The organism is Amycolatopsis roodepoortensis, assembly GCF_024628825.1.
Lineage (GTDB): Bacteria > Actinomycetota > Actinomycetes > Mycobacteriales > Pseudonocardiaceae > Amycolatopsis > Amycolatopsis roodepoortensis.
The window spans coordinates 8,421,125-8,475,916 of the sequence record NZ_CP102415.1 but is presented as its reverse complement, the minus strand read 5'-3'; the positions used below and the strand labels follow the sequence as shown (position 1 = coordinate 8,475,916).

57 protein-coding genes, 1 pseudogene and 2 riboswitches (2 of these 60 only partly in view) are annotated in these 54,792 nt (G+C 70.4%); of the genes and pseudogenes, 25 read left to right on the top strand and 33 right to left on the bottom strand.

The genetic code is table 11. The features are described 5' to 3' along the window. Nucleotides 1–101 (top strand): annotated as a pseudogene (locus NQK81_RS40795) (DUF3140 domain-containing protein); its annotated part reaches 25 nt to the left of the window's first position; the annotation flags it as partial. Between the two features lie 4 nt (nt 102–105). Here the strand turns inward: NQK81_RS40795 and NQK81_RS40790 are convergent. From NQK81_RS40790 to NQK81_RS40775, 4 genes are all read right to left on the bottom strand, one after another. Continuing rightward, entirely contained in the window at nt 106–525 is a 420-nt protein-coding gene (locus NQK81_RS40790; RefSeq protein ID WP_126734158.1) for a hypothetical protein, read from the bottom strand. 28 nt (nt 526–553) lie between these two features. Beyond that, nucleotides 554–982 (bottom strand): winged helix-turn-helix transcriptional regulator, encoded by a 429-nt coding sequence (locus NQK81_RS40785; protein WP_257485756.1) that lies wholly within the window; start codon nt 980–982, stop codon nt 554–556. A gap of 9 nt (nt 983–991) precedes the next feature. Next, nucleotides 992–1,885, bottom strand: coding sequence for an MBL fold metallo-hydrolase (locus NQK81_RS40780; protein WP_257485755.1), 894 nt, complete (start codon nt 1,883–1,885; stop codon nt 992–994). 90 nt (nt 1,886–1,975) lie between these two features. Then, nucleotides 1,976–2,836 carry a LysR family transcriptional regulator gene (locus tag NQK81_RS40775; protein WP_257485754.1) on the bottom strand — a complete coding sequence of 287 codons (861 nt, stop codon included), beginning with the start codon at nt 2,834–2,836 and terminating at the stop codon, nt 1,976–1,978. A gap of 82 nt (nt 2,837–2,918) precedes the next feature. Here NQK81_RS40775 and NQK81_RS40770 point away from each other — a divergent pair, with 82 nt between their 5' ends. Further along, the gene (locus tag NQK81_RS40770; protein WP_257485753.1) at nt 2,919–3,812 is read left to right on the top strand and encodes an MBL fold metallo-hydrolase; all 894 of its coding nucleotides are present in this window, start codon (nt 2,919–2,921) and stop codon (nt 3,810–3,812) included. A gap of 166 nt (nt 3,813–3,978) precedes the next feature. On the opposite strand, the gene NQK81_RS40765 is transcribed toward NQK81_RS40770, so the two are convergent. From NQK81_RS40765 to NQK81_RS40755, 3 genes are read right to left on the bottom strand one after another with little or no spacing between them, the layout of a single operon-like run. Beyond that, the gene (locus NQK81_RS40765) at nt 3,979–4,752 is read right to left on the bottom strand and encodes a hypothetical protein (RefSeq protein WP_126734162.1); all 774 of its coding nucleotides are present in this window, start codon (nt 4,750–4,752) and stop codon (nt 3,979–3,981) included. After that, the gene (locus tag NQK81_RS40760; RefSeq protein ID WP_257485752.1) at nt 4,739–6,274 is read right to left on the bottom strand and encodes a vWA domain-containing protein; all 1,536 of its coding nucleotides are present in this window, start codon (nt 6,272–6,274) and stop codon (nt 4,739–4,741) included. Before NQK81_RS40760 ends, NQK81_RS40765 begins: the two co-directional genes overlap by 14 nt. Beyond that, nucleotides 6,271–7,491, bottom strand: coding sequence for a hypothetical protein (locus NQK81_RS40755; protein WP_257485751.1), 1,221 nt, complete (start codon nt 7,489–7,491; stop codon nt 6,271–6,273). Before NQK81_RS40755 ends, NQK81_RS40760 begins: the two co-directional genes overlap by 4 nt. Before the next feature lie 172 nt (nt 7,492–7,663). Here NQK81_RS40755 and NQK81_RS40750 point away from each other — a divergent pair, with 172 nt between their 5' ends. Beyond that, the gene (locus NQK81_RS40750) at nt 7,664–9,319 is read left to right on the top strand and encodes a glutamate--tRNA ligase (RefSeq protein ID WP_257485750.1); all 1,656 of its coding nucleotides are present in this window, start codon (nt 7,664–7,666) and stop codon (nt 9,317–9,319) included. A 337-nt stretch (nt 9,320–9,656) separates the two neighbouring features. Here NQK81_RS40750 and NQK81_RS40745 read toward each other — a convergent pair whose 3' ends face one another. Continuing rightward, nucleotides 9,657–10,370: a hypothetical protein gene (locus tag NQK81_RS40745; protein WP_257485749.1), complete on the bottom strand. Its 714-nt coding sequence runs from the start codon at nt 10,368–10,370 to the stop codon at nt 9,657–9,659. Between the two features lie 15 nt (nt 10,371–10,385). Further along, complete coding sequence (locus tag NQK81_RS40740) at nt 10,386–11,219, bottom strand: hypothetical protein (RefSeq protein ID WP_257485748.1); 834 nt, start codon at nt 11,217–11,219, stop codon at nt 10,386–10,388. Between the two features lie 233 nt (nt 11,220–11,452). Between NQK81_RS40740 and NQK81_RS40735 the strand changes: the two genes are divergently transcribed. Beyond that, a complete protein-coding gene (locus NQK81_RS40735; RefSeq protein WP_257485747.1) occupies nt 11,453–11,677 on the top strand; it encodes a hypothetical protein in 225 nt (74 codons plus the stop codon). A 4-nt stretch (nt 11,678–11,681) separates the two neighbouring features. Here NQK81_RS40735 and NQK81_RS40730 read toward each other — a convergent pair whose 3' ends face one another. The 4 genes from NQK81_RS40730 to NQK81_RS40715 form a co-directional block, all read right to left on the bottom strand. After that, nucleotides 11,682–11,915 (bottom strand): hypothetical protein, encoded by a 234-nt coding sequence (locus NQK81_RS40730; RefSeq protein ID WP_257485746.1) that lies wholly within the window; start codon nt 11,913–11,915, stop codon nt 11,682–11,684. 132 nt (nt 11,916–12,047) lie between these two features. After that, nucleotides 12,048–12,344, bottom strand: coding sequence for a hypothetical protein (locus NQK81_RS40725; RefSeq protein ID WP_257485745.1), 297 nt, complete (start codon nt 12,342–12,344; stop codon nt 12,048–12,050). Between the two features lie 115 nt (nt 12,345–12,459). After that, nucleotides 12,460–13,038: a hypothetical protein gene (locus NQK81_RS40720; protein WP_257489942.1), complete on the bottom strand. Its 579-nt coding sequence runs from the start codon at nt 13,036–13,038 to the stop codon at nt 12,460–12,462. A 78-nt stretch (nt 13,039–13,116) separates the two neighbouring features. Beyond that, entirely contained in the window at nt 13,117–13,758 is a 642-nt protein-coding gene (locus NQK81_RS40715; protein ID WP_257485744.1) for a TetR/AcrR family transcriptional regulator, read from the bottom strand. Nucleotides 13,759–13,867: 109 nt separating this feature from the next. On the opposite strand from NQK81_RS40715, the gene NQK81_RS40710 reads away from it, so the two are divergent. Both NQK81_RS40710 and NQK81_RS40705 read left to right on the top strand, forming a co-directional pair. Next, a complete protein-coding gene (locus NQK81_RS40710; protein ID WP_257485743.1) occupies nt 13,868–14,446 on the top strand; it encodes an SRPBCC family protein in 579 nt (192 codons plus the stop codon). Nucleotides 14,447–14,472: 26 nt separating this feature from the next. Next, complete coding sequence (locus NQK81_RS40705; RefSeq protein WP_257485742.1) at nt 14,473–14,850, top strand: hypothetical protein; 378 nt, start codon at nt 14,473–14,475, stop codon at nt 14,848–14,850. Here the strand turns inward: NQK81_RS40705 and NQK81_RS40700 are convergent. The 6 genes from NQK81_RS40700 to NQK81_RS40675 are packed head-to-tail and all read right to left on the bottom strand — an operon-like array spanning nt 14,834 to nt 22,301. After that, nucleotides 14,834–15,661 carry an ECF transporter S component gene (locus NQK81_RS40700; protein ID WP_257485741.1) on the bottom strand — a complete coding sequence of 276 codons (828 nt, stop codon included), beginning with the start codon at nt 15,659–15,661 and terminating at the stop codon, nt 14,834–14,836. The genes NQK81_RS40705 and NQK81_RS40700 overlap by 17 nt on opposite strands. Continuing rightward, nucleotides 15,658–17,253: an ABC transporter ATP-binding protein gene (locus NQK81_RS40695; protein ID WP_257485740.1), complete on the bottom strand. Its 1,596-nt coding sequence runs from the start codon at nt 17,251–17,253 to the stop codon at nt 15,658–15,660. The genes NQK81_RS40700 and NQK81_RS40695 overlap by 4 nt, the downstream gene beginning before the upstream one ends. Next, the gene (locus NQK81_RS40690) at nt 17,250–18,362 is read right to left on the bottom strand and encodes an energy-coupling factor transporter transmembrane component T (RefSeq protein ID WP_257485739.1); all 1,113 of its coding nucleotides are present in this window, start codon (nt 18,360–18,362) and stop codon (nt 17,250–17,252) included. Before NQK81_RS40690 ends, NQK81_RS40695 begins: the two co-directional genes overlap by 4 nt. After that, entirely contained in the window at nt 18,362–19,282 is a 921-nt protein-coding gene (locus NQK81_RS40685) for a flagellar biosynthesis protein FlhF (RefSeq protein WP_257485738.1), read from the bottom strand. The genes NQK81_RS40690 and NQK81_RS40685 overlap by 1 nt, the downstream gene beginning before the upstream one ends. Beyond that, a complete protein-coding gene (locus NQK81_RS40680; protein WP_257485737.1) occupies nt 19,279–19,857 on the bottom strand; it encodes an SCO2322-related protein in 579 nt (192 codons plus the stop codon). The genes NQK81_RS40685 and NQK81_RS40680 overlap by 4 nt, the downstream gene beginning before the upstream one ends. Beyond that, nucleotides 19,854–22,301: a hypothetical protein gene (locus NQK81_RS40675; RefSeq protein WP_257485736.1), complete on the bottom strand. Its 2,448-nt coding sequence runs from the start codon at nt 22,299–22,301 to the stop codon at nt 19,854–19,856. Before NQK81_RS40675 ends, NQK81_RS40680 begins: the two co-directional genes overlap by 4 nt. Before the next feature lie 67 nt (nt 22,302–22,368). Then, a riboswitch (cobalamin riboswitch) is annotated at nt 22,369–22,483 on the bottom strand. A gap of 87 nt (nt 22,484–22,570) precedes the next feature. Beyond that, nucleotides 22,571–22,696: riboswitch (cobalamin riboswitch) on the top strand. A gap of 32 nt (nt 22,697–22,728) precedes the next feature. Here NQK81_RS40675 and NQK81_RS40670 point away from each other — a divergent pair. Beyond that, nucleotides 22,729–23,733, top strand: coding sequence for a prenyltransferase/squalene oxidase repeat-containing protein (locus tag NQK81_RS40670; RefSeq protein ID WP_257485735.1), 1,005 nt, complete (start codon nt 22,729–22,731; stop codon nt 23,731–23,733). 117 nt (nt 23,734–23,850) lie between these two features. On the opposite strand, the gene NQK81_RS40665 is transcribed toward NQK81_RS40670, so the two are convergent. Together NQK81_RS40665 and NQK81_RS40660 are read right to left on the bottom strand one after the other, a co-directional pair. Then, nucleotides 23,851–26,217 (bottom strand): helix-turn-helix transcriptional regulator, encoded by a 2,367-nt coding sequence (locus tag NQK81_RS40665; RefSeq protein ID WP_257485734.1) that lies wholly within the window; start codon nt 26,215–26,217, stop codon nt 23,851–23,853. A 48-nt stretch (nt 26,218–26,265) separates the two neighbouring features. Then, nucleotides 26,266–26,862 carry a QsdR family transcriptional regulator gene (locus NQK81_RS40660; RefSeq protein WP_257485733.1) on the bottom strand — a complete coding sequence of 199 codons (597 nt, stop codon included), beginning with the start codon at nt 26,860–26,862 and terminating at the stop codon, nt 26,266–26,268. A 140-nt stretch (nt 26,863–27,002) separates the two neighbouring features. On the opposite strand from NQK81_RS40660, the gene bdeA reads away from it, so the two are divergent. The 6 genes from bdeA to NQK81_RS40630 all read left to right on the top strand — a co-directional run bounded on the left by bdeA (nt 27,003) and on the right by NQK81_RS40630 (nt 32,680). Continuing rightward, nucleotides 27,003–27,863: a bis(hydroxyethyl) terephthalate hydrolase gene (gene bdeA / locus NQK81_RS40655; protein ID WP_257485732.1), complete on the top strand. Its 861-nt coding sequence runs from the start codon at nt 27,003–27,005 to the stop codon at nt 27,861–27,863. Nucleotides 27,864–27,922: 59 nt separating this feature from the next. After that, nucleotides 27,923–28,693 (top strand): ABC transporter ATP-binding protein, encoded by a 771-nt coding sequence (locus NQK81_RS40650; RefSeq protein WP_371878837.1) that lies wholly within the window; start codon nt 27,923–27,925, stop codon nt 28,691–28,693. Further along, nucleotides 28,680–29,384: an ABC transporter ATP-binding protein gene (locus NQK81_RS40645; RefSeq protein ID WP_257485731.1), complete on the top strand. Its 705-nt coding sequence runs from the start codon at nt 28,680–28,682 to the stop codon at nt 29,382–29,384. Before NQK81_RS40650 ends, NQK81_RS40645 begins: the two co-directional genes overlap by 14 nt. A gap of 110 nt (nt 29,385–29,494) precedes the next feature. Then, a complete protein-coding gene (locus NQK81_RS40640) occupies nt 29,495–30,373 on the top strand; it encodes a branched-chain amino acid ABC transporter permease (protein WP_257485730.1) in 879 nt (292 codons plus the stop codon). Between the two features lies 1 nt (nt 30,374). After that, nucleotides 30,375–31,376, top strand: a complete 1,002-nt coding sequence (locus tag NQK81_RS40635; protein ID WP_257485729.1) for a branched-chain amino acid ABC transporter permease — start codon at nt 30,375–30,377, stop codon at nt 31,374–31,376. Further along, a complete protein-coding gene (locus NQK81_RS40630; protein ID WP_257485728.1) occupies nt 31,373–32,680 on the top strand; it encodes an ABC transporter substrate-binding protein in 1,308 nt (435 codons plus the stop codon). Before NQK81_RS40635 ends, NQK81_RS40630 begins: the two co-directional genes overlap by 4 nt. 238 nt (nt 32,681–32,918) lie before the next feature. Here NQK81_RS40630 and fahA read toward each other — a convergent pair whose 3' ends face one another. The 3 genes from fahA to NQK81_RS40615 all read right to left on the bottom strand — a co-directional run bounded on the left by fahA (nt 32,919) and on the right by NQK81_RS40615 (nt 35,546). Then, nucleotides 32,919–34,094 carry a fumarylacetoacetase gene (gene fahA / locus NQK81_RS40625; protein ID WP_257485727.1) on the bottom strand — a complete coding sequence of 392 codons (1,176 nt, stop codon included), beginning with the start codon at nt 34,092–34,094 and terminating at the stop codon, nt 32,919–32,921. After that, nucleotides 34,091–34,933 (bottom strand): hypothetical protein, encoded by an 843-nt coding sequence (locus tag NQK81_RS40620; protein ID WP_257485726.1) that lies wholly within the window; start codon nt 34,931–34,933, stop codon nt 34,091–34,093. The genes fahA and NQK81_RS40620 overlap by 4 nt, the downstream gene beginning before the upstream one ends. A gap of 79 nt (nt 34,934–35,012) precedes the next feature. Next, nucleotides 35,013–35,546, bottom strand: a complete 534-nt coding sequence (locus tag NQK81_RS40615) for a MarR family winged helix-turn-helix transcriptional regulator (RefSeq protein ID WP_257485725.1) — start codon at nt 35,544–35,546, stop codon at nt 35,013–35,015. Between the two features lie 227 nt (nt 35,547–35,773). Between NQK81_RS40615 and NQK81_RS40610 the strand changes: the two genes are divergently transcribed. From NQK81_RS40610 to NQK81_RS40600, 3 genes are read left to right on the top strand one after another with little or no spacing between them, the layout of a single operon-like run. Continuing rightward, a complete protein-coding gene (locus NQK81_RS40610; protein ID WP_257485724.1) occupies nt 35,774–36,391 on the top strand; it encodes a DUF1989 domain-containing protein in 618 nt (205 codons plus the stop codon). Continuing rightward, nucleotides 36,388–37,500: an oxidoreductase gene (locus NQK81_RS40605; RefSeq protein WP_257485723.1), complete on the top strand. Its 1,113-nt coding sequence runs from the start codon at nt 36,388–36,390 to the stop codon at nt 37,498–37,500. The genes NQK81_RS40610 and NQK81_RS40605 overlap by 4 nt, the downstream gene beginning before the upstream one ends. After that, a complete protein-coding gene (locus tag NQK81_RS40600; protein ID WP_257485722.1) occupies nt 37,497–38,366 on the top strand; it encodes a polysaccharide deacetylase family protein in 870 nt (289 codons plus the stop codon). The genes NQK81_RS40605 and NQK81_RS40600 overlap by 4 nt, the downstream gene beginning before the upstream one ends. On the opposite strand, the gene NQK81_RS40595 is transcribed toward NQK81_RS40600, so the two are convergent. Further along, nucleotides 38,354–39,913 (bottom strand): helix-turn-helix domain-containing protein, encoded by a 1,560-nt coding sequence (locus tag NQK81_RS40595; RefSeq protein WP_257485721.1) that lies wholly within the window; start codon nt 39,911–39,913, stop codon nt 38,354–38,356. The genes NQK81_RS40600 and NQK81_RS40595 overlap by 13 nt on opposite strands. Before the next feature lie 118 nt (nt 39,914–40,031). Here NQK81_RS40595 and NQK81_RS40590 point away from each other — a divergent pair, with 118 nt between their 5' ends. From NQK81_RS40590 to NQK81_RS40580, 3 genes are read left to right on the top strand one after another with little or no spacing between them, the layout of a single operon-like run. Then, complete coding sequence (locus NQK81_RS40590) at nt 40,032–41,234, top strand: serine/threonine-protein kinase (RefSeq protein ID WP_257485720.1); 1,203 nt, start codon at nt 40,032–40,034, stop codon at nt 41,232–41,234. Nucleotides 41,235–41,290: 56 nt separating this feature from the next. Continuing rightward, nucleotides 41,291–41,917: a ClpP family protease gene (locus NQK81_RS40585; protein WP_126734193.1), complete on the top strand. Its 627-nt coding sequence runs from the start codon at nt 41,291–41,293 to the stop codon at nt 41,915–41,917. Further along, nucleotides 41,914–42,504, top strand: coding sequence for a ClpP family protease (locus tag NQK81_RS40580; protein ID WP_126734194.1), 591 nt, complete (start codon nt 41,914–41,916; stop codon nt 42,502–42,504). The genes NQK81_RS40585 and NQK81_RS40580 overlap by 4 nt, the downstream gene beginning before the upstream one ends. A 286-nt stretch (nt 42,505–42,790) precedes the next feature. On the opposite strand, the gene NQK81_RS40575 is transcribed toward NQK81_RS40580, so the two are convergent. Together NQK81_RS40575 and NQK81_RS40570 are read right to left on the bottom strand one after the other, a co-directional pair. Further along, nucleotides 42,791–43,123 (bottom strand): helix-turn-helix domain-containing protein, encoded by a 333-nt coding sequence (locus NQK81_RS40575; RefSeq protein WP_126734195.1) that lies wholly within the window; start codon nt 43,121–43,123, stop codon nt 42,791–42,793. Between the two features lie 45 nt (nt 43,124–43,168). Beyond that, nucleotides 43,169–44,113 carry a GlxA family transcriptional regulator gene (locus tag NQK81_RS40570; RefSeq protein ID WP_257485719.1) on the bottom strand — a complete coding sequence of 315 codons (945 nt, stop codon included), beginning with the start codon at nt 44,111–44,113 and terminating at the stop codon, nt 43,169–43,171. A gap of 71 nt (nt 44,114–44,184) precedes the next feature. On the opposite strand from NQK81_RS40570, the gene NQK81_RS40565 reads away from it, so the two are divergent. Beyond that, entirely contained in the window at nt 44,185–44,520 is a 336-nt protein-coding gene (locus NQK81_RS40565) for a cupin domain-containing protein (RefSeq protein WP_257485718.1), read from the top strand. Here NQK81_RS40565 and NQK81_RS40560 read toward each other — a convergent pair. The 4 genes from NQK81_RS40560 to NQK81_RS40545 all read right to left on the bottom strand — a co-directional run bounded on the left by NQK81_RS40560 (nt 44,505) and on the right by NQK81_RS40545 (nt 46,263). Further along, nucleotides 44,505–45,080, bottom strand: coding sequence for a dienelactone hydrolase family protein (locus tag NQK81_RS40560; protein WP_257485717.1), 576 nt, complete (start codon nt 45,078–45,080; stop codon nt 44,505–44,507). The two genes, NQK81_RS40565 and NQK81_RS40560, sit on opposite strands and share 16 nt — an antisense overlap. Next, the gene (locus tag NQK81_RS40555) at nt 45,077–45,736 is read right to left on the bottom strand and encodes a pentapeptide repeat-containing protein (protein WP_257485716.1); all 660 of its coding nucleotides are present in this window, start codon (nt 45,734–45,736) and stop codon (nt 45,077–45,079) included. Before NQK81_RS40555 ends, NQK81_RS40560 begins: the two co-directional genes overlap by 4 nt. A gap of 66 nt (nt 45,737–45,802) precedes the next feature. Then, complete coding sequence (locus NQK81_RS40550; RefSeq protein WP_126734200.1) at nt 45,803–45,979, bottom strand: CsbD family protein; 177 nt, start codon at nt 45,977–45,979, stop codon at nt 45,803–45,805. A gap of 77 nt (nt 45,980–46,056) precedes the next feature. Next, nucleotides 46,057–46,263 (bottom strand): hypothetical protein, encoded by a 207-nt coding sequence (locus NQK81_RS40545; protein ID WP_257485715.1) that lies wholly within the window; start codon nt 46,261–46,263, stop codon nt 46,057–46,059. Between the two features lie 129 nt (nt 46,264–46,392). Here NQK81_RS40545 and NQK81_RS40540 point away from each other — a divergent pair, with 129 nt between their 5' ends. From NQK81_RS40540 to NQK81_RS40530, 3 genes are all read left to right on the top strand, one after another. Beyond that, complete coding sequence (locus tag NQK81_RS40540; RefSeq protein WP_185927183.1) at nt 46,393–46,920, top strand: EF-hand domain-containing protein; 528 nt, start codon at nt 46,393–46,395, stop codon at nt 46,918–46,920. A gap of 78 nt (nt 46,921–46,998) precedes the next feature. Further along, nucleotides 46,999–49,515, top strand: coding sequence for an ATP-binding protein (locus NQK81_RS40535; protein WP_257485714.1), 2,517 nt, complete (start codon nt 46,999–47,001; stop codon nt 49,513–49,515). Next, nucleotides 49,512–50,096, top strand: a complete 585-nt coding sequence (locus tag NQK81_RS40530) for a helix-turn-helix transcriptional regulator (RefSeq protein ID WP_257485713.1) — start codon at nt 49,512–49,514, stop codon at nt 50,094–50,096. Before NQK81_RS40535 ends, NQK81_RS40530 begins: the two co-directional genes overlap by 4 nt. Nucleotides 50,097–50,148: 52 nt before the next feature. Here NQK81_RS40530 and NQK81_RS40525 read toward each other — a convergent pair whose 3' ends face one another. Both NQK81_RS40525 and NQK81_RS40520 read right to left on the bottom strand, forming a co-directional pair. Further along, nucleotides 50,149–50,784 (bottom strand): helix-turn-helix transcriptional regulator, encoded by a 636-nt coding sequence (locus tag NQK81_RS40525; protein WP_125682074.1) that lies wholly within the window; start codon nt 50,782–50,784, stop codon nt 50,149–50,151. An 82-nt stretch (nt 50,785–50,866) separates the two neighbouring features. Further along, the gene (locus tag NQK81_RS40520) at nt 50,867–51,118 is read right to left on the bottom strand and encodes a hypothetical protein (protein ID WP_126734204.1); all 252 of its coding nucleotides are present in this window, start codon (nt 51,116–51,118) and stop codon (nt 50,867–50,869) included. Nucleotides 51,119–51,394: 276 nt separating this feature from the next. On the opposite strand from NQK81_RS40520, the gene NQK81_RS40515 reads away from it, so the two are divergent. Together NQK81_RS40515 and NQK81_RS40510 are read left to right on the top strand one after the other, a co-directional pair. Further along, nucleotides 51,395–53,458 (top strand): ATP-binding protein, encoded by a 2,064-nt coding sequence (locus tag NQK81_RS40515; protein ID WP_257485712.1) that lies wholly within the window; start codon nt 51,395–51,397, stop codon nt 53,456–53,458. 60 nt (nt 53,459–53,518) lie between these two features. Further along, on the top strand, nt 53,519–54,792 hold the 5' portion of the coding sequence (locus NQK81_RS40510; RefSeq protein ID WP_257489940.1) for an ATP-binding protein. It continues 2,371 nt past the right edge of the window; the window shows 1,274 of its 3,645 coding nt (coding positions 1–1,274); it begins with the start codon at nt 53,519–53,521; its stop codon lies off the right edge, out of view.

Sequence of the window (54,792 nt, the reverse complement as noted above, 5' to 3'; positions counted from 1 at the left end):
TCGGCTACGTGCACCGGCACCTCGCGCAGCGCCCGTCCGGCGACATCGAGGACACGACCTGGCGGCACTCGCTGATGAGCTGGGGACACGACCCCTGCAAGCAGCTCAGCTACTCGACGGCCGCCCCATCTCGTGCCCGGGCCGCCCCTCGGTACGCCTGCTGCGCTTGATCCGCTCTTCGTGCAGGTGAAGGCGCCCTCCGGTGAGGTCTTCGGCGACGCCCCGCGTCATGTCGCGGTAGGCCGCGTAGTAGCCCTGGTCGTACTCCTCGATCACCTGGAAGGTCCACCGGTCCGGCAGCACGTTGAGCCCGATCAGCTCGGTCTCGATGCGCTCGGCCCAGTCCGCGTGGCCTGCCTTCCGGAGCCCTTCGACGGCCTCGCCGAGTGCGAAGTCGGCGGTTCCCGTGAGGTGGTGGAACGCATACAGGTGGCCGCGCGCCTGTTCGACCGTTTCGAGCGCGAAGACCAGCTTGCCGACCGCGTCGACGGTCGCCTCGTCAGGTTCTGGAGATGAGTCCGGCATGCCGGTGAATGCCCCGGAGCCGGTGTTTCTACACCCCGGCGTCGTACCGCGTCCTGGCGTCGTTGATCTCGTTGATATGGGATTCGGCCCAGTCCCGGATCACCGCCAGCGGCGCGGTGAGGGTGCCGCCGAGCGCGGTCAACGTGTACTCGACCTTCGGCGGCACCGTCGGATGCACCGTGCGCGTGACCAGACCGTCGCGTTCGAGGCCGCGCAGGGTCTGGGTGAGCATCTTCTCACTCACCCCGTCGATCGCGGTGCGCAGTTCGCTGTAGCGCTTGGTCCCCGTGGAGAGGCAGCCGACGATGAGCGCGGTCCATTTGTCCGCGATGCGGTCCAGGACCTGTCGCGAAGGGCAGGGCGCGCTGTACACGTCGGCCGGCCGCCCGTCCGGCAACCAGGCCAGCACCTGGCCTGGAGTGCCTGGACGGGGACGGCGGCGGGATGGCTCCGGCATGCCCCGACGTTATCCGGTGACCTGGCCGGCGGCCCAGATCCGGCGTGACTCGGGCGGCAGGACCCGGCCGAACACCTGCCCGGCGAAATGCCCGCCCGCGAGGATCGTCCGGTCGTCCTCGATCTCCTTCAGCAACTGCTCGCGGGTGGCGACGCCCTCCGCCGGATCGACGTCGAACGCGAACGTCCAGTGGCTTTCGGTGATCTGCACCTGGCAGTGCATGACGTCGCCGAGGACGACGACGCGGCGGGGGTCCTCCCCTGCCGGATCGGTGACCACGACGCTGCTGTGGCCGGGCGTGTGCCCCGGCGTGGCGAGTATCCGCACACCCGGCGCGACGCTGTCGCCGTCGGGGAAGAACCCGATCACGTCGGCCAGCGGCCGCTGGACGGCGAGCGGATCCGGACCGACCGGGTCGTTCGTGCCGGACCAGTGCGCCCATTCGCGCTCGCTGACGAGGTGCCGCGCCGACGGGAAGGTCAGCCCGGTCGCCGGCTCGGCCGTGCCGTCCGGGGTGGGCGCGACGTTCGTCGTCCAGCCGACGTGGTCGTGGTGCAGATGCGTGTAGATCACCGTGTCGACGTCTTCGGGTGTCACGCCCTCCGCGGCCAGTGCGTCGAGCAGGCCGCCGCCGTGGAACTCGGCGGCACCGGGCAAGGCGAAGTCGGCGGGGCCCAGCCCCAGGTCCACCAGGACGGCCCGGTCCCCGGTGCGGATCAGGAACGAGCCGATGCTGACCGGGAACCATCCGCGTTCGTCGAGGAACGCGTCGTGGGCCGCCCAACCGGACGGGACGCTCGATGGCAGGAAAACGGCGGGGTTGAGCCAGGCATGGCCGTCAGGCAGGTAGGTGACAGTGGTGCGGCCGACCCGGATCTGGGACCTGGCAGCGGGTCTTGACATGACGTGTTCTCCCTTGTGGACGGTGAGCGTTGCTGTGACTCACTTTCGGGGAGCCGCTCTCCAAAGGGAAGTACGCACTTGCAAGTGCGTTTAGCGATGGCTTTCGATGGCGATCCGCGCGAAGGAGCGGATCAGCGGGTTCTCCCGCGCGGTCACCCAGGCGACGACCAGCGGACTCGGTGGCATGTCGGCCAGCGGCACCCAGGTCAGCCCGTCGGGCAACGTGTGGCCGAGCGGCGCGATCCCGGCCGAGCCGTTCCAGAGGACGGCCTGAAGACATTCGCCGACCGTGCGCACCACCGGCCCGGCAGGACGCCCTCCGATGGGCGTCGCCCCGTTCCAGTACTCGCGCCACCGCGGATCCGTGCCCTCCGGCAGCTGGAACCAGGGTCGATCGGCGACGTCGGCCAGCCGGAGCGACGTACGACCGGCGAACGGATCACCGGTGCGCACCACCAGCCCGACCGGGTCGGTACGCAGGACACGGACGCTGAGGCCCGTCTCGTCGAACGGCGACCGGGTCAGCGCGACATCCACCAGCCCGGCGCGTAGCCCGGTGGTGGGATCGGTGAAATCCGTCTCGCGGAAGCGGATCGAGACCTCGGGATACCGTCGCCGGAACGCCGCGGCGAGCCGGGTGCCCGACTCCCCCGCACCGTCGGCCAGGGTGCCGACGGTGAGCGTCGCGGGCCCCGCCGCCTCCAGCACCCGGGCGCGGGCGCGATCGGCCTGGTCCAGCAGGGTGCGGGCCTCGGCGTACAGGGTGGTTCCGGCGGGGGTGGGCTCGACGCCGGCGGCCGAGCGGAGCAGCAGGACGACGCCGAGGTCGTTCTCCAGCTGACGGATGGCCCGGCTCAGCGGCGGCTGGGTCATGTGCAGCCGCACGGCGGCCCGGCCGAAGTGCCGCTCCTCGGCGACGGCCACGAAGTAACGCAGCAGACGAAGCTCCATCACCAGCGATGATACCCATCAGGTATCGGGCGGTGGAGATCGGACTTGGACGGTGCGCCGGGAGCGGCCCGAAGGTGGGGTCATGCCCTTCGAACCCCTCACCCACGAACCCGCCGTCGAACCCGGCCAGGCCCGGGAAATCGCCCGGGATCTCGTGGTGATCCCGAATCTCGGCGTCGACCTCGTCCCCAACATCGGGGTCATCGGCGGTTCCCACTCGGTGCTCGTCGTCGACACCGGCCTCGGTCCTCGCAACGCCGAGAGGGTGCTCGCCTTCGCGGCCGAGCACGCCCGTGGCCGCAGGCTGTACCTGACCACCACGCATTTCCACCCCGAGCACGCTTTCGGCGCACAGGTCTTCGCGGACGAGGCGACCTACCTCGTCAACAGCGCGCAGGCGGCGGACCTGGTCCACAAAGGACCGGGCTATCTGGAGATGTTCCGCGGCCTCGGCGCCCCGGTCGCGCGGGCGCTGGACGGCGTCACCCTGGCCACCCCCGACGTGGTCTACGACGACGCGTACGAACTCGACCTCGGCGGACGGGTGGTGCGCTTGGAGGCCACCGGACGCGCCCACAGCAAGGGCGACCAGGTGGTGACCGTGCCCGACGCGGGCGCGCTGTTCACCGGGGATCTGGTCGAGACCGGCCAGTTCGCGATCTTCCCATGGTTCCCGCCGCACGACACCGACGTCTCGGGATCGCGGTGGATCGAAGTGCTGGGACGGCTGGCCGCCGCCGCGCCGGACATCGTCGTCCCCGGCCACGGCGACGTCTCCGGACGCCGGATCCTGACCGACGTCCGCGAGTACCTCGAACTGCTGCGGGACGAAACCTGGTCACGGCGCGACTCGGCTCTTCCCGAAGAGACCATCGCGGCGGAGGTCGAAGCGCTGATGATCGACCGGCACCCCGAGTGGGAGGGCCGGGACTGGATCGCGAAAGGCGTCGGGTGTTTCTGCGCCGACGCCGGATGAATCCGACGTGGTTGCAGGTAGGTGGTTCGCTCGTGGCGCCGTCGGGGCTCGTCGCGAAAGCCACTTTCGGGACATCACACGTCTCGAAAGTGGCTTTCGCGACGCGCGTCCAGACCGGCGAGGCGGAAAGCCGACGTTGCGAACGTGGCTGTCGCCTGTTAACGGATCATTTGAAGATCGCGATGGGGTGAACGACGAGTTCACCGGTTTCGGGGTCCCAGTCCTCGACCTTGCCGAGACACCGCGCCCGGAACGCGCCGGAGGGCGCGGTGTCGCGCAGGTCGCTGGTCACGCAGGTGAAGCGGATCCGCCTGCTCCGCCCCGGATCGTCCGGATTCCCGTACGGCGCCACGAAAACCGTCTCGGTGTCGGTCTGGGAGCGTTTACGGAACAGGCCCTTCACCGAGACGAACGCCTCGACACCCCGCAGCCGGGTCTTGAGCTGCCGGGTGCTCTCGGGGCCGTCGGCCCAGCCGAGTTCCTTCACCAGCGCCCGGTTGTGGACCAGTTCCTGTTTCGCCAGGTCCACGTAGATGATGTCGTGGTGCTTCTCGAGCACCTTCGTCACGATGCCGATCACCGTGATCGGCTCGGCCTTGCGGATGTACCGCCGGAACTCCTCATCGGTGTCGGTGCGCTCGGTTTCCCCTTGCAGCGGGCCGAATCCGCCCGAGCCCCAGAACCGCCAGCCCCGGCTCTTCCGTTTCTCGACCTCCTGTTCCAGCGCCTCGTTGTAGCGATGCAACTGGTAGAGCCCCATCACGGATTTCGTGTGCAGGTAGAAGGCGATGCCCCGGATCATCCCCTGGTCCCCGTCGGATCGGGCGCGGCGCCAGTGCTTCACGAAGACGACGGCCGCGACGAGGAAGGCGGCCACGGTCAGCACCCAGACCACGAGCCACAGTCCCCAGACGTCCCACCACAGATTATCGGCAACCACGGATCTCCTTGAAGGCCTTGAGCAGGGATGTCGCGTTCGCGTCGACCATCCGGCCACCGGTGGCCACGGCCGCGCGTTCCAGTTCGGCGGGATCGGCCTCGCCGTACCGGATGGTGTACGTGCGCACGCCCGGATCCCTCGGCACGCGCAGGAATTCTTCGATGCCCGGCCCGGTGTTGTTCTCGCCGTCGGTCATCAGCACGATCGAGACGCTCCGGTCCGGCTCGGCGCGGCGATGGGCGCCGGCCTTCGCGTAGGCCTCGCCGAGCGCAGACCAGACCGCTGTGGCGCCGTCGAATTCGTCGGCGGCGATGAAGGCCCGTAGCGCGTCGAGATCCTGGGGCCCGCCGACGGCGAATTCCCTGTCCCCCAATACCTTTCCGCCGAAACGGAGGACGGTGAGCCGCTCGCCGCGGTAGAAGCGGTCGAAGCCGCCGTCCGGCCCACCGCTCAGCCCGGCGAAGGTCGCGCGGAGCGCCGCGATCCTCGGGCCCTTCATCGAACCGGAGAAGTCCAGCACGAAGATCACGCGTCCGGGAGCACGGCCGGCGGTGGCCGCGTAATCGTCGAGGAGCTTGTCCACGACCGCCTGTTCGTCGGGGAAGTACAGCGAGTTCCCGGTCGAGGCGGGCAGCCTCGGATCCAGCCCCACGTCTCCGGTGACCGGCCGCCGGAGGGTCTGTTCCATCAGTTTCTTCTGCGTCGCCGGGCTCCTGAGCCAGGAGACGAGCTTGTCGTACACCTCCCGTTTGGCCGGGTCGAGCAGCAGGACCGGATAGTCGGACTGGACGATGCCGTCGCGCGGGTACACCAGTTCCAGCGGTGTCTTGAGCCTGCCGCTCGCGTTGAGCGAGAGCAGCGTCGACTCGTACCCGATGATCGCGTCCACGTCCTGGCGCTCGGCGAACCGCTCGGCCACCGCGGCGGAGGTGTCCGCCGTGAGCGTGTGCCCGGTGCGGAAGCCCTGGAGCTTGTCGCATTCGACGTCCTGGAGACGCAGCGCGGCACCGGTGCCTGCGGCGGCCGTCGCCACCCCGACGAGCGAGGTGAGCCCGCTGGTCGACTTGGCCGGATCCGCCATCGCGAACCGGAAGCCGCCACCCGCCGCCGCGTCCGCCAGATCCGCCCACGAGAGCTTCCCGTCCGGTTTGCCGCGGCGCAGTTCCGCCGCCTTCGCCGGGGTGATCCCGACGATGACCGGCGACACCATGGTCTTGGTCGCGAGCGGCCGCTCCCCCTTGTCGCCCGATTGCCGGAGCTTGAGCTGGAAATACCGGTCGGTGGAAAGCCACGCGAGATCGTGTGTCGCTTTCCCCGGCGCGAGGGAAGCGCTCGCGTCGACCGTTCCCCGGAAATCCATTTCCAGTTCGATTCCCGTTTCCCCGCGGAGGTCGTCGAGAATCGGCCCGAGGTCGGCCAGTTCGGAACTGGCGAGCACGCGCAGTTTCACCTTCTCGCCGCCGCTCGTACAGGCGGCGACCACCAGGAGCAGGCAGCACAGGACCGCGAGCAGCCGCTTCACGGGCAGTCCCCGACCGTCTTGATCATCTCTTCCAGCACCAGGTTGTCCGGCAGCGGCGTGGTGCTGTCGTTGTCCGCGGTCTCCGGGGTCGGCAATCCCTGCGCGCGCAGGAAGTCGTACAGCCGCGCGCTCTTCGTGCTGCCCGCGGGGGTCGCGACGCCGAACCCGAGCTCCATCGCGCGGCGCTGCAGCTCGGGATCGAAGGTGATCAGCTCGCCCAGCCGCTCCGCTTCCGGCTTCAGGGCGAGGAACTGCGGTTTCGTCAGGATGTTGTCCTTCGGGTACAGCAGCACCCGGTCGTGGTCCGGCTGCCCGCTCTGCGCCTTGGCCCGCAGCTGCATGGCGAGGTACTGGTGCTCGTAGATGACGACGATCGGCTTGTCACCTTCGGCGACGTTCGCGTAGGACTCCGAAAGATCGGACGACGGGAAGCCCTGGGCCGCAACCAGGGGTTTGATCCGCTTGGCCAGCTCCTTCGCGTTCGTGAGGCTCGGCGGCCCGGCGGACTGAGGGTCGACGACCGGGACCTGACGGCCGTTCTCCAGGAACGCCAGCAAGATCAGGTACGTCGCGCCCGAATTCGAGTCGCAGATGTTCGACGTCTGCGCCAGCACCCGGTTGCCGTTGGCGGCGCCGTGGTCGCGGACGCCCAGCGAATCCCAGCTCTCCCCCCGCTTCATCACCTGGACGAACTTGTCGGTGTCCAGCGTGTAGTAGAGGTCCTGCCCCGGTGCTTTCGCCGCGATCCCTTTGGCCGCCAGCGTTTCCGCGTAACGGCGGTACGTGGCCAGTACGATCGGGCTGGTGAACGGCTGCCGCGCGGAGCCCGTCCACTCGTCGGCCCTCGACCGCCGGACGAGACCGGCGGCGGGTTCGCCCGAGAGGAACACGAAGTCGTACTGGCTGAGGTCGTGTGTGGCGATGTCCCGTGATCCAGTCCTGGTCACGTGGACCCGGATGTGGTGACGCATCAGGATTTCCTGGACCTTGGCGTCCTCGAAGAGATCCGATTTCGAGCCCATCTTGCCGCGCAGGACCAGCGTCTGCTGGAACGGCACCACGACGGTTCCGCTCACGAGCAGGACGATCAGGCCGCTGACGGCCAGCACCAGCGCGGGCCCGAAAGTGCGGAGAAAACGACGGCGCAGAAAGAACGCCGAAGGCTTTGGTCGGATGGTGAGCTGGGGTTCTTCACGAAGCGAGCTATCGGTGGTCACCGATTTCCTCCCCGAATGTCCGGCAAGGCCTATTTTACCGGGGGGCACCGACGAAAAAGCACGTCTCGATCCGGCTTCGGGACCCACCCTCACCAGGCCGGGAGGCCGGACGGTTAGGCTCTTCGGTGGCGAAAACCGCCATGCACCACGACGCCGGGAGATCTGAACCGCCATGCTGGACCGAGCAGTCATCGACGCCCTCTTCCCCGCCGACCTGCCCGAGCCCGAGCACTGGGAACAGCGTTACCCCGCCCGCGAGCTCCCCGAGGGCGCCCTGGTCACCCGCTTCGGCCCCTCGCCGACCGGGTTCGTCCACATCGGCGGCGTCTACGTCGCCACCATCGACCAGGACGTCGCCCGGCGCAGCGGCGGCCGCTACCTCGTCCGGGTCGAGGACACCGACCGGTCCCGCGAGGTCGAAGGCGCCATCGAGCAGTTCGAACGCGGTTTCGCCTACTTCGACCTCGCCGCCGACGAGGACATCCACCGCGGCGGCGACTACGGCCCGTACCAGCAGTCCGAGCGCGAGCAGATCTACCTGACCTACGTCCGTCATCTGCTCCGTAGCGGCCGCGCGTACCTCGACTTCGCCACCAAGGACGAACTGGCGGCGATCACCGCCCGGCAGCAGGCGACGAAGCTGCCGACCGGCTACTACGGCTCGTGGGCCATCTGGCGCGACGCAGACCCCGCCGACGTCCAGGCCAAGCTCGACGCCGGAGACCCGTACGTCGTGCGGTTCCGCGCGCCCGACGACACCGGCGCCCGCGCGCGGTTCACCGACGCCATCCGCGGCCCGCTGGAGGCCGAGGCCAACCGCAACGACGTCGTCATCCTCAAGAGCTCCGACCAGAGCCCCCGGCTGCCGACCTACCACTTCGCGCACGCCGTCGACGACCACCTCATGCGCGTCAACCTGGTCATCCGCGGCGACGAGTGGATCTCGTCGGTGCCGGTGCACCAGCAGCTGTTCGACGCGCTCGGCTTCGAGCCGATCACGTACGCGCACATCGCGCCGCTGATGAAGCAGGAGGGCGGCAGCAAGCGCAAGCTGTCGAAGCGCAAGGACCCGGAAGCCAGCGTCGACTTCTACATCGAGTCCGGCTACCCCACCAAGGCCGTCCTCTACTACCTGCGCGGCCTCGCCAACGGACGGCTCGCCGAGATGCCGCTCGACCAGGCGCTGGCCGAGCCGATCAAGCTCGAGGAATGCGGCGTCGCCGGCCCGCTGGTCGACCTGGTCAAACTCGACGACATCTCGGCCGACCACATCGCCACGCTGACCGGCGCCGAGATCCTCGAAGAGGTCCGGGGCTGGGCGGAGCGGTTCGACCCGGAGCTGCGGACCGTCCTCGACGCCGAGCCGGAGCTCGCGCTCCGCGCGCTCGCCGTCGAGCGCGACGGCGCCGAGAACCCGCGCAAGGACCTGAAGAAGTGGAGCGAGTTCCGCGCCGTCTACGGCTTCTTCTTCCCGCAGCTGCACGCCGCCGTGGCGAGCGCCGACGACGAGCGGATCGCCGCCCTCGGTGTCGACTCCGAGGTCGTCCGGGCCGTGGCGCGGGACTTCGTCGAGAACTACCAGCAGCTCGACGACGGCCAGGAATGGTTCCAGCAGATCCGCGAGGTCGCGGCGAAGCACGGCTTCGCGAAGAACGCCAAGGAGTTCAAGAAGAACCCGGAAGGCTTCCCTGGCTCCATTCGCGAGGCGTCGCAGATCATCCGGATCGCGATCACGGGCTCGACCCGGAGCCCCGACCTGCACGCGATCACCCAGGCGCTGGGGCGCGAGGAGACACTGGGCCGGTTCTCCGGCCTCGTCGCCGAGTGACCCGGCAGTTCTCGAGCCGAAGGTCGAACGTGGCGGGGTGTCCAGGGGCCGGGGCGCGCGGCGTCGTGAGGTCACGTGACCGGATGGACGACACGCGTGACTGGGCGGACGACACGCGTGATCCGGCGGACGACACGCGTGACTGGATGGACGACACGGCCGCGGCCGGGATTCCGCCACGAGTCGTCCGTACGATCACACGTGTCGTCCATCCAGTCACGCGAAACCTGGCTGGCCCTGACCCCTCAAGGCCACCCAGCGGCCGTGCCGCGAAAGCCACTTTCGGGACATCAGGCGTCGCGAAAGTGGCTTTCGCGACATGCTTCGGCCTGGCCGCTCACGAGGCGGGCAGGAACTGGTCGTAGAAGGCCGTCTTGACCGCGACGACCGCATCCTCGGTCTCCCGGAACCGCTCCCGCGCCTCGCTCGAGTCGATCAGCTGCACGAGCCGCAAGCCGAGCTGATCGGAATGGGTGAGCGAAAGCGGCGACGCGGCGGCGAGCGGGCGGGACTTCGCGTCGTGCACATGGTGCGGGTAATAGAAGACGGACTTGTCGCCGAGCACCGGGCCGATCCGGCGCCACAGTTCGCCGTACTCGACCGAGACCAGCACCTCGCCCCAGAAACGCAGGATGGTCAGCAGTTCGACGTCGGCGTACTTCGAGTCGCCTGCCGAGGCGATCAGCTCCATGGTGGTGTCGATGCAGGCCGTCGTGGCCAGTGACCTCCGTGACCGCACCAGCGCTTCCCGCGGGACGCCCAGCGCGAGGATGTCCGCCATCAGGTCCTCGCGGTGTGAAGGCGTGCTGCCGGGCGAAGTGTTGTCCGGGTACTCCTCGCGGATGATGACGCGGGCGATCCGTTTGGACTGCTCGTCGGTGAGCAGGTCGATCGCCAGGTCGTAGGCCATGGTGAAGGCCAGTGACAGGAACCGCCGCTGCAGCAGGACGGTCTGCAGGTCCTCCAGCGAGAGCTCGGTGACGCCGCGCAGCGCCGGATGCCGCCGGAACCGCTCGATCAAACCGTCTTCGTACTCGTCGAGTTCGCGCATCACTACACCTCTTGCTCAGAAACGGATCATGTCGATGCTTCGGTTCCAGTCGGCGAGGTCCACGTCGCGGCCGATGTCCCACAACATGTCGAGCTCGCGCTGGATCTGTTCGCCGAGCACGGTGTCGTGCGTGCCCTCGATCTCGAACTGCGGCGAGTCGATCGCCAGCTGGCCGTGCAGGAACATGCTGACCAGGTAGCGCCCGTCGGCCCGGTACACCGAGACCGAGGCCTGCGAGTTGAACACCCGCACCTTCAGGTTGGCCTGACGTTTCGCCAGCCGCCTGTGCAGGCGGGCGAGGGTCTCCAGACAGTCCACGATCCCCGTGCTCACGAAGGTCTTGCCCGCGCCGTCGCTCCGGTCCAACGCCGCTTCGCGCAGCCCCACCAGCATCGAGTTCGGGTGCAGCAGCATGATGCGCACCTGGGCGCGCCGGTCGACGATCGCGGCTTCCAGTTCCTTTTCCAGTCGTTGCAGGTTGGGGATCCAGGTGTTCAGGATCGTCACCTGTTTGGCCTTCGCGATATGCGCCGCGAACTCGTCGTCCGGAAAGCGTTTGTGCACTTCGACCACGCCGCCGTAGTGCGAACGGCGTTGGCTCGCGGCGATGGTGTCGATGTCGAGGCCGGCGAGCCGGGCGCGGATGTCTTCCAGTGCGCGCAACGGGGTCAGCTCGATGAGCAGCACCACGACCACTCCGCTGACCATGATCAGCGTCAGCGTGGAGATGCCCTTCGGCGCCACTTTGTCCAGCAGGCCGAGCTGTTCCGCGATCCCGACCGCGAAGCCGACCACCGCCAACCCGCCGAGACTGAGCAATTCGAGCCAGCGACGCATTCTGCGGAGCATTCACCCTCCGGGATCCGGTGACCTTGGCTCTTATGTTCCCACAATGAGAGAGACGCCTGTGATCGGGGTCACCACCTTTCGTGTGACGCCTTTTGCTCCGCGGAATTCACGCGAAGAATCGAATCCGGCGCGGGAATCCGCAGCACGAAGGGCGCACGTCACAGGGACGGCGTGAAACGCGCGGACACCGACAGACGACTTACCCGGTACGCAAGTAGGGAAAGTTGTGGTCGATGAGCGCTGATCGCGTTGTCCAGCTGCGCTGGGAACCTCGCCGCGTGGCCGAGGACGGCGGCGCGGCGTTGTCCTACCCCGGAATCTCCGTCGTCCGGACCAGCCACGGTGAAGTCGTCGACCGCGTTTGGGTGCCGGTCGGGGATGAACCGACCTTCGCCGACGACGAGGCCTTGATCGCCGCTCTGCGCGCCGCCTGGTGCTGGACGAGGTCTGCCGCTTGACTCGCTATTCGTCGCCGGCCCGGTATTTGCGCTGGTGCTCCTCGTCCTGCTCACGCGGCGACTTTTCCGTCCAGCGCCCGTGGACCAGGTCGTTCTCGGTGTAGTCGGCACGCCGCGAGGCCCAGCCCGGCAACATGAACTTGCGTGTCCCGCCCCGGCCCCGGTCGCGCAGGTCGGTGACGACGGCGACGCCGATCACCAGCACGAGAATTCCGAGGGCTATCCAGATTCCGACCATGGTCCGCTCCCCCGCAGATCAGTCAGTTTCGACCAGGGTAGCGGTGAACGACGGCCGGGCGGATCTCATTTTCACCGAACATGACGATGCCCGGTATCCGCGAGGTTCGCGGACACCGGGCACCGGGGGCGGTCAGCCCCGGGCGTTCGGGTCGATCACGTCGCCGGCCAGCCCGGTGGCGGCGTCGCCGAGGGCACCGGTGGAGTCGACGACGCCCTGACCGGCCGCGGTGGCCGAGTCGACGGCGTCCTGGCCCGCGGTGGTGGCGCTTTCGGCGAGCCCCTGGCCGGTCTCGGCCAGTCCGCCGGCGGACTGGGTGACCTGGTCGGCGGCGCCGGAAAGGTCGACGCCGGTCAGTTCGCTGACCTTGTCGCCCGCGCCGCCCAGCAACTCGGCGGCCTTTTCCTTCAGCGAGTCGAACAGGCTCATCTGGGGTACTCCTCAAAATCGGTCGTGCGCAGGCGGCTGAACGTTCACCGTACAGGACAAAACGGGCACGGTGCGCGACCATCACCGCTCCGGACAGGTGAATACCGAGGAGTGCTCAGAGACAGGGCGGCCGGTAGCGGTCGATCGAGAGGCCGCGGAAATCGAGCCGGTTCGGCGTTTTGCCGACGAAGACCAGGCCGCGAGCCTCGGTCAGCGCCGAGGCGAAGGAGTACCCGGGCGTCCCCAGCTCGGGTAGCGTCGTCCAGGCCTCCGCCTTGAAGCTGAAGAACTTCTTCACGAGCTTCCCGCCGGTCGACGGCACCTTCGTGAGCCACTTGTCGCCGCCGCTCCACTTCGAGGCCGGGCGCAGCTGGACGTAGAGGTCGTCGGTCGCGCTGTAGGTCATCCAGAAACCGGCGGATTTCGAAAGATCGGCCTGTGCTTCGAACCGATTCCCCAGCCAGACGACGACCACGTGCCATTCGGCGTTGAGGAAGTCCACCTTGGCCGCGTAACCCCCGCGTTCGCGGACGAGCAGGCTACCGGTCGGCGGCACCGTGGTGCCCTCTCCGGAGGCGAGCCACTGCTGCAACCGGTCGATCGACGGGGTGGCGCATTCACAGCCGTGCCGGCCGGACGCGTTCGCGACGGCACCGGGGCCGATCAGCGAGGCCAGGAACATCGACGCGATCACCGCGAGCGTACGACCGAAAGGAACCCTGGATCCTTTGCGCATCCCCGGAAGTTAGCACAGCGGGCGCCGATGCCCCGCTCAGCGGGAATAGTCCTTTGTGGACAGACTGGCGAGCTCGGCGGCGAACAGCACGGCGGGGTCGAACCCCATCCCGGCGAAATGCCCGGCCAGCTCCAGAGACAGGACGCCGTGGATCCGGGTCCAGAACGTCACGGCGCGACGGAGGATCGCGGAGGACACCGGCAGTCCGCCCGCCCATTCGCGATGCTCCCCGACGTGACCGTCGAACGCCGTCACCCGCCCGTCGCCGGGGGCGTCCGCGTGCCCCCTGAGCAGTGCGGCCATGATCCCGTTCGAGATCTCCGTGGTGTCACCGGGCGCGCGATAGCCGGGAATCGGCGTCCCGTAGACGAACAGGTATCGCTGCGGATCCGCCAGCGCCCAATCCCTGATCGCGTAGGCGACTTCGGCCACGCCGCCGGAACCGGCCGCCGCCCGGACGACGTCGGCGAGGCTTCGATAGGCGTCCCGGACGAGGTCCGTGATCAGGTCGTCGCGACTGGGAAAGTACCGGTACAGCGCGGGACCGCTCATGCCGACATGTTTGGCGATCGCGTTGAGGGACAGCGCGGAGACACCCGTCGTGCCCAGCTGCTCCCACGCGTACCGCTTGATCTCGGCGCGCACCTGGGCCCGGTACCGCTCACGCGACGTCCTCACGGCGACTCCCTCCAGGCTTCAGTTAGAAGTTATCACTTTTCCTATTGACACTCACGGTCGCATGGTTATAACTTCTAACTATCGCAATCAGCACTAACAAGGAGCTCGCATGACCCTCCGCCGCACCGCCGCCCTCGCGCTTCCCCTGGCCCTCGGCCTGCTCGGTGGCGCCGTGACACCCGCGCAGGCCGCCACCACTTCCCCCGCCCCGCTTTCGTGCCAGGGCAAGACCATCGACACGAAGGCCCCGATCCACTACCGGACCGAGACCTTGATCAACGCTCCCCTGAGCAAGATCTGGCGGCTTCAGACCGACGTCGAACGCTGGCCGTCCTGGCAGGAGCCGGTGCTGAGCAACGAACGCCTCGACCGGGGCCCGCTCCGCAAGAACTCGCGGTTCCGCTGGACCACGCCCGCGCCGCCGACGGCCACGACCCCCGTCCACCAGATCCAGCGCGGCGAATGCCTCCGCTGGAGCGGACCCGCGGTCGGCGAGGGCCTCAGCATCGACAACGGCGTCCACGTCTGGACCTTCACCGAGGTCAAGGGCGGCGTGCTCGTCCGCACCGAGGAGAACTGGGCGGGCGCCCAGGTGGAGGCCGACGTGCCCACCGCGACCAAATTCCTCGGCTGGGGCCTCGAAGCCTGGCTGAAGGATCTCAAGACCACCGCCGAATCCCACTGCTGACCGCATTCCGAACCCCGGAGGAACCGATGTCCACCCCGACGCTCGACCGCGAAACCACCGTCCGCCGCTTCCCGCGTTCCGTCCTCGTCTCGGCCTGGGCCGTGCCGGTCATGATCATCGGCCAGTTCGCGATGCTCGCCGTCGTCCCGGTCGCCCTGGTCCTGATCGGCACCCTGCGCGACGCCCGGTTCAAGGCGCTCCGCTGGGGCGCGATCGCCCTCACCGCGGCCTACGCCACCCCACTGGCACTGTGGGCCATCGGCCCAGAACGCGCACAGAGCCTGTCCAAGGACATGCATCCCGTCTTCGCCGCGATCATCATCGCCGTGGGAGTGACGTTCGCCGTGGCCTGCCACGTCGTGCCCCGGCAGTCCCGCATTCAGAGGACTAATCGCGGGCACTGAAGGAAGGGAGCACGCCGAAGGAAGCCTTCCGCGAAGCCCGGCGTAACGTCGCGAGCACGGCGGGCCCCAGCGCCAGGATCGCCACCGTGTTCGTGATCGCGCGGCCCGTGTCCCAGCCCGCCGTCGAGGTCAGCACGGTGAACACGGCGAACCGGTGCAGGTTCTCCAGCAGCGGGGCGCCGGGCACGTAGGAGATGTGCCCGTCGTGGTACGGCACTTCGGCGTCGGTGATGAACGGCCAGAACCACAGGTTCATCAGTAATCCGAAGACGTACGCGACGAGGATCCCGTACCCCACCAGCATCGCGATCTCGGCTTTGCCGGTGACCCGGCGCGGCAGCAGTCCGGCGCCCATCCCGATCCACGCCGAGCACATCATCTGGAACGGCAGCCACGGTCCCACTCCGGCGGTCAGCAGCGCCGAAGCGAACATCGACGTGCAGCCGAGCACGAAACCGAAGCCGGGGCCGAACACCCGGCCTGCCAGCACCAGCAGGAAGAACACGGTCTCGATCCCCGCGGTCCCCGCGCCGAGCGGCCGCAGGGCGGCGTTCACCGCGGAAAGCACGCCGAGCATCGCGAGGGCCTTGGAGTCCATGCCCCCTTCGGACATCTCGGCCAGCACGATGACGATCAGGATCGGCAGGATCCCGATGAACACGAACGGCGCGTCCTGGCCGTGCTGCATCGACTGCGGCTCGACGCGGACCAGCAGCGGCCAGACGAACATCATCAGCCCCGCGAGCGACGCGAGGCCGAGCACGGTCGCCGAACGGGGGCCGAGCCGGACCGCCGGGGCCGTCGTGGTCACGGGACCTCCAGCGGGAGCGCCGATCGGACCTCTTCGACGGTCAGCCAAGGCTCGCCGAGGATCTTAGCGACCTGGGTGGCGAACGCCGGGGAACCGCCGAGCACCTCACCGGTCGGGCCGTCGGAGACGACCTCCCCCTCCGCCATCACGATCACCCGGTGCGCGATCGTCGCGACGAACTCGACGTCGTGGGTGGCCACGACGATCGCCTTGCCCTCGGCCGTCAGCGAAGCGATCATCCGCGCCAGCGCCGCCTTCGCGGTGTAGGCGAGGCCGCGCGTCGGTTCGTCCAGGAGCATGATCCGCGGGGCGGCCGACAGCTGCACGGCGAGCACCAGCGCGAGACGCTGTCCCTCGGACAGGTCACGCGGATGCGACGCGGGATCGATCCCCGGAGCGAGCCGGTCGAGCAGGTCCCGGCAATGCCCCGGCTCCGCACCGGATTCCGCGTCGGCGGCTTCGCATTCGGCGGCGACGGTCTGGAGGTACAGCAGGTCGCTCGCGGTCTGCGGCACCATGCCGACGAGCGCCCTCGCCGCGGCGCTGCTCAGCGTCTTCGGGTCCTTGCCATCGACGGTGACCTTGCCGCCCTGCCGGGGCCCGGAGCCCTGCACCGCCCACAGCAGCGACGACTTGCCGGAGCCGTTACGCCCCATCATCGCCAGTACCTCGCCGGCTCGCAGGGACAGATCGACCTCCCGCACGGCGACCTTCGGCCCGTACCGCACGACCACCCCGGTCGCGGCAAGCAGCTCTTCGCCGACGGTGACGCTTCGCGCGGCGGGCGTCCCGAGGGTCAGCGACGAAGCGCGCCGCCGGGCGTCACGCACCGACATCGGCAGCGGATCCCAGCCCGCCAACCGTCCCAAGTGGACGATCGGGGGTGCGATGGGCATGTCCTTCAACACTTCCGGCGGTGTCCCATCGATCACTCCGCCGGTGCCGGGGACGTGGATCATCCGGTCCGCGAACGGGATCACGCGTTCCATCCGGTGCTCGGCCATCAGCACCGTCGTGCCGAGGTCCTCCACCAGCCTGGCCAGCGTCGCGAGCACCTCCTCGGCCGCGGTCGGGTCCAGCGCCGACGTCGGTTCGTCCAGCACCAGCACCTTGGGGTGGGTGGTCAGCACCGAACCGATCGCCACCCGCTGCTGCTGCCCGCCGGACAGCGTCCGCAGCGCGCGCCTGCGCAGCTCCGCGATGCCGAGGAGGTCGAGGGTCTCCTCCACCCGGCGCCGCATCACCTGCGGGCCGAGGCCGAGCTGCTCCATGCCGTACGCGAGCTCGTCCTCGACCGTGTCGGTGACGAAACCCGCGAGCGGGTCCTGCCCGACGACGCCGACCAGATGCGCGAATTCGCGCGGCGGCCGGGACCGCGTCGTCACGCCGTCGACGGACACCGTGCCCTCGAGGTGTCCGCCGGTGAAATGCGGGACGAGACCGTTGATCGTGCCGAGCAGCGTCGACTTGCCCGCGCCCGTCCGGCCCGCGAACAGCACGAGTTCGCCTTCACCGATGGACAGCGTCACGTCGGACAGCACCGGTTCGGTGCGGCCGTGGTAGGTGAAGGAAACGTGGTCGAGTTCGATCATGCGCGGACTTCTTCTTCTAGTGCGGCGTAAGGAGGTTCGGGGGCCGGGGTCAGGAACGCGGGCAGCACGCCCACCAGTACCCCGAACAACGGCGCCCACGACAGCGACGGCCAGGACAGGTCGATCAGGGAGGGGTTCATGTTCATCGGGTTCACGCTGGAGGTCACGAACAGGGTCACCGCGACCCCGATCCCGCTGACGGCGACGACGATTTCCGGCAGGTGCCAGCGATCGGGCCGGTACCGCGTGCGCCGGACCCGTTTGCCCGCCGACCGGAAGCCGGCCAGCCCGATCACGACTCCCGCCGAAAGCACAGGCGCGGCGAGGTAGCGGGGCGTCGAACCGTCCAAAGTGGCGTAAACGCCGACGCAGACACCGAGCAGGCCGACGATCATCAGCGTTCCCGTGATCAGTCTGGTCCGCGCCTCGGCCGGCCCCGCCCGGCCGTAGCCGCGCGAGTCCATCGACGCGGCCAGCTGCAACGATCGCGAAAGCGCGTCCTCCAGTACCGGGATGAGGACGGTGTGCAGGGCCTTCATCTTCTTCTTCCCCGAACCGCCGCGCAGTTTGCGGGCCCGCCGGACCCGCAGCACGCTTTCGGCCAGCTGCGGGAACACCGACAGCGCGACGATCACCGCCGTGCCCACCTCGTACAACGCCGGCGGCATCGCCTTGAGCAGCCGTTTCGGGTTCGCGAGCGCGTTGGCCGCGCCGAGGCAGATCACCATCGCCGCCAGCCGCATCCCGTCGTAAAGCCCGCCCAGCAACGATTCCGCGGACACGTCGCCGAAGAGCCGGATCCCCGCCGCCCATTCCGGCAGCGGGATCTCGGGCAGCCGCAGGATGATCGTGGATCCTTCGGCACCGCCGAACACGATGCGGAAGAACACCCGGATCGCGACGATGAACGCGCCGAGGTACAGGTAGAGCCGGAACGCCAGCGCCCACGGCGCCTCACCGCGCCGGGCCACGACGACGTACCCCGCGACCGCCACGATGGTCAGCAGCAGCCACGGGTTCGTCGTGCGGGTCGCGGCGACGGCGAGCCCCAGCGCCCACACCCACCACGCGGCCGGATGCAGGTCGCGCGGCAGGAAGTAGGACGTCATCAGGCTCCTTGCGCGCGTTTGCGTCTGCGCGCCATCAGGAATCCCGCCAGGCACAACGCCAGTACCGCGGCGCCCGCCGCCCACGGCGCCCAGTCGCTGGCCCCGGACTCGCGCTCGATCGCCGCGTTGACGTCCTCGGCGTGCTCACCGCCGGTGAACGCGACGTTCCACGACGGGTCCGGTGCCTTCGGCCGCGCCGAGGCGCTCGGACGCGGTTTGGGCGGCGGCAGCGCGCCGGAATCCGTACCCGCGGCGGGGGCTTCTCCCGCGCTCGGTTCCGCACCGGCCGTTTGCCGCGGATCGTCCCCCGGCTGCGGTCGCTGCTGCCGCTCGCCGGGATCGCCGGTGGCGGGCTTGGCCTCTTCGCGCGGCACGCAAGGCCGGCCCTCGGTACCGGGCCGCACGGCGGAGACCCGCGGGACGGGGTTGCTCTTGGCGGTGGCGTTCAAGGAGAACGACCAGCCCTCGAAGCCGCCGGGGGTGAAGTCGCGGTTCTTGAGCCCCCACTGGCTGTAGTCCCACGCGCAGTTGTTCGAGGCGTGCCAGTAGGACCAGTAGGCCTGCGCGGGAGGCGTGTCGACACACGGCTCCCGGTACTCCCCGCGGCCGCTGACCGGGATGTTCTCGTCCGCGGACGGACGGTTCTCGATCCGGCAGACGAACGACTCGCCCCAGCGCTGCACCCCGGCGATCTGGAAACCGGCGCCCTTGAGCGCATCCAGCCCGGTGCCGCGGGTGGTCTGGGGATTGCAGCGGACGATGGCCGTGCCGCCGAGTTGCTGGAAGTCCACCACCACGGTGACCCCGGTGTCGTCCTTGCAGAACCCTGGGTACCCCTTGCCCTGGTCGACGGCGTGCGCGGACGGTGCCGTGGCGGCGATCAGGAAGACCGCCGCCACCACGGGAAGGACCTTCCTCACGGGATGGCCGGGTTCCTCGGCGTGACACCGGGCGGCGGGTTGGTCGTCGCCGACTTGTTCAGCGAGAACGACCAGCCCTCGAAACCGCCGGGGGTCACGGTGCGGTTGAGGGCGCCCGTGGTGCTGTAGGTCCAGGTCGTGCCGGAGCCGTCGGCGTGCCAGTAACCCCAGTACGCGCCGGGGGAAGGCGTGGTGACGCAGGCTTCCTTGTAGTTCGGGTTGGACGACAGCGGGATGGTCTCCGTAGCGGCCGGGCGGCCTTCCAGGCGGCAGACGAAAGCGAGGCCCCAGCGGGCGGTGCCGGCGACCGCGATCCCCGCGTCCTGCAACGCCTTGATACCCGTGCGGGTGGTGCCCGGCGCGGCGTTGGGCGAGCAGCGGGTGATCGTCGGCGCGGCGGCCCCGCCGTTGCCGTCCAGCTCCTGGAAGTCGACCACGACGGTGACGCCGGTGAGCGCGTCGGGGCCGGTGCAGATCCCGTTGTAGCCCTTGGTGGTGTCGACCGCGTTCGCGGGTGCGGCGGAAAGCCCGATCAGTCCGATGAGGACGGACGTGACGGCGAGCAGTCTCTTCATGGTGTTGCCCCCTTTTTCTTGGTGAAACGGCGAAGTACGAAAACCAGGGCGAGCACGGTGAGCAGCAGCAGGACGGCCAGTCCGGCGAGCCCCCAGATCAGCCATGACGGCGGGGAGCCGGACTGCTCCGCGGCCAGTACCGGTGCGGCGGACGGATTCGCCTCGGTCAGCGGCAGCCGGATCGCGGGCGAGAGCGGCGACTCGGCCGCGGTCAGCCAAGAGCGGCCCGCGACTCCTTGCGCGGCGGCCAGACTGGTCGGGAAGTCGGTCTCCCCGGCGGATCCCTTGGCCAAACCGCCGTCGGCTCGGACCAGCTTGCCCAGTGACCGCGCCGTTCCGCTCACGTCGAGGCCGGCGGCCTGCCGCGCGGCGGCGACGGCGGAGCTCAACGCGACGTCCGGTTCTCCGCCCTCTCCGGTGACGACGCCCTCGCCGGTCGGCCGGACGCCGAGCGCGCCCACCGCGGAGACGAACGCCGACACACGCCGCTCGGTCCAGCCGTCCGGGCGCCGGGACGGGGGCGCGGTGTCGGTGTGCGGGCGCGCGGCCAGCGCGGTGACCGCGGCTGCGGTCGCGGCGAGGTCGCCGGAGCCGCATTCCACGGTGTCGAGATGCTTCGGGAAGGTTCCGTCGGCGCACTGACGCGAAAGGAGCAGTTCGACCGCGGGCCCGGGATCGGCGGCGGTGGCGAGCACCGCCCAAGCATGCCGCTCGACGGTCTCGTCGGCATCGGCGAACGATCCGGTGTCGGTGAACTCACCGTCGGTGCCTCGCAGCTTCACCAGATCGGCGCGCAGTGGCCCGGCGGCATCCGACTTCGCGAACTCGGCGACGAGCACGAGTTTCGCGAGCGGTTCGGCATAGGACGCCTCGCCTTGCTCATACGGCGCGCCGTGGGCATAGGCCTGGACGGCTTCCGGCTTCAGCAGGAATTGCGACGCGCGGGCGACCGCGTCCGGCTGCTGGTCCAGCGCTCGCAGGGCCAGCACCACGTCGGCGGTGGCGTCGTAGTCGACGTAGGTCTTGCCGTCCTCGGCCACCTCCACGTGGTCACCGCCGGAGAGCCGGTTCGCCAGGTAGGCGCCGAGGCGGGCGGCCGGTGTCGCGGTGTCCGGGATGGCGATCGCCGCCGGTGGCTGGACGACGGTGGACGCTTTGGGCGTGCCCGCCTTCCTGGGTTTGGGCGGCGGCGTCACCGCGGTCGTGATGGTGGTCGTCGTGGGAGCAGGGGCGACGTTGGCCGGCGGCCGGACGTCACCCTTCGCGAGCGCGTAGAAGCCGACCTGCGCCAACCCGAGCGAAGCCTGGGCACCCGCACGGATCCAGGTGTCGAGCCCGCTGATCCCCGACGTGCGCGCGGACTCGTAGTCGGCGGGGTTGTAGGCGATCGCGCCGAGCTCGCCCGCGAGCTTGGTACCGGAGTCGGCGGCGGCGTTCGCCTGCGCGGATTTGAGGTACCGCACGCCCTTGTCCACCGCCGCGTCCGCGCCGCCGGCGTCGGCGAGCGCCTGGACGATCAGGCCGGTGCTGTTGGTGTTCGGTGCTTCGGTGCTGACGCCACCACCCCAGCCGCCACCGGCGGTCTGGTTCGCCTTGAGCCACGAGACGGTCTTGGCGATCGGCGCGTCGAGCCCGGTCGCGCCCGCCTTCCGTGCGGCCAGCAGCGCCGAGAGCCCGAGACCGGTGGCGTCGCCGTCCGACGGCGAAAGGTCGAGCGGTTTCCCCTCGTCGCAGGTCGAGATCTTGCGGCCGTCCGGCGTGACGTGGTCACCGGTCTCGTTCGTCGGGATGTCCTTGAAGAAGAGGCGGAAGTAGCCCTCGGAACACTGCTGGGTCAGCAGCTTGTCGATGGCGAGCCGTTCACTCTCCCCCGCCGCGGCTAGCCCGATGACGCCGAGCGCCTGGCCGAACGTGTTCGCGTCGTTGTTCACCGGGCCGGTGTGCTCCGGATCCTTGGAGTAGTCGCTGATCCGGCCCTTGTCGGGGCCCTTGCGCATGATCGCGGCATGGGTCTCGGCGACCAGGTCGTATCCGTCGACGTTTCGCGGGTCCCGGCCGGAAACCTGCGCGGCGACCAGCATCTTGGCCAGCGAGCCGCCGACGACGACCTTGTCGTACCCGCCCCCGGGAATCAGCCCGTCCCAGGTGAAGTAGTCGGTGGCGTGGCCTTCTTCGTCGAGGAACCTCATGATCGGCTCGGCCTTCGTGCCGTCGCCCGAGGCGTACATCGCGAAAAGGACGTCGAGCATCACGCCGTGGTCCGGCAGTGTGCCGCCGCTGGGATTCTCGAGCGTGCCGTCCGGCTTCAGCTTCGTCGCGAGCCAGCGGGAATTCGCCTTCGCGGCGCCGAGGTCGTTCGCGGCGGCGGCCGTCCCGGTGAGCAGTGCGGCGACCACGCCGACGCTGACGGCGAACGCCATCGCGGCCAGGTACCCGCGGCGCATGGCTCCTCCTTGCGGCGTGACGGAGGACGGCGCGGGACGCCGCGGTCACCCCTGTTTATCGCGACAGTGGTTCGTTCATCCGCCCGTTCGGTATCCCGGCTCGCCCTGGTGAAGGGCCTACGGTTGCGCGACAGCGCCGGATTTCGACCGGCTTCCCCGTCACGGGCGGCGGTGTTCTGTTGTCGAGCGAGGCGAGGTTAACACTCGATCACCTCCGGCAGGCACCGCTGACCAGGTCGGTCATCAGGATCACACCGGTCCTTCGCGCACGGCGGTACTCTTCGGTTCGTCCGATTCAGCGCGGTCGTGGGGGAAGTCCGGTGAGAGTCCGGCGCTGTCCCGCAACGGTGTGCCTCCAGGCGAGCCCGGTCACCCACGTCGCGCGGTGTCACCGACTCCTGTCGTGGAAATGCGGGAAAGGGTTCTCATGAGACGTTTGGTTTTCGCTGTCGTGCTGCTGTGCGGCATCGGGCTGGTCGCCGCTCCGGCGGCGGCCGCGGCCACCCACAACAAGGCGGACGCCGCCGCGGGCTGGCTCGCGAGGCAGATGACCGACGGGGAACGGTTCGAAGCCGACTTCGGCGGCCAGAAGTTCCCCGACCAGGGTTTGACGATCGACGCGATCTTCGCGTTCGCCGCCGCCGGGGTGTCGGACACGAACGCGGGCAAGGCGATCGCGTGGCTGGCGAAACCGGAGATCACCACGGCCTATGTCGGCGGTGGCACGGAGGCGTACGCGGGCGCGCACGCCAAGCTGCTGCTCGCCGCGCAGGTCCGCGGCAAGGACCCGGCGTCGTTCGGCGGTGTCGATCTGAAGGCGGGCCTGCTCTCGCTGCTCACGCCGTCCGGCCGGTTCTCCGACCGGTCCGAATACGGCGACTACTCCAACGCTCTTTCGCAGTCGCTCGCCCTGCTGGCGCTGGACCGCACCGGCGAGGCGCCGGCGCGGGCCGTGGCGTTCCTCGCGGGCAGCCAGTGCCCGGACGGCGGTTTCCCGCTGAACTTCGGCGAAGCGACGTGCGTGAGCGACGTCGACGCGACCGCGACGGTCGTCCAGGCCCTGCGCGCCACCGGTGACGCGGTGAACGCCGGAGAGGGCACCTCCTGGCTGGTCACCAAGCAGCACCCGAACGGCGGCTTCGGTTTCGGCACCGACGCGCCGAACGCCAACAGCACCGGCCTCGCCGCGCAGGCGCTGGCCGGGCACCGCCCCGCCGCCGCGATCAAGGCGCGGGAATTCCTGCGGTCGCTGCAGACCGGCTGCGCCGGCGCCGAGGCGGACCGCGGCGCGATCGCCTACGACGCCACGGGCCTGAATCCGTCGACCGCCCCGCGCGCGACCGCGCAGGCGATCCTCGGCCTGGCCAGGGTTCCGCTGAGCGACCTGCACGGCGGCGGATGTCCGCAGGCCCCGGTCCTGGCCTGCCCGTAACTCGCGTGATCAGAGACGTGACTCGCGTGTTTGGAGGCGTAACTCACGAGTCACGCCGCTGATCACGCGAGTTACGGCTCCAATCACGCGAGTTACGCCTTCGATCACGCGAGTTCGTCATTCGCCGGCGGCGACGCGGCGCGCGAGCTCCACCCGGGACCGCACTCCCAGCGCCGTGAAGATGTTCCGCAGGTGGTGATCCACCGTGCGATGGCTGATCACCAGCCGCCGCGCGATCTCCTTGTTCGTCTCCCCCGCCGCCACCAGCCGGGTGATGGCGTCCTGCTGCGGGGTGAGCCCGGCGAGCGACCGGTGCTGGGTGTCGACGGTCTCGCCGGTCGCCCGCAGCCCGGCCCGCGCCCGTTCGGCGAACCGGGTGGCGCCGACGTTTTCGAAGCCCCGTAAGGCATCGCGGAACTGGTCGCGGGCGTCGCGGGTCCGGCGATGCCGTCGCAGCAGGGTGGCGTACGCGAACCGGGTCCTGGCGAGTTCCATCGCGCCGCCCGCCCGCCGGTGCGCCTCGATGGCCCGTACGAAACGCCGTTCCGCGGTCTCCGGATCCGGCGCGGTCAGCGCGTGACAGCGGTGGCTCAGCGCGAGCCAGCAGGGTTCCGCGCCCGCGAGGGTCCAGCGGTCGAACACCTCCAGCGCGGCCAGCGCGCGTTCGGATCGCCCGGAACAGACGGCCGCTTCGACGAGTTGCGGGGTGGCCAGCACCCGGATCACCGGCTGGTCGCCGGAGACACCCGAAGCGAGATCTTCGAGCCTGCTCAACGCGTCGTCGGGCCGGTCCTCGGCGAGGTCCAGACAGGCGTTCGCCCACGCGGCGACCGCGGCGGGCCTGCCGAGACCGCGTTCGGCGATCCCCTCGGCCGCCTCGTCCAGCTCCGGTACACGGTCACCGAGCAGGGCGGCGGCCAGGCCCAGCAGCGTCAGATGCTCCATCCGCAGGTTGTGCGGTGCGTGCAGCCCGTCGCGGGACGCCGCCCGCGCACAGGGGATTCGGTCGAGCGCGATCGCCGAGAGCGACAGGTAGATCAGCGCCCACGGCAGTTCCGCGTGCCGTTTGCCGAGCCGCGCGCGGCTCACGGCCGCGGCCGCGTATTCGTGCGCCCGTTCGGCATGCCCGCGGGCGAACGCCGCTTCGGCCGCCCAGACGGCCCCGGCGACGTCCGAACCGGCCATCCCCTTGGCGACGGCGTCGGTCAACGGAGCGACGGCGTCCTCGTGGCGGCCGGCGTAAACCGAGGTGAGACCGTGGAAATGGGCGGACGCCAGCTCGTCGCCCGCCGGGACCGTCCGGGCGAGGGCCCGGTAGCCGCTCAGGTCACCACCGAGCCTGCGCGCCTCACCCGCCAGCAGGAGCGCGCCCGCCGGATCGGGCAGCAGTTCCGCCGCCGCGCCCAGTTCGTGGGTGGCGACGGCGGGATCGCCGTCGCGCAGCTCGATCTCCCCGTGCAGCAACGCCACCGCGCCCGGTTCCGTGTCGACCCTGGACAGCAGCAGGCGCGCCCAACCCGGTCTGCCCGCCTGCCAGGCCGCGTCCGCCGCCGCCAGGAGCCTGGTCGCCCGCGTCGCCGGATCGGCGGTCAGGGCGGCGGCGCGTTCGAGCTGCCGGGCCGCGGCCGCGTGATCCACCGCCGGTGCCGCGGCGAGCGCGTCCGCGAGCGGCTCGGACGGCGTGGCCGTCGCCATCGCGCGATGCCAGAGCGCGTCGGGCCCCTCCTCGGCGAAGGCCAGCCGCGCGTGCGCCGCCCTGCGGTCGGCCGGGGACGCCGCCGCGTACCAGGTCGCCTTCCTCGCGGAGAAGTCCATGCAGGTGGCGAGAAAACGGAGGCGTTCGTCGAGCCGCATCGCTTCGAGCTCGGCCGCGTAACGAGGCAGCCGCTCCCTCAGGATCGGCGAGACCGGCTCCCGCCCGGCCGCCTGAGCGGGTGTCAGCGAAGCCGCCAGCGCGACCAGGTCGGCCGGGTTCCCGTCTCCCAGCTCGACCAGCTGCGGGCGCACCCCGGCGGGCACGCCGCGGTCACGCAGCACCTGATCGGCGGCGGAATCGGTCAGCGGCGGCAGCTCGACGGAGTCGAACTCGTCGGATCCCGACCGCGAGGCGAGCACCATCCCGACCGGCGCGCCCGCCAATCGCCTGGCGGCGAAACCCAGCGCCGCCAAGGATTCCGGATCGACCCAGTGCGCGTCGTCGACCCAGCAGATCGTCGGCGCCGAAACCGCGCCGAGGCGGTCCCGCGCCTCCGCGCCGCCGGAGACCGGCGCGCCGAACATCCGCTGCAGGGCTCCGTAGGGCAGCTCGCGTTCCGCGCGCAGGCCCCGTACACCGACGAGCCGGACGCCGAGGGTGGCGCGCAACGCGGTGAGCAGGGCCGACTTACCGAGCCCTTCCGCGCCGCGGACCAGCACGGCGCGTCCGGTGGCCGACCGCAGCCCGCCGAAGAGGTCGTCCCTCCCCCGCAGCGGGTACACAGGCATCGGCGCCTCCTCGAGATCCCTCTCGATGAAACACCAGGCGTAAGTGTTTCACAAGGTCTTGCTCGGTACCCGTCCTTCCACGAGCGCGCCGAGCAGCGTCGACGCCGCTTCGAGATCGGGGGTCCGGGAGGCGAGGACGTCCGAGTACAGGAACGCCTCCCCCAGCCGCACGATGGCGTAACAGAGGCTGTCCAGGCTGACCGCGGGCACGAAACCGCCGTCCTCGACGTCGCGGCGAAGCAGCTCGACGTGTGCCGCGATCACCCTCGGCTGGACGCGTCCGTCCGGGTCGGTCAGCAGCCGGATCGCCAGCACCGGCTCGTCGTCGAGGAAGCGCCGGAACCCGGCGCTCGCCGCCAGCACGGACCGGTACTCGCGCATGATCGACAGACAGCGCAGTTCACCGGCCGCGTTGCGCACCACGTCGCCCTCATCGCGCTCCCAGGTGCGCGCGGCGGCCGTCAGGGTGCGCTCGGACAGGTAGTAGAGGGCATCACCGAGCAGGTCTTCCCGGTTGCCGACGCGGCGGAACAGGGTGCTGCGCGAGATGCCCAGTTCCTGGGCGAAGGCGGAGGTGTCGACGCGGACGCCGCGATCGATCCACCGCGCCGCGGTGCGGACTATGTCCTCGGCTGAGGGGTTCACGATCGCCGATCGTACGGGCGGCCGGGCCGTCCGGAACGCTCGCGGAGCAAGACTGGCGATTTCACCGATGCAGCCCTGTCCCGCCCTTTGCCACAGTCCATCACCACGGACCGTGTTCAACGGCGAACGGAGACGGCACCATGCGCAGTACGACTCGGATCCTTTGTGGACTGGCCACCGTCGCGGCACTCACTGTCGCCCCCACGGCGGCCTACGCCGCCGAGAACCCCTACGAACGAGGCCCCGACCCGACGGAAAGCAGCATCGAAGCCTCCCGCGGCTCGTTCGCGGTATCCCAGACCTCGGTGTCGAGCCTGGCCGTCACCGGCTTCGGCGGCGGAACCATCTACTACCCCACCAGCACCGCGCAGGGCACGTTCGGCGCGGTCGCCATCTCGCCCGGATTCACCGCGACCCAGTCGAGCATCGCGTGGATGGGCCCTCGGCTGGCCTCGCAGGGCTTCGTGGTGTTCACGATCGACACCAACACGATCTACGACCAGCCCGACAGCCGCGGTGACCAGTTGCTGGCCGCGCTCGACTACCTGACCCAGCGCAGCACCGTCCGCTCCCGCGTCGACACCACCCGGCTCGCGGTGGCCGGCCACTCGATGGGCGGCGGCGGTTCGCTCGAGGCCGCACAGGACCGGCCGTCGCTGCAGGCCGCGGTGCCGCTCGCGGCGTGGAACACGCAGAAGTCGTGGTCCTCGCTGCGGGTGCCGACGTTCGTCATCGGCGGCGAGTCCGACACGGTCGCGCCGGTGGCGTCGCACTCGATCCCGTTCTACACCAGCATTCCCGCCTCGTCGGAGAAGGCGTACATGGAGCTGGACAACGCCAGCCACTTCTTCCCGAACACCGCGAACACAACCATGGCCAAGTACACGATCTCGTGGCTGAAGCGGTTCGTGGACAACGACACCCGCTACGAGCAGTTCCTCTGCCCCGCCCCGGACGACCGCACGATCAGCGACTACCGGGACACATGTCCGCACGCCTGAGTGTCCTCGGTCCCGGCGCGCCCGCGCCGGGACCTCCTCTCTCCGTTGGGAGTTCTTGCGTGACCCTGTCGACCTTCGAGATGTCCGGCGTGTCGGCGACCTTCGGTGGTCTCGTCGCCTTGTCGGACGTCTCCCTGACCGTCGCGCCGGGCCGGGTGCTCGGGGTGATCGGCCCGAACGGGGCGGGCAAGACCACGCTCTTCAACGTCGCGTGCGGTTTCGTCCGCCCGGACACCGGCACCCTGACCTGGCGCGGAACGGAACTGCGACGGCTGCGGCCGCATCAGCTCGCCGGCCTCGGGATCGCCCGCAGCCTGCAGGAACTCGGCCTGTTCGACCGGATGACCGTGCTGGACAACGTCCTCGCGGGGGCGGGCAGGCACGCGAAGTCCGGCTTCTGGTCGTCGTTGCTGGGCATGACGAAGGACGAGAAGGCGCTGGCCGAGCGAGCGATGGCTCAGCTGGAGGCGTTCGACATCGCCGACGTCGCCCATCGGTATCCCGCGAGCCTTCCGTATCCGGTGCGGAAGCGGGTCGCGCTGGCGCGGGCGCTGGTGAGCGAACCCGACCTGCTGCTACTCGACGAGCCGGCGGGCGGCCTGTCGTCGGCCGAGATCGACGAGGTCGGCACGCTGGTCCGCGGCCTGACCGAACGCATGTCGGTGATGCTCGTCGAGCACCATATGGATCTGGTGATGGGCGTCTGCGACGAGATCGTGGTGCTGGACTTCGGCAGGGTCATCGCCCGCGGCACCCCGGACGAGATCCGCGCGGATCCGGCGGTCCAGGCGGCCTACCTCGGCGAGGAGGTGGCCGGTGCTGACCGTTGAGAACCTCTCGGCGAGCTACGGCCCGGTGCGCGCGCTGGACTCGGTGAGCCTTTCGGCCGCGGAGGGTGAGATCACCGCGGTGCTCGGCGCGAACGGCGCGGGCAAGACCACCTTGCTGCGCACCATTTCCGGTCTCGTGCCACCGGCGGGCGGCGGAATCTCGCTCGCGGGCCGGGACCTCCGCCGAGTGTCCACAGAGGACCTTCCCGCGCTCGGCCTCGCGCACGTCCCCGAAGGCCGCGGCGTGCTGGCCGAACTGACCGTCGAGGAGAACCTGCGGCTCGGCGCGCTCGGGGCGCGCGGCCGCGCGACGGCGGCCGATCTCCGCCGGATCTACGACCTCTTCCCGGCGCTGGCCGACCGCAAGAACGGTCTCGCGCACGTCCTTTCCGGCGGGGAACGGCAGATGCTGGTCATCGGCCGCGCGCTGCTCTCCCGGCCGAAGGTGCTGCTACTGGACGAACCGTCCTTGGGCCTCGCGCCCCGGATCGTGGCGCGGATCTTCGGCCTGCTGCGCGGTCTCGTGCACGACGAGGGGCTGGCCGTCGTGCTGGTCGAGCAGAACGCGCGCAGCGCGCTGTCGATCGCCGATAACGGGGTCGTGCTCAACCTCGGGCAGGTCGTCGTCCGGCGGGACGCGGCGGCGCTCGTCGCGGACGACGCCCTCCGGCACGCCTACCTCGGATTCTGAAAGGGAGGCTCGGTGGACCACACGACCATGTCGCGAAAGTGGCTTTCGCGACACCCCGACGGCTCGCCGGTCACCGGTTCGGCGCCTCACCCCTGGAGAAAGGGAGCCCTGTGCAGCAACTGCTGACCACCGCGCTCACCGGCCTGACGCTGGGCGTGGTCTACGCCGCGTTCGCGCTGGCGCTCGTGCTCATCTGGCGGGCGACGCGGATCGTGAACTTCGCGCAGGCGCCGATGGCGATGATCACCACCTACGTCGCGCTGGTCCTCATCGACGCGGGCTGGTCGTACTGGGCCGGTTTCGCCGTGGCACTGCTTTCGGGCCTGGTGCTCGGCGCGCTGGTGGAACGGTTCGTGATCCGGTTCGTCTCCGGGAAACCCGAGATCAACGCCGTCATCCTCACCCTCGGGCTGTTCATCGTGCTGCACGCGCTGGCGGCGCTGGTGTTCGGCTCGCGGTACCGGTCGTTCCCGGCGCCGTTCGGGCTCACCGGTTTCCGGGTCGGTGACACGACGATCGCGCTGACCGGGTTCGGCGTGTTCACCATCGCCGCGGTCGGGGTGGTGCTGATCGGGCTCGTGCTGTTGTTCCGCGGTACCGATCTGGGCCTGCGGATGCGGGCCGCCGCCTTCGACCGGGAGGTGGCGCGCCTGCTCGGCGTGCGGGTCGGGCGGATGCTCACGCTCGGCTGGGCGCTGGCCGCGCTCGCCGGTTCGCTGTCCGGGCTGCTGATCGCCGGCGGCGGTCTCGTCCATCCGTCCTATATGGACGGTGTGGTGGTGTACGGTTTCGTCGCCGCGGTGCTCGGCGGGCTGGACAGCCCGGTCGGCGCGGTCGTCGGCGGCGTCGTCCTCGGCCTGTCGCTGAGCCTGGTGAGCGGCTACATCGGCTCCGAACTCGTTCCGCTCGCCGCGCTGGCGCTGCTCATGGTGGTGCTGCTCCTGAAGCCCGGCGGCCTGTTCGCGAGCGTCCGAGAGCGGAAGGTCTGACATGCCACGCCGCACTCTCCTGATCGCGCTCGCCGCGCTGGTCGTCGTCGTGCTGGTCTTGGAGACCTCCGGGCCGTTCCTGACCTCGCAGCTCACCACGATGGCGTACTTCGCGATCGCGGCCGCGGGCCTGACCGTCCTGACCGGGCTCAACGGGCAGCTCTCGCTCGGGCACGGCGCCCTGATGGCCGTCGGCGCGTACTCGACGGCGCTCCTGCTGAAGTCGGAATTCCTTCCGCTGCCGCTGATCCTGGCGCTGGCGATGGTGATCACCCTGGCCGTCGGGGCCCTCGTCGGCGTCGCCGCGGCCAGGCTGCACGGGCCGTATCTCGCCGGGGCGACGCTCGCGCTCGCCGTCGCCGTTCCCGGGATCCCGTTGTTCTTCGGTGAAGTGCTCGGCGGCGAGCAGGGCTTACCCGTGCGGATGCCGGAAATCCCCGCCTGGCTGGCGGACGCCGCGTACTTCGTCACGGGGCAGGAACTCACGTCGATCCGTTACCTCGCTTACCTTTCGTGGCTCGCGGTGATCATCGTGTTCGTCCTGCTGGCGAACCTCTCCCGCGGCCGCGTCGGACGTGATTGGCGGGCGGTGCGCGACGAGGACGTGGCCGCCGAACTGGCCGGGATCGACCTCGGCCGCACGCGGGTGCGGGCGTTCGTCGTCAGTTCGGGATGCGCGGGGCTGGCCGGAGCGCTGATGGCGTTGTCGGCGCGGCTGGCGGCGCCGAGCGGATTCGCGCTGACGTTGTCGCTGCTGCTGGTGTCCGCGGTGGTGCTCGGCGGGCTCGGGAGCCTGACCGGAGCGCTCGCGGGGGCCGCGCTGCTGACCTTCCTGCCGCCGCTGGTGACCGGCGCGGGAACGGATCTCGGCCTGTCCGACGTGCAGGCCGCGCATCTGGCGCCGTTGATCTACGGACTGGTCACCGTCCTGATCGTGCTGCTCGCACCCGCCGGCCTCGCCGGTGGGCTGCGGAAACTCATCCACCGGAGGAGAACTTCATGAAACGCTGGACCAAGGCCGTGGCCGTCTTCCTTGCCGTCACGGTCACCGCCGCCTGCGGCGCGGGCGGCAGACCCGAGGGCGAGCAGAAGGGTTCGACGGTCGGGGTCACCGACACGACCATCAAGATCGGGGCGCATTTCCCGCTGACCGGCGTCGCCGCGCCCGGCTACAGCGAGATCCCGAGCGGTCATCAGGCCTACTACGACTACGTGAACGCGAACGGCGGCGTCAACGGCCGCAAGATCGAGTTCGTGGTGAAGGACGACGGCTACAACCCGACCACCACGAGCGCGGTCACCGACGAACTGGTGCTCAAGGAGGAGATCTTCGCGATGGTCGGCGGCCTCGGCACGCCGACGCACAGCGCCGTGGTCGATTTCCTGAACAACTCCAAGGTGCCGGACCTGTTCGTGTCGTCGGGTTCGCTGCGCTGGGGCGACGATCCGAAGAAGGCGCCGTTCACCTTCGGCTGGCAGCCGGACTACGAGATCGAAGGCAAGATCATCGGCGACTGGGTGCGGCAGAACCTGCCGAACGCCAAGGTCGGCCTGTTCCTCCAGGACGACGACTTCGGCCGCGACGGCGAGAAGGGCGCCCGGCGTTATCTCGGCCAGCAGATCGTGGAGGTCGCGAAGTACTCGCCCGGCAACACCGACATCGCGCCGCAGATCGCGAAACTCAAGGCCGCGGGCGTGGATCTGGTGCTGGGCTTCACCGTTCCGTCGTACACCGCGCTTTCCCAGCTGGCGTCGCTGAAGATCGGCTTCAAGCCGAAGTGGTTCTACAGCAACGTCGGCTCCGATCCCGCGCTCGTCGGTTCACTGCTCGCGCGGTTCTCCGAAGGCAAGGTCACCAACGGCGCGTCGCTCATCGACGACGTGGTCACCACCGAGTACCTGCCCGGTGTCGACGCGCCGGACAACGCCTGGACGAAGCTGTGGCAGAACGTCTGGAAGGCCCACGGCAAGGGCGGCGACCTGACGAACTACCGCATTTACGGGATGGCGCAGGCGTACACGTTCGTCCAGGCGTTGCAGGCGGCCGGCAAGGATCTGACGCGTGAGCGTCTCGTCGAGGTGATCCAGCAGTCCGGGAAGACGTTCCAGGGACCGGGTCTGGCGCCGTTCCGGTACACCGCCGACAGCCACCTGGGCATCTCCGGCATGTCGGTCGTCGAGCTCAAGGGCGGCGTCGGCAAGGATCTGACGCCGGTCCTGGTGTCCGACCTCGGCGACGCGCCCATCAAGGCGGACGACTCCGCCGCGAACGACGCGCCGCCGCCCAACGGGATTCCGGGTAACTGAGTGCCGGCGGTGCTCACCGGCCCGTGAAGGCCCCCTTCCCTACCCTCAGAGTAGTGAAGAGGCCCTTCACCACCCCGCCGACGTGATCCCTGGTGGCAGAGAGGCAGCTTTGACGCCAGGCCTCCGGTCACGGGCCATCGGCAACCGGCCACCTGTCGCGAAAGCCACTTTCGGGACATCAGACGTCCCGAAAGTGGCTTTCGCGACACACCACACCGGTCACAGCCGCCGCATCGGCTCAGTTCGGCGGCAGGACGCGCCCGCGCACCTCGCCGAACCCGATCCGCGAGCCGTTCGCGCCGGGCGCGGTCCCGGTGATCACGACCTCGTCGCCGTCCAGCAGGAAGGTGCGCTCCTCCCCCTTGACCGTGAGCGGTTCCTTGCCGCCCCAGGACAATTCGAGGAACGCGCCGCGCTGGTTCTTCTCCGGTCCGGAGATCGTGCCGGAGCCGTACAGGTCGCCCGTGCGCGAGGAAGCGCCGTTGACCGTCAGGTGCGCGAGCATCTGAGCGGGCGACCAGTACATCTCGCGGAACGGCGGGCGGCTGACCTCCTCGCCGTTCCATTCGATGACGAGGTCGATGTCGAGGCCCCACGGCTCGCTCTCCCGCAGGTACGGCAGCGGCTCCGGATCCGTCTGGCCGGGCAGCGGGATCCGCGCGGCCTCCAGCGCCAGGATCGGCACCACCCAAGGGGAGATCGACGTCGCGAAGCTCTTGCCGAGGTGCGGGCCCAGCGGGACGTATTCCCAGGCCTGGATGTCGCGGGCGGACCAGTCGTTGAGCAGGACCGCGCCGAAAACGTGGCGGGGGAAGGAATCCGGAGTGATCGGGGTGTTCAGCGGGGTGCCGGTGCCGACGACGAAGCCCATCTCGGCCTCGATGTCCAGCCGCGTGCTCGGCCCGAACACCGGCGCCGCTTCGGCCGGGGCCTTGCGCTGGCCGCTCGGGCGCACGATGTCCGTACCGGAGACCAGGACAGTGCCGGACCGGCCGTGGTAGCCGACCGGGAGATGTTTCCAGTTGGGCAGCAACGGTTCCGCGTCGGGCCGGAAGAGCCTGCCGACGTTCGAGGCGTGGTGCTCGGAGGCGTAGAAGTCGACGTAGTCCGCGACCTCGATCGGCAGGTGGAGGGTCACCCGTTCGATCGCGTGGACCGCGCCGTCGGGGAGCTCGCCGGAGACCAGGCCGCGGATCCGCTCCCGGACCTCCACCCAGCGGTCGTATCCCTGCGCCATGAACGGGTTCAGCGCCGGCGCGGCGAACACGTCGTCGCCGAGCGCCACGGCCAGGTCGAGAACGGAGTCGCCGACGCGCACGCCGACGCGCGGGGAATCGCCGTCGACGGAGAACACGCCGTACGGCAGGTTGTCGATCCCGAACAGCGAGCCTGCGGGGATGTCGATCGTGGTCATGCCTCTCCTCGGGGCGCGTCGAGCAGGCCGAGTCCGGCCAGTTCGGTCAGGGGGTCGGTGATGCTGCAGGTGCCGAACGACGTGAAGGCCGCGCGGAGGGCGGCGACGCGATCCGCGTCCAGCTCCCGGAGCCGCCCGGCGACGACGGCGCCGTCTCGTTCGGCGAGAACGGCTTCGGCGTGGCCATCGGTGAGGACGGCGTCGGTCGCGAGCATCAGGTTGAGGAAGCCGTGCTGTTCGAAGCCGGTCTCCGGATCGGTGTTGCGGAGGGCGTGGTGCAGCCCGGCGGTGGCCTTGAACGGAACACCCGCCCCGACTGCTGCTCGGACAGAGGCGGCGAGCTCCGCTTCGCCGGGGTACAGCTCGGCTCGGACGCCACCGGTACGGAATTTCGCGTGGTGACCCGTGCCGGAAAGGGCGGTCAGCAGCGGGACACGGCGCTCGTCGCGCGGGATCTCGACGAAGACCGGCGCGGTGGCCCGGGAAATCCCGGCGAGCACCTCGTCCGGGCCCATCCCCTCGGGGACGGCGATCTCGAGCGCGTCGAGTTTCACCGGGAGCTTCTCCACGGCGCCGAGCACCCCGTCGAGCTGCTCGGGCCCGCCGGGGAGGGTCACCGAGACCGGCAGCGGGGTCGACCGGTCGCCGAGCACTTCGGCGAGGTCGCCGAGCGCGGTGGCGGCGATGACGAGCGGGCCGACGAGGCCGGCGTACCAGGCATCGAGGTGCTCGTCGTGTGCCGCGACGGCGTCCGGCAGCGGGGCCAGCCCCGGCGGGAACACCGCGGCGTCGTCGCACAGCCCGGCGAAGAGCGCGGGAATCCGTCCGCCGTCCACCATGGTCTCCTCCTCGCCGATTTAGTTCACGCTTTTACTATCCCTGGGCAGGGTAGTCCGGTCGTCCGCGCGACGGGAAGGCCTACTTACGGCTCCGGGTGCCGAACTCGGCGCGGCTCGTGATCAGCTTGCCCAGCAGCATCACCAGGATGCGCTGTTCGGTCTCGGTCAGCGCGTTCGTCCAGCCGAATTCGCGCTCGTTGTGCTCACGGAAGACCGAGACCATCTCCTCGTGCCCCGCCTCGGTCAGCGACAGCCGCACCGAACGGCCGTCGCGCTCGTCCGGGACCCGGTGGAGCATCCCCTCCGCGACCAGCGTCTTGACCAGATTCGACACCGCCGCCCGGCTCATCCCGGTCAGCCGGGCGGCGCTCGTCGGTTCGAGCGGCCCGGCGAGCCAGACCACGAACAGCAGCCGGAACGCCGACCACGACCGGCCGCGCGGCCGGTGCACCGCGGCTTCGAGGTCGTAGGTCACCAGGTCGGAGGCGCGATTGAGGGTCAGCAGCACCTCGGTCGCCAGCTGGTGCCGGAAGCCGTACTCGTGCGCGAGCCGCCGGTTCGCCAGTGCCACGAACGACCAGAAATCGAGCCCGGCCGCGTCCACGTCCTCCATCGGCGAACCCTAACCCGGCTCCGCGAAAATGGTCAAAGTCGAAACTATCTCACCGCGTAACTCGCGTGATTGGAGCCGTAACACGATGTAGCGGCTCCAATCACGCGAGTTACGCCTTCAAGCACGCGAGTTACGCCTTGCTCGCCTGGAGGTTTCTCTACCAAGCACTCTGGATAGTGGAGATTTCTCCATGGCGAGGCGCCCGCCCACCCCTGTTTGCTGGAGCCATGAGCAGAACGGAAGTGCCACCGGGGACCGCCAGGGCCGTCCGCGTGGCCGCAGGGGATCTGGTGCGGGTCATCGACGTCGACGGCGGCCAGGTCGGCGACGTGTTCGCCTTCCGCGACGGCGGCGGGACCGAACTGACCGAGCACCACAGCGCGGCGCACACCCGCGCCGGTGTCGACAGGCTGTTCCCCGCGGTCGGCGAATCGTTCCTGACCGACCTGCGCCGCCCGATCCTGACGCTGATCGAAGACACCTCACCCGGCGAGCACGACATGCTCGTCCCGGCGTGCGACCCGGCCCGCTACGCCGCGCTGGGCGCTCCGGGCCACCGGTCCTGCGCCGCGAACCTGCGTGAGGCGCTGACGAACGAAGGCCTCGGCTTCACGGGCCCGACGCCGCAGCCGATCAACGTCTTCATGCGCGTCCCGGTCGGCGGGGACGGGCGCCTGAACTGGCTGACCGCGAACTCACGGCCCGGCGACGCGGTGACCCTGCGCGCCGAGCTGGACTGCGTCGTCGTGGTCTCCGCCTGCCCGCAGGATCTTGTCCGGATCAGCGACGCCGGACTCTCCCCGCTCGCCATCGAAACCGTCCACAATGGAGGAAACCGGTCATGACGACCACCATCGAACACCCCGCGCTGGCCCCCACCACGCTCGGCGGTCTCGCGCTGCGCAACCGCTACGCCGTCGCCCCCATGTCCCGCGTCTCGGCAAGTCCCGACGGCACCCCGACCGGCGAGATGGCCGACTACTACGCCGAATTCGCCCGCGGCGGCTTCGGGCTGGTGTTCAGCGAAGGCACCTATCCCGACAGCGCGGCCAGCCAGGGCTACCTCAACCAGCCGGGCCTCGCGCGGGACGAACACGTCGCGGGCTGGCGCGTGGTCACCGCCGGTGTGCGCGCGGCGGGCGGCCGGATGATCGCGCAGCTCATGCACGCCGGGGCGATCGCGCAGGGCCACCCGAACACCGTCGCTCCTTCGGCCGTCCAGCCGCGCGGGGAGATGATGCGCGCGTACGGCGGTTCCGGGCCGTGGCCGGTGCCGCGCGAGCTGACCACAGCCGAGATCGACGACGTCGTCGAAGGCTTCGCGGCAGCGGCCGCGCGTGCCCGTCAGGCCGGGTTCGACGGCGTCGAGGTTCACGCGGCGAACGGATACCTCCTCGACCAGTTCCTCACCGACTACACCAACCACCGCACGGACTCCTACGGCGGACCGGTCGCGAACCGGATCCGGCTGACCGCCCGCGTCGTGACCGCCGTCGCCGAGGCCGTGCCCGAGCTGGTGACCGGCGTGCGGCTGTCGCAGACGAAGGTCAACGACTTCACCTACCGCTGGCCCGGCGGCCGCGACGACGCCGAGGTGATCTTCGCCGCGGTCGCCGAAGCGGGCGCGCAGTACCTCCACATCGCCAGCGAGGGCCGGAACTGGCTCGAAACGGCGAAGCTGGCCGACGGCGGCACCATCACCGCGCTCGCCCGGCAGGTCACCGGGCTGCCGGTGATCGCCAACGGCGGGATGCACGACCTCGCCCAGGCGCACGAGGTGCTCACCGGCGGGCACGCGGACCTGCTCTCGCTCGGGCACGGCGCGCTGGCCAACCCCGATCTGCCCGCCCGTGTCGCGGCGGCGCGGCCACTGGCCGAGTTCGATCGCGCGATGGTCTCCCCGACGGTCACGGTGGCGAACGCGCGCCGTTGGCGGGAGAGTCGGCAGGCGTGACGGAACCAAGCTGGCACGGCGGCGCGGCCGCGGTGGCGACCCTGACCTTCGACGTGGACGCGGAATCCCCGATCCTCGCGCGCGGGCGGGGCTACGCCGACCACCTCTCGACCATGTCCCATCAGGCGTACGGGCCCAGGGTCGGGGTGCCGCGCATCCTCGACCTGCTCGACGAACTGGCCGTGCCCGCGACGTTCTTCGTGCCGGGCTGGGTCGCCGAACAGCGGCCCGGCCTCGCCGCCACGATCGTGGAGCGCGGGCACGAGGTGGCCCACCACTCCTACAGCCACCGGCCGCCGACCGCGATGACCGCCGCGGAGCAACGCGCCGATTTCGAACGGGGCATGGCGGTGTTCGCCGCACAGGGCATCGAGATCAGCGGGCATCGCGCGGCGGGCTGGGAGTCCACTTGGGACACTCCGGCGCTGGTCGCCGAACACGGGTTGAGCTACGACTCGTCGCTGATGGCCGACGACCGGCCGTACCTGATCGAAACCGCGGCGGGCCGGATCGCCGAGCTGCCGGTGCACTGGTCGCTCGACGATTGGGAGCAGTACGCGTTCCTTCCCGCACCGCAGGTCGGCTCGGTGATCACGTCCCCGGTGCGGGTGCTGGAGATGTGGCGCGCGGAGCTGGACGCGATGCGCCGCTACCGGTGCCTGTTCAACCTGTGCCTGCACCCGTTCCTTTCGGGCAGGCCGGGACGGCTGGAGGCCGTGCGCTCGCTCATCGAGTTCGGGCTCGGTCTCGGCGACGTCCGGTTCGCCCGGTGCCGTGACGTGGCCGCCGCGGCGCTGGCCGACCCGGCGTTGCCCGCGGAACCCTTGCGGCGCCTCGAAATCGACCCGGCGGTCTACCCGGACTGAGCCGCTTCCAGCGCCAGGAACAGGTCGACCCGGTCGGCGGTCCGCCCGACGTCGCGGCCGGTCAGCTCGGTGACCTTGGCCAGCCGGTTGCGCAAGGTGTTGACGTGCACGTACAGCGCCGCGGCGGTGGCCGCCCACTGGCCGTCGTGGTCGAGGAACGCCCGCAGGGTCGTCTCCAGGTCACCGTCGCGGACGCGGTCGTGCTCGCGCAGCGGACCGAGCAGGGCGTCGGCGAAGGTGTGCCGCCACTGCTCGTCGTGTGATTCCAGGAGCAGGCGATAGCTGCCCAGTTCGGCGAAACTCGCCGCGACCGGGCCACCGCGCCTGCCCCGGAGCACGCGGCAGGCTTCGCGGCTGCGTGACAGCGGCACCCGCAATTCGGCGGCGCCGGGCACGGGATCGGCGAGTCCGACCACCACGCGTCCGCCGGCGAGCCGGTGTGACACCGCCGCCGCCAGCCGCGGCGCGAAGGCGGCGGGCGACTGCCGTCCCGACCGGAACGGCAGTACCGCGACGACGTCCTGGCTGCCCGCCGCCACGACCGCGGGCAGTCCGTCCGCCAGCAGGAAATCCGTCACGGCCTCCGCCATCCCCGCCCGCGTCGCGGCGTCGTCGCCCGCGAACGCCAGCGCGATCACCGCCAGGGGCCCATCCGGGTCGACGCCGAAGGCCCGCAGCCTGCCGGGCACCTCCGCGGCGCGCTGCGCTCCGGACAGGATCATGTCCAGCAGTTCGACGGCGAACCGCATCTCGATCGCCTGCACCGCCTGGTGCCGGGCCACCTCCAGGCTGAGGTAACGGGCGGTCTGCTCCAGCGCGTCCCGCTCCTCGCGCGTCAGGCCGGCCACGGGCCGCAGGCACAGCAGCGCGGCGTCCGCGTCGCCGATCGCGCCCACCGGGAACAACGCCGCCCGCGTCCCCGCACCGAGATCCGCCTCCAACGGCGGCGGATGCCCGGCCAGCGCCTCCGCCGCGGCGCGTGACTGCCCGGCGTCCAGCGCGGCACCGGCGGACGCGAGCTCCCGGCCCATCCGGTCCACGACGGCCAGCGGGAGCTCGTGCTCACGACGGAGGATCGCGAGCACCCCGGCCGCGCCCGCGCCCCGCGACAGCGCCGAGGTCAGCTCGTCGCCCCGGCGCACCATCGACATCAGCGCGTTCTGCCGGTCCGCGGCCTGGATCGCCGCCGCGGCGCGGGTGACCGCCGTGAACGGCACCGCCACCGAGATCTCCAACAGGGGCAATCCGGCTTCCCGGCAGGCCTCGGCGAGTTCCGGAGGAGTGTCGGGTTGCTCCACGCGCAGGCCGAAGATGACGCCCGCCGCTCCGGCGCCGGCCACCCGCGCGACGAAGTCCGCCGGGGCGACGCGGTCCAGCCACAGGCCGTTGGTCAGCACGACCTCGTGCTCGCGCACGTACGGCCCGGGGTCGGGGAGCTCGGTGTTGTGCACCCACAGCACCTGCCCGGTCAGCGCCCCGTCACGGCCGGGGACGACCACCCGCAGTTCGAGAGCCGGGTCGTCGACCAGGGCCGTCAAGGTCAGCATGACTGTGAATATATCCAGCCGGGTACGTCCTTTATGGATGAACGGCCATTTCATCGTTTTGTCATGAGCGCTGATTAGCGTGCTTCGAAGACCCCTTCAGGATTCGAGGAGAACCACTGTGACGGCAGTTTCCCGCACGATCGCCGAGCGCTACACCCTGCTCGAGGAGCTGGGGCGCGACGGGACGGCCGTGCTGTGGCGTGCCGAGGACGGGCCGGACGGCGACCGCGTCGCGATCAAGGAGCTGCGGCTTCCCAACCACGAGCCCGCCCTCGTCGAGCGGCTCCAGCGCGAAGCCCGCGTCACGGTCGATCACCCGTCGGTGGTACCCGTCCACGACGTCGTGGTGACGGACGGGACGGCGTTCCTCGTGATGGGCCCCGTGGAAGGGCGGACTCTGGAGGACATCGCGTCCGCGGGTCCGCTGCCTCCGCGGTTCGTGGCGGACCTCGGCGGACAGGTGCTCGGCGCGCTCACCGCCGCGCACACCGCGGGCGTCGTACACGGGGACGTGCGGCCCTCGAACATCCTGGTGGCTCCCGACGGGACGGTGAAACTGACCGGTTTCGGGATCGCCAAGGCCCTCGACCCGGCAGGCACCCCCGCGTTCCTCGCCCCCGAAACGATCGCGGGGCACGAAGCCACTCCCCATTCCGATCTCTGGTCGCTCGGCGTGACCCTGCTCAGCGCGAGCGAGGGCGGGAACTTCTTCCAGCGGGCGAACGTCGCGGCCACGCTGTACGCCGTCGTCAACGAGCAGCCGCCGTTCAACCGGACGCCCGCGCCGCTCGCGGACGTCCTCCGCGGGCTGCTGGCGAAGGCACCGCAGGCACGCATGCTGCCGGACCAAGCGCTCCCGCTGCTGGCTCAGGCCGCGAGCGGGGTCGAAACCCCCGTGCCGCAGCCGTCTTCTCCCGGGCTCGGCATGCCTTCGATGCCCGCGATCCTGGCAGGCGTGGCGAGCATTCTGTTCGGCTTCTACGTGCTGACCGACGCGATGATGATCCATCAGGCGTACCTGTTCGACGTGTTCTGGCCGCCGATGCTGCTCGCCCGCGTCGGCATCGTCCTGGCGGGCGTGTTCTCGGTCGTGGGTGGCGGTCTCCTGTTCGCCAGCGTCCGCCGCGGGCAGGTCGTGACCGCCGTCGGCGCGGGGCTGACGTTGCTCAGCCTGCTCCTGCTGCAGACGCTGGACGAACGGGAATACCTGGGCCTTCCCCTGTATCCGGGGCTCGCTCTCGATCTCGTCGCGCTCGTCTTCGCCGCCGTGCTGGTCATCGGCGTGTGGCTGGTCCCGGCCAAACGCCCTGCTGTGGGCTGATCCGCTCACAGCAGCGAAACCGGCGGGCGGCCGCGCTCCGGCGGCATGGTCGGGGCATGACCGACAACGAGAAGCAGCCACTGTTCGACCAACGGCTCCGGGAACGGTTCTTCAGCCAGCGTGTGCTGGTCCTCGACGGCGCGCTCGACGACGACAACGGGACGGTCCTCACCACCCAGCTGCTGTCACTCGCGAGCGAGGACCCGCGCAAGGACATCGCGTTGTGGATCCACTCGCCGGGCGGTTCGGTCCCGTCGATGCTGGCCATCCGCGACGTGATGCGGCTCGTGCCGTGCGACGTCGCCACCCTCGCGCTGGGGCTGGCGTGCAGTGCCGGGCAGTTCCTGCTTTCGGCGGGCACCCCGGGCAAACGCTTCGCCCTGCCGCACGCCCGGATCCTCATGCACCAGGGTTCGGCCGGTATCGGCGGTTCGGCCGTCGAGGTGGAGGTGCAGGCGGACGACCTGCGCTACACGCGGGACACGGTGCTCGGCCTCATCGCCGACGACACCGGGCAGCCCATCGACCGGATCTTCGCCGACTCGCTCCACGATCGCTGGTTCACCACCGAGCAGGCGCGCGAATACGGCTTCATCGACCACATCGTCGAGAGCCTCGACCAGGTCGTCCCCGTCCGCACGCACAGACTCGGCCTCGGCACGGAAAGGGGTGCGGGCGCATGAGCTCCTACACCATCCCCAACGTCATCTCCCGCAGCCCCGCCGGCGAGCGGATCATGGACGTCTACTCGCATCTGCTGTCGGAGCGGATCATCTACCTCGGGACCGCGATCGACTCCGGCGTGGCGAACGCCCTGATCACCCAGCTGCTGTACCTGGAGGCGGACAACCCCGAGCAGGAGATCAACCTCTACATCAACACCGAGGGCGGCGACCCGTCGGCGATGCTCGCGTTGTACGACACCATGCGCTTCATCAAGGCGCCGGTGGCCACGACCTGTGTCGGCCAGGCCGTCGCCGCAGGCGCGATCCTGCTGGCCGCGGGTGAAGCGGGGCACCGGTTCGTGCTGCCGCACACCAGGGTGGTGCTGCACCAGCCCGCCGCGCAGGGCCGTGGCACCATCCCGGACCTCATCCTGCAGGCCGACGAGGTCGTGCGGGTGCGGACTCAGCTGGAGGAGATCCTTTCCGCGCACACCGGCCGAGCCGTGTCCGATCTCCGGCACGACACCGACCGGGACCGCGTGTTCGACGCGGCGGGCGCGGTCGCGTACGGGCTCGCGGACCGCGTTCTCGACGAGCGTGCTTAGGCGGTGTTCATAAGCCGAGGTTCGCGGTCTTTCGCGGTCACTTGCAGCACGAAGCCCATCGAACAGGCTTATTGACGGGTAAGGCGAAGGTGGCGTGGTCGGCACTTCCGCGGGGCACGTTCCGCTCGAAGCGGCGCCCCGGTGCTGATGTCGCGAAAGCCACTTTCGAGACACCAGACGTCCCGAAAGTGGCTTTCGCGACACATCCGACAGCGCTGAGACCTCCGGCCTCAATCCCCCATCGACGTTGCGCTGCCTTCGGCTTACCCCTCGATATGGAACACGCTCAAGCGGCCATGAGCACGGGCCCTCGCGGGCGGCGGCCGACCGCGAGCCCCGTGCTGCCGCCCCGGCTGATCGTGCCCGCGATACCGAAGAGCAGATCCGCCAGGTCGAGCCCGAGCGCGCCGGTGACCGCGGCGATCATCTCGCTGGACGGCTCCTTGCGGCCGCGTTCGATCTCGGAGAGGTACTGCGGCGAGATCCCGGCGCGTTCGGCGACGTCGACGAGGCGGCCGCCCTGTTCCTCCCGCGCGGCGCGCAGGCTCTTGCCCAGCACGTCGCGCCACAGCGGCTCCGGTTCGGGACGCTTCTGGTGGAAAGGGAGGATGTCCGCCATACGCTCATCGTGACATTCCGCCGGGGCGCGCGTGCTCCGTTCCGCTCAAGGCGAAACGGAGCCACGGAACGCGCGCCGGTACGCGCCCGGCGTCGTGCCGACCTGATCACGGAAACGGCGGCGGAGGTTCACGGCCGACGTCAGCCCGACGCGGGTCGCGATCACCTCCACCGGTAAGCCGGTCTCCTCCAGCAGGGTGCGCGCCTCGGTCACGCGCCGCGTCAGCAACCAGGCGCCCGGCGTGGTGCCGAGCTGATCGGCGAAGCGCCGGGCGAGCGTGCGGGGCGAGACGTTGAGGTGCGCGGCCAGATCGCCCACCGACAACGGTGTCCCGAGGCGCTCACCCGCCCATTCGAGGAGACCGTCCAGCTCGTCGCCGGGCGGCGGGGCCGGGACGAACTGCGCCTGACCGCCGTCCCGGTGCGGCGGCATCACCATGTGCCGGGCGACGAGGGCTGCGTGCGCGGCCCCGTGGTCGCGCCGGACCAGGTGCAGGCAGAGATCGATTCCCGCGCCCGCCCCGGCGCTCGTGGCGACGTCGCCGTGGTCCACGTAGAGCACGTCCGGTTCCACGCGAATCCGGGGGAATTCCTCCTGCAGCTGGGAAGCACGCGCCCAATGCGTGGTCGCCGTCCTGCCGTCCAGCAGCCCGGTGCGGGCCAGCGCGAAGACACCCGTGCAGATCGTGACGAGCCGCGCTCCCCTGGCGTGCGCGCGCAGGAGCGCCCGGCGCACCGGGGCCGAGAGCGGCGCCTCCGCCGGCGACCAGCCGGGGATGAGCACCGTGTCGGCGTCCGCCAGCGCGGACAGGCCTTTGGTCACGGAGATCGCGTACCCGGCCGTGGTCGGCACCTGGCCGGGTTTCTCCGTGCAGACGTCGAATTCGTAGTACCGCGGCACTCCGGCGCGCTCCGTGCCGAAGACCTCGGCGGCGATCCCGAGCTCGAAGGTCGACTGCACCGGCCGTACCAGTGCCCTCACGCGATGCATGGCAGAAAAATACCCTATGGTGTCTTACCTGACACTGTCCGGCCGCGAGGCGGCCACGGCACCATGAGGTCATGCACTCCGAGATCCTCGCCCAAGAGGGCTACACTTCCGTCCCTGTCAAGGAATCCCCCGTTCGCGAGCTGTTCCCCGGGATCCGGCTGCGTCCACTGTGGACGGGAGCGGACGGCGCGCAGGCCAACGTGCTGGAAATGGACCCCGGCTCCTCGTGGCCGCATCGCGACGTCCACGAACCGGGCCCCGAAGAGGTGTTCGTCGTCTCCGGCACGTTCAACGACGGAGCGCGCGACTATCCGGCGGGGACCTTCCTGCACGCTCCGGCCGGTTCGTGGCACGTGCCCGCGTCGGCGACCGGATGCACGCTCTTCGTCTTCTATCCCGAGGGCTGAGCCGCCAGGAACGCCAGAATCCGTTGCCAGGTCAGGGCCGCCGCGTCCTCGTCGTGGTCGGGCAGGCTGCTGTCGGTGTAGAAGTGGCCCGCTCCGGGGTAGGTGAACACCCGCGCGTCGGCGCCGGAGCGGGCCGCCGCGGCGAGCCAGCCGGGAAGCGCGGCCGGTGGCGCGAAATCGTCCGGGTCGGCCGCGTGGAGCTGGATCGGCAGCCCCTCGCGGACTTTCGCGGGCAGGTCGGCGATGGCGTGGAGCAAGAGCACGCCGACGGTGTCTGGCCGGTGCGGGAGCAGGCCCGCGGCCACCACCGCGCCCATCGACATCCCGGCCAGCACGGTGTCCTCGGGCAGCTTCCGGGCGGCGTCGAGCGCGCGGGTGGCGACGGTGGACCATCCGATCCGGTCCTTCAGCGCGAATCCGTCCTCGAGCGTGGTCGCGGTCTCGCCACCGTAGAGGTCGGGAGTGGTGACCTCGTGCCCGGCGGCGCGCAGGCGGTCCGCCGCGGCCAGCTCGGCAGGCCGTAACCCCAGGACCGAGTGGAAGAGGACGACGTTGGTCATCCGACGACCGACAATCCGCTTTCGGCCGCGAGGATCCCCGCGACCGAGACGGCCTGCTCGCCGGTGATCTTCGCGCCGCGCAGGGTCAGCAGACCGCGGACATCGGACAGGCGCGAACCGCGGAGATCGCAGTCCAGCGCGGAGACGGCAGCGAATTCCGTTCCGGCGAACTCACAGTCCACAAAGGTCAGCCGGGACAGGTCGCCGGAGAACACCATTTCCCGGAAAGAACATCCGGAGAAGACGGCCGGACCCTTCGCGCGCTCGACCGTCACCGACGCGTAGTCGAACCGCCCGTTCTCGACGTACAGATCGGTCGCGGAGGTGATCGCCACCCCGAGCCCGATCGCGCGGCAGCGAAGGATTTCGACCCGGCGGGCAGACAGTTCGCGGATCGCCGCGTTGGACAGGTCGACGCCTTCGAAGGTCACGTCCGAGAGCGTCAGCCTGTCGAGCCGGGAGTTCGCCAGGCTCACGTCCGAGACGACTGAACGCGCGATCTCGCCGCCACCGCGGACCCCGCTCTGGTCACCGCCGTCGAGGCGGACCGAGTCGAAGTCGAAATCGCCCCGGAACACGGCGGGTTCGCTTTCGAGGTCGTCGCGCTCGACCGAAGGGCGCCGCACCTTGATGCCGTCGAAATCCCGGAAGTCCATGATCCGGACCGTACCCCAGGGGCTCGCGCGTGAAGGCTGCCTTCACGCGCGAGCAAGCCCGCAGGGTCAGTCCCCGACGCCCTTCACGGCGTCCTTGATCTTCTCGCCTGCCTGCTTGACGTTGGCCTTGCCCTGCTCGGCCTTGCCTTCGGCCTGCCACTGCTCGTTGTCCGTGGCGTTACCGGCGGCTTCCTTCGCCTTGCCCTTGAGCTCGTCGATCTTGTTCTCGGCTTTGTCGTTCATCAGGGCCTCCCTTTCGTTGTCCGCTGCCTCCGGATACCCGCCGGCGGGCCAGGGAAACGACGTTTTCGCTGTGGCCCTCATCTCTCCCCACCCGTGTGGCCGCACGGGTACACCGTCTGCGCGACGACGGCCTCACAGGCCGGGCAGTTGTTCACCGGCCGCTCGCGGCGGCCCCAGTACGCATGGGTCGCCCCGCAGAGCGCCGTGACCGGCTCGCCGAGGCCGGGGTCCGGGTTGCAGACAGGACAGTAGGCGTGGGCCGCCCGTTCGATTCCGGCCGTCATCCGCCACCTCCGGGTGTGGTCGTTCCCCCTTCACGGTACGGCGCTCCCCGCACCGTCCCCCGATCGTGGATCGCCGTGGCCCTGAATGGCCGATGTGCCGTTACGCCACCGGTTCTATCGTTCGGACGCATGGCAAGCGACTTGCAGCGACGCAAGATTTCGGGCGTCTTCGCCGCGATGGACGTCGACGGCGACGGTTTTCTCCAGGAGCGGGACTTCCAGGCGCTGGCCGACCGCTGGGCGCGGCGGCGCGGCCCGGGTGACGAGCGGCGCCTGACCGGCATCATGCTCAGCTGGTGGACGACGCTGCTGGCCGCGTCGGATCTCGACCGGGACGACAAGGTCACCCTGGACGAGGTCCTGCTGGTGGTCGACAAGCTCCCGGACACGCCCGAGGCCGTGACCGCGACGGCCGACGCGATGTTCGAAGCGATCGACGAGAACGGCGACGGGCTGATCTCCGCGGCGGAGTACCGCCAGCTGATCGAGGTCTGGAACGGCCGCCCCACCGACACCGACGCCACCTTCCCGCTGCTCGACTCCGACGGTGACGGAATGCTGTCCCGTGACGAGTTCGCCGCGCTGTGGCTGGAGTTCTGGGCGGGCGACGACGCGAAGGCCCCGGGCACCCTGGTCTTCGGTCCGCTGGCCGCCTGACGGCTTTCGGGCGGACCCGGTGGCCATACGGGCCAGACCCCGGCCTCCACCGCGTCGCGGACGTCCCGGCCGCTCAGGATGTCAGGCGTGGACGAGGTGGCCGAGCGGATCCTGGAGCGTGTCACCGGCGAGGGCGCGCCCTGCGTCTGGGTGACCGGGCCGGCGGGCGTCGGCCGGACCACGCTGCTCGCGCGGCTGTCCGAGCGGCTTTCCGCGTCAGGGCAAGAGGTTTCGACCGTACGCTTCACGCAGGACGGCGATCTCGCGCCCGGCGGCGATCCGTGGCCTCCCGTCACCGGCGACGGGCACGTGCTGCTGCTCGACGACACCCAGTGGATGCGAAACGACGACCTCGCCGTCCTGGCGGCGTTGATCCGCCGCTCGTCGCACAGGCTGGTCTGCGCCACGCGGACCCCGGTCCGTGACGCGGCCGAGAGGCTCGCCGTCGTGCGGCGGCTGCGTGCCGAAGGCCTGGTGGAACCGGTGCGGCTGCCGCCGTTGACGGCCGCGGAGATCACGCGGCCGGTCGTCGATGCGCTGGGCGCCGTTCCGAGCGACCTGCTCCGGGACCGGCTGCACGAACTCAGCCGGGGAGTGCTCGCCGCGTTGCGCCAGGCGCTGGACCTGCTGCGCGCGCAGGGCGCGATCCGGATCGTCGACCGGCGCGCCTACCTCGTGCCCGGCACGCTGGTGCCGCTGCGATCCATGCAGCTGGCCCCGGAGCGGCTCGCGGTCGCGAAGGCCGCCGCGATGCTGCATCCGCTCGGTGCGGCGATGCCGTCGCTGATCAGCGAGGTCCTCGCGCAGGATCCCGCGGAAACGCTCGCGATACTGGAAACCCTGCGAGCGGACGGGATTCTGCACCGCGGCCGGGGCTGGCGGTTCACCGTGCCGGTGGTGGCGTACGCGCTGATCGCCGAACTCGGGCCCTTCGAACGCCGGCGTATCTCCGCGGCCGCCGTCACCGCGTTGTGGAACGGGACCGCGCACACGTCCGCCCCGTACTACCTTCCCGACCGGATCGCCGAGGCAGGCAAGCTCATCGACCCGCGCCGCGCCCTCGCCGAACTGCTCGACAGCGCGGCATTCCTGCCCGACGACCAGACCACCCGCGGCGCGCGATGGTTGCGTGCCGCGGTCGAGCTGACCGAGGACCGGCCGCAGCGGGCGAGGGTGACCCTGCTCCACACCATGTGGTGTCACCTGAACGGCGACCACGAACAGAGTCTCGCGGGGACGCGGCGGCTGCTGGAGGAATTCCCCGACCGGCTGTCCGCCGACGCCGCGCAGGAAGCCCAGTCGATCGCCGTCTGCGCGCTGCACAACTCCGGCAACACGGCCGAGCTGGCGAGGATCGCCACGAACCCGCCGGACTGGTCGGTGGCCTCGAGCGCGATCGCGCTGAGCCTGCTGGACCGCTGGGCGGAAGCGGCCGAACTGCTGGCGGAGAACGATTCCTGGCGGACCGGATCGACGGTTTCCGCGATGCTGGGCGAACTCTTCGGCAGTCTGGCCGAGCTCTGGGCAGGCCGCTCGGCGAGGTTCGGCGCGAACCTGACCGAACGCGAACGGTGGCCGCTGAGGACGGCGCGGCGGCACCGGAACGACCAGATCACCTCGTACGTCACCGCGTTGCTGGTGCTGGGCGAACGAGCACGCGCGGAGAAACTGCTCGCCGACGAGGACTTCCCCGAAACCGGGCTGCGCGACAGCGAACGTTCGATGCTCGCGGTCATGCGGGGCCTGCCCGCCCGCGCCATCGACTTCGCCCACCGCAGCGTGGCCGACCGTTCGCGGCGCGGGTACGACACCGGCTCGGCCGCGATGCACCTGTCGACCGTCTCGGTCCTGCTGTCACAGGGACGGTTCACCGCGGCACGGGAACTGCTGACCGCCGCGCGCGCCACGGCGCCGATGCTGGCGCATCTGCTCGACATCGCCGAAGCCCGGGTCGACATGGCGCTCGGCGAGACCGACCGGGCCGCCAAACGCCTGCACGCGGCCACCTGCGGACTCGCCGTCGGCACGGACATCGCCTGGGCCGATCTCGCCGAACTCGCGTTGCGGAAGAACGACCGCGCCGCGGCCAGGAAGGCGCTCGACGCGCTGGAAGAACTCGCTTCCGCGATGCCGACCGGGCGGGTGCTGCTGCATCGCCACCTGGTCCGCGCCTGCCTCGGACAGGAGCCGGACGACGAGTGCCTGTGGCTGGCCAGGGAACGCGATCAGCCGTTCGAACGCGCCATCGCGGCCGAACGCCTGGTACGGCACCACGCGACGGATCCCAAGGTGCTCGTCGAGGTCTACGAGACGCTCGGTTCGCTCGACGCGCTGCTGTACCGCGCGCGGTTGCGGAATCTCATGCGGGACAACGGGATCACTCCCCCCGGTGACCCCGAGGCGACGGTCGCCGAGAACGAGCACCTGCTGGCACTGCTGGCGGGCGAAGGGCTGACGAACGAGCAGCTGGCGAAGACCCTGCAGACCAGCCGCAAGAGTGTGGACGGACGGCTGAGCCTGCTCTTCACCCGGACCGGTTACCGCTCCCGGATCGAACTGGCCACGGCCCTGTTGAACGGCCGATACGCCTCGTGAAGGCGCCGGACGTCCGGGTCGCCGTCTACGCGGCGGACCCCGTGACCAGCGCGGGCCTCGTCGGCATCCTTTCGCAGGACATGACGATCGCGGTGGTCGCCGGCCAGGACGCCGACGTGCTGGTGGCCGCCGAGGACCCGGCCGGGAAGGACCTGCCCGTGCTCCGGCGGGCGGTGAGCGAACTGGGCGTCCTGCCCGGGATCCTCATCGCCGGACCGCTCCCGCCGTCCGGCCACCGCTGGGCCGCGGACGCCGGCGTGCGCTGCGTCCTGCCGCATCGGGCGGCCCACCCGGACCGGCTGATCGCCGAGGTCACGGCCGCGCGGTCGGCGCCGACGGCCTCCGCCGACCGGCTGGCCGCCGGATACGGCGCACTGGCCGAAGGCCCGGCGCCGTTCCACCAGCGCGAGATCGACGTGCTCCGGCTGATCGCGGAGGGCAAGGACACCGCGGAGATCGGTGCCGCGATGGGCTACTCCCAGCGCACCATCAAGAACATCCTGCACCACGCGCAGCGGCGGCTGGCCCTGCGGAACCGCGCCGAAGCGGTGGCCGAAGCCATCCGGGCCGGCCTGATCTGAGAGTTACGCCTTCAACCACGCGAGTTGCGCCCTCGATCACGCGAGTCCGGTCTCAGATCACCCCGGCCCGCACCGCGTACGCGACGGCGTGCGGCCGGTTCTTCAGCTTCAGCCGTCCGGTGATGCCCTGGATGATGTGCTTCACGCTGCGTTCCGAGTAGCTGAGCTCGCCGGCGATCTCGACGGTGTCCTTGCCCTCGGCCATCAGCCGCAGGACGTCGATCTCCCGGGTGGTGAGCCCGGCGGTGTTGACGCCCATCGGGTCGAGCACCTCGCGCTGCAACCGCTCGACGTGCTTGAGCAGTTCGCCGAGCAGGCTCGGCGGGAGCACTCCGCCGCCGGTGGCCGCCGCGCGGACGGCGTGCGCCAGCCGTTCGCCGGTCGTGGCCGAGCGCGGCAGGACCGCCACCACCCGGCATTCGATGGCGGGTACGAGCTCCGCCTCGCTGATCTGGCTCACCACGAGCACCACCGGCTTGCCGTCCTCGGCGGCGAGCCGCCGCAGCCAGAGCACGATCTCCGGCGTCAGGCATTCGGCGGCGAACACCAGGACGTCGGTCTCGGCGCGCTGATCCCAGTCCCGGATGTCGATCCCCTGCTGCGTGCCCAGCTGGCTGGCCAGACCCGCGGTGGTGATCGGGTCGGGCGCGTGCACCGCCACGGTGATCTGTCGGGTTTCCGTGTCCACTTCGTCCCCTCCGCTTGTCCGCGGCCCCAGTCGGATGGGACACAGTCTGCGAAGGAGCTCTTCACGAAGTCTCCACGAGTTCTCAACGAGGCGTGAAGGACTTCGTGGCCTGCTGAAACGCCTCGACGTACTTGGGCAGCTCGTCCAGGATCTCGCGGAGCCTGCCCTCGGGTCCGGTGTAGTCCGGGTCGGCCAGGAGGGCGTAGCCGAAAGCCAGCGTCCGCCGAAGCTCGGCGATACGCGCTTCGGCCTCATCGGCGTCGAGCACCAGCCTGCCGTTCCTGGCGAGACTGAGCAGGACGTCACCGGCGAAGTGTTCAAGATCCTGGCTCACTGTCACAGCATGCACAGCGTCGCATGCCTTCCACCAGCGCCGCCGGACTTTCTGCCCCCGAGCACGCCCGGCTTGCCCGGTCGCCCCTGGCCTGAACAAGGCCTGAAACCCACATGAACGGACATCCGACAGTCCACGAAACGGCTTGTTCCGGGCTCGGCCGCCGAAACCCACACGGTGAGTGCCCGATTGATTGCGAAACCCACATCGCCGCCACTAGGCTTTCCGCTGAGCAGGACACTCTTTTTCGGCAGTCGGACGCACAGGCGGCAGGTCATGGACGAGGTTTCCTCGCTGACGGTGCGCCTGCTGGGCGGTTCCCCCGCGCGCCACGGCGAAGGCGAGATCGCGCTGGGTCCCGCCCAGCGTCAGGCGGTGTTCGCCACCCTCGCCCTGCGTGCCGGCCAGTTCGTCTCCCGCAAGGAGATCATCGACGCCGTCTGGGGCGAGCGTCCCCCGGACAGCGCCACCGGCATCGTGTACACCTACGTCTCCGCGCTGCGCCGCGCGCTGGAGCCGGCGGGCGGGCCGCTCGTCGCCAGCCGCGCCGGCTACAGCCTCGACCTGCCGAGGCAGCAGGTCGACGTCCACGTCTTCGAAGCCGAGCTGGAGCGGGCCCGCGCGCACCGGCTCGCCGGCTCGCCCGAACGGGAGCTGGAGTCGCTTCACTCCGCGCTCGGGCAGTGGCGGGGTTCCGCGCTCGACGGGATCCCCGGGCCGTTCGCCGAGACCCAGCGCGCCCGGCTGAACGAGCTGCGGATGAGCGCGCTCGAACGCCAGGCCGAGGTCGCGCTGCACCTCGGCGCCTACCGCGAACTCGTGGGCGAGCTCGCCGTGCTGGTCGAGCGCCATCCGTTGCGCGAGGGCCTGCACCGGATGCTGATCACCGCGTTGTTCCGGTCCGGCAGGCAGGCCGAGGCGCTGGCCGCGTTCGACCGTGCCCGCGAGACGATCATCGAGCAGTCCGGTCTCGAACCCGGGCCGGAGCTGCTCGCGCTGCGGCAGCGGGTCCTGGACGACGATCCGGCGCTGCACCACCAGGACCGGCCGGAACGGCATCGGCAGGCCCACGCCGTGCCCGAACGGCCGTCCGCGTTCGTCGGCCGGGAGTTCGAACTCCGCCGGGTGCGCCGTCATCTGGCCGCGCTCATGGACGAAGGCCGCGGCGGGACGATCTGGCTGGACGGCGAGGCGGGCGGCGGCAAGAGCGCGTTCCTGGCGGAGGCCCTCGCCTCGGCGCGGAGCCGCACGCGCTGGGTCGAGGCCGACGAGCTGACCAGCGCGGTCCCGCTGAGCCTCATCGCCGACAGCCTCGGCGGCGAAGCGCTCGACGATCTCGGCAAAACGGTCACCGAACTGTGCGAGGACGGGCCTTGGGTGCTCGTCTTCGAAGACCTGCACTGGGCCGACGAGGAAAGCCTGCTCGCCTGGCAGCGGCTGCACGGGTTCACCGCGCACCTGCCGCTGTTGCTGGTCGGCTCGGCTCGCCCCCTCCCCCGGCGCCGCACCCTCGAAGTCCTCCGCTCGCGGCTCGACGGGGACGTCATCTCGCTGCCACCGTTCGACGGCCCGGCCGTCGCCGCGCTCGCCGAGGAGACCTTGGCCAGGGACCCGGGCGAGGACTTCCTCGGGTTCGCCGCCGAGTACAGCGCCGGAAATATCGGCTACCTGTGCGAGCTGTTCGCCGAGTTCGCCGACGGGCGCGAGCCCGACGTCACGCCGCACAGCAGGCTCGCCGCCGTGGTCGAAGATCATCTCGCCGCGCTTTCCGTGCCGTGCAAGCGAACGCTGAGCTCGGCGGCCCTGCTCGGCTCGTCGTTCACGGTCGCCGATCTGACGGGTGTCACCGGCCGCGAACTGCGGGCGCTCATCGGAGCGGTCGAAGAGGCGCTCGCCGCGCACGTGCTGGAAACCGAGGGAGAACGGCTGCGGTTCCGGGTCCCGCTGGTGCGGGACGTGTTCGCCGCGAACACCCCGCCCGCCATCCGCGCCGTGCTGCACCAGGAGATCGCCGCCACCATGGCGGGTTCCGGCGCGCCCGCGGACCGCGTCGCCGAGCAGTTGCTCCAGGTCGGCGACGAGCTGACCGCCCGCTGGATCCCGCAGTGGCTGCTCGACAACGTCGACGCGCTCTCCACCGGCCCGGCGGTCGAACTGCTCCACTTGCTTTCCCACCAACGAAATCTGACCGAGGAGCAGCACCGGAGCCTGGCGGGCGAACTCGCCGCGCTCCTTTTGCCCGAAACGGGGGGCACGCCTTCCTGGTCCGCGCAGCCCTGGTGCGCGCCGCTGCACGCACTCGCCCGGGTGCGCAACCGAACCGGACCGAGGACGTCCTAAACTGCGGGGACACAGTAGTGATCCGGCCACTTTCGGTGCATGACGAGAAATGGAGCCGGCGTGACGAACGGGCTGCGCGTCGAGCTGCTCGGGCCGCCTCGTGCCTGGCTCGACGACGTCGAGCTGAAGCTCGGGCCCGCCCGGCAGCGCGCGGTCTTCGCCACCCTGGCGGCGCGGCGCGGCCAGGCGATCTCCCTCGGCGAACTGATCTCCGACGTCTGGGGCGAGTCGGCGCCCGCCAGCGCCACCGGCAGCGTCCACACCTACGTCTCCGGTCTGCGCGGCGCGATCCGCAAGGCCGGCGGTGACGCGCACCAGGTCCTGAGCTCGTCCGGGTCGAGTTACGTACTGCGGCTGGACCGGGAAGCGCTCGACGTCAGCCGGTTCGAGCAGGACGCCGCGGCCGCTCGACGGCTGCTCGCCCAGACCGATCAGCGGGGTGCGGCCGCCCGGCTCACCACCGCGCTCGGCCTCTGGCGCGGCGAGCCCTACTCCGGCGTGCCGGGGCCGTTCGCCGAAGCGGAACGCGTCCGGCTCACCGAACTCCAGCTCACCGCCACGGAACTCCGCGCCACGGCTCTGCTCGGCATCGGTGACCACCGCGAAGTGGTGGCAGAGCTGACCGCGCTAGTGCAGCGGCACCCGCTCCGCGAGTCGTTGCACGAGACGCTCATGCGCGCCCTGCACGCCAGTGGTCGGCCGATCGAAGCGCTCAGCGCGTATCGCGAGGCCAGGCGGATACTGCGGGACGAGCTCGGCGTCGAACCCGGTGCGCCGTTGCGTGATCTGCACCAGCGGATCCTCGACGGCAGCGAAAAACCTGTCACCCGACCGAAACCTGCTCCGGTCCGCGTCGTACCGCCGCCGGTCGCCAAGGCGATCGAACGCGGCGGCCAGGGCAGGCTGCCCGGCCGCGCCCGGCAGGTCGAGCGGCTGGACGGTTTCGTCACCGACGTGCTCGCCGGCCGCGGCCGCCCGGTCTGGCTCGAAGGCGAACCGGGTATCGGGAAATCCGAACTGCTGATCGCCGGGCTGTCGGGCGCCGCGGCGCGGGGCTGCCAGCTCGCCTGGACCGCGGCCGACGAGCTGCGGCAACGCTTCCCGCTGCAGGTCATCATGGAATGCCTCGGGGTGCACCACGGCGCGGCGGATCCGGCCAAGGCCAAACTGGCGGGCGAGCTGCACGCCGAACCCGCGCACGGGAACTGGGGCCCCGCCGACCCGATCTTGTCCACTGTGGACAAACTGCTCGCGCTGGTCGACGAGACCTGCGCGGCCGGCCCGCTGGTGCTGGTGATCGACGACCTCCACTGGGCCGACGAGGCGAGTGTGCT

Coding starts and splice junctions, on each gene's coding strand:
- NQK81_RS40790 (WP_126734158.1), bottom strand. CDS start 525: ATGCCGGACTCATCTCCAGAACCTGACGAGGCGACCGTCGACGCGGTC.
- NQK81_RS40775 (WP_257485754.1), bottom strand. CDS start 2,836: ATGGAGCTTCGTCTGCTGCGTTACTTCGTGGCCGTCGCCGAGGAGCGG.
- NQK81_RS40540 (WP_185927183.1), top strand. CDS start 46,393: ATGGCAAGCGACTTGCAGCGACGCAAGATTTCGGGCGTCTTCGCCGCG.
- NQK81_RS40705 (WP_257485742.1), top strand. CDS start 14,473: ATGTCCACCCCGACGCTCGACCGCGAAACCACCGTCCGCCGCTTCCCG.
- fahA (WP_257485727.1), bottom strand. CDS start 34,094: ATGACCACGATCGACATCCCCGCAGGCTCGCTGTTCGGGATCGACAAC.
- NQK81_RS40565 (WP_257485718.1), top strand. CDS start 44,185: ATGCACTCCGAGATCCTCGCCCAAGAGGGCTACACTTCCGTCCCTGTC.
- NQK81_RS40515 (WP_257485712.1), top strand. CDS start 51,395: ATGGACGAGGTTTCCTCGCTGACGGTGCGCCTGCTGGGCGGTTCCCCC.
- NQK81_RS40680 (WP_257485737.1), bottom strand. CDS start 19,857: ATGAAGAGACTGCTCGCCGTCACGTCCGTCCTCATCGGACTGATCGGG.
- NQK81_RS40675 (WP_257485736.1), bottom strand. CDS start 22,301: ATGCGCCGCGGGTACCTGGCCGCGATGGCGTTCGCCGTCAGCGTCGGC.
- NQK81_RS40770 (WP_257485753.1), top strand. CDS start 2,919: ATGCCCTTCGAACCCCTCACCCACGAACCCGCCGTCGAACCCGGCCAG.
- NQK81_RS40665 (WP_257485734.1), bottom strand. CDS start 26,217: ATGCCTGTGTACCCGCTGCGGGGGAGGGACGACCTCTTCGGCGGGCTG.
- NQK81_RS40750 (WP_257485750.1), top strand. CDS start 7,664: ATGCTGGACCGAGCAGTCATCGACGCCCTCTTCCCCGCCGACCTGCCC.
- NQK81_RS40620 (WP_257485726.1), bottom strand. CDS start 34,933: ATGGTGGACGGCGGACGGATTCCCGCGCTCTTCGCCGGGCTGTGCGAC.
- NQK81_RS40555 (WP_257485716.1), bottom strand. CDS start 45,736: ATGGACTTCCGGGATTTCGACGGCATCAAGGTGCGGCGCCCTTCGGTC.
- NQK81_RS40580 (WP_126734194.1), top strand. CDS start 41,914: ATGAGCTCCTACACCATCCCCAACGTCATCTCCCGCAGCCCCGCCGGC.
- NQK81_RS40735 (WP_257485747.1), top strand. CDS start 11,453: ATGAGCGCTGATCGCGTTGTCCAGCTGCGCTGGGAACCTCGCCGCGTG.
- NQK81_RS40605 (WP_257485723.1), top strand. CDS start 36,388: ATGACGACCACCATCGAACACCCCGCGCTGGCCCCCACCACGCTCGGC.
- NQK81_RS40615 (WP_257485725.1), bottom strand. CDS start 35,546: ATGGAGGACGTGGACGCGGCCGGGCTCGATTTCTGGTCGTTCGTGGCA.
- NQK81_RS40730 (WP_257485746.1), bottom strand. CDS start 11,915: ATGGTCGGAATCTGGATAGCCCTCGGAATTCTCGTGCTGGTGATCGGC.
- NQK81_RS40575 (WP_126734195.1), bottom strand. CDS start 43,123: ATGGCGGACATCCTCCCTTTCCACCAGAAGCGTCCCGAACCGGAGCCG.
- NQK81_RS40695 (WP_257485740.1), bottom strand. CDS start 17,253: ATGATCGAACTCGACCACGTTTCCTTCACCTACCACGGCCGCACCGAA.
- NQK81_RS40560 (WP_257485717.1), bottom strand. CDS start 45,080: ATGACCAACGTCGTCCTCTTCCACTCGGTCCTGGGGTTACGGCCTGCC.
- NQK81_RS40745 (WP_257485749.1), bottom strand. CDS start 10,370: ATGCGCGAACTCGACGAGTACGAAGACGGTTTGATCGAGCGGTTCCGG.
- NQK81_RS40535 (WP_257485714.1), top strand. CDS start 46,999: ATGTCAGGCGTGGACGAGGTGGCCGAGCGGATCCTGGAGCGTGTCACC.
- NQK81_RS40725 (WP_257485745.1), bottom strand. CDS start 12,344: ATGAGCCTGTTCGACTCGCTGAAGGAAAAGGCCGCCGAGTTGCTGGGC.
- NQK81_RS40610 (WP_257485724.1), top strand. CDS start 35,774: ATGAGCAGAACGGAAGTGCCACCGGGGACCGCCAGGGCCGTCCGCGTG.
- NQK81_RS40690 (WP_257485739.1), bottom strand. CDS start 18,362: ATGACGTCCTACTTCCTGCCGCGCGACCTGCATCCGGCCGCGTGGTGG.
- NQK81_RS40585 (WP_126734193.1), top strand. CDS start 41,291: ATGACCGACAACGAGAAGCAGCCACTGTTCGACCAACGGCTCCGGGAA.
- NQK81_RS40710 (WP_257485743.1), top strand. CDS start 13,868: ATGACCCTCCGCCGCACCGCCGCCCTCGCGCTTCCCCTGGCCCTCGGC.
- NQK81_RS40740 (WP_257485748.1), bottom strand. CDS start 11,219: ATGCTCCGCAGAATGCGTCGCTGGCTCGAATTGCTCAGTCTCGGCGGG.
- bdeA (WP_257485732.1), top strand. CDS start 27,003: ATGCGCAGTACGACTCGGATCCTTTGTGGACTGGCCACCGTCGCGGCA.
- NQK81_RS40630 (WP_257485728.1), top strand. CDS start 31,373: ATGAAACGCTGGACCAAGGCCGTGGCCGTCTTCCTTGCCGTCACGGTC.
- NQK81_RS40635 (WP_257485729.1), top strand. CDS start 30,375: ATGCCACGCCGCACTCTCCTGATCGCGCTCGCCGCGCTGGTCGTCGTC.
- NQK81_RS40550 (WP_126734200.1), bottom strand. CDS start 45,979: ATGAACGACAAAGCCGAGAACAAGATCGACGAGCTCAAGGGCAAGGCG.
- NQK81_RS40595 (WP_257485721.1), bottom strand. CDS start 39,913: ATGCTGACCTTGACGGCCCTGGTCGACGACCCGGCTCTCGAACTGCGG.
- NQK81_RS40670 (WP_257485735.1), top strand. CDS start 22,729: ATGAGACGTTTGGTTTTCGCTGTCGTGCTGCTGTGCGGCATCGGGCTG.
- NQK81_RS40570 (WP_257485719.1), bottom strand. CDS start 44,113: ATGCATCGCGTGAGGGCACTGGTACGGCCGGTGCAGTCGACCTTCGAG.
- NQK81_RS40780 (WP_257485755.1), bottom strand. CDS start 1,885: ATGTCAAGACCCGCTGCCAGGTCCCAGATCCGGGTCGGCCGCACCACT.
- NQK81_RS40785 (WP_257485756.1), bottom strand. CDS start 982: ATGCCGGAGCCATCCCGCCGCCGTCCCCGTCCAGGCACTCCAGGCCAG.
- NQK81_RS40545 (WP_257485715.1), bottom strand. CDS start 46,263: ATGACGGCCGGAATCGAACGGGCGGCCCACGCCTACTGTCCTGTCTGC.